Origin of the sequence: Sphingomonas sp. SAFR-052 (assembly GCF_051965015.1) — a bacterium.
Classification (GTDB): Bacteria; Pseudomonadota; Alphaproteobacteria; order Sphingomonadales; family Sphingomonadaceae; genus Sphingomonas.
The window spans coordinates 1-57,671 of sequence record NZ_JBQCMO010000011.1 but is presented as its reverse complement, the minus strand read 5'-3'; the positions used below and the strand labels follow the sequence as shown (position 1 = coordinate 57,671).

Below are 57,671 nucleotides of genomic sequence, written 5' to 3'. Positions count from 1 at the left end.
CGCGGAAGCAGCCAGAGCGCGTCCGAAAAGGTGATCCGGTCAAAATAGTTCGGGAGCACCGAGTCGTACCGGTAGGCAGACTGGCTGAGGATGAACACCATGTTCGGCCGGCGATAGGCGGGTGGAATGGCCCAGGCCCAGTAACGTCCCTCGGGGATCGGGCCGGCGTTGCGCGCTCGACTCCAATCGACCCGGAACACCTTGCCATCGCTTTCCACTGTGATCTGCGTCACGCGAAGGCGGACCGGTTCGGTCGCATAGGGTGTCAGGATCTGGGTGGAAGCGGCCATCAGCCCATCGAGTTCGGCGGTGCGCAGCGTGCGATATTGCGACGTCAGATCGCCAACCGCGCGGGTCATGATCGTCACCTTGCGCTGCGCGGTGAGCGCATCGCTCAGCTGGTAACCGCCGACGAACAGCATCAGCAGGACCGGCAGCACGATCGCGAATTCGATCAGCGCCGCCGCGCGCCGGTCGCGCCACAGGGTGTATAGCCGGGTCATGCGTAGGGCTCCGACTTGAACACCATCGTCCCGATGATCGACCGCGACCCATTCGCCTGATTGCTGAGGTCGAGGCCGAGCGGCAGGGTGCCGAGCGGCCAGTCGTAGATCAGCCGCAGGACCACGACCGCGCCTGCACCGCCGGGGTCGAAGCGGGTGGTGTCGGTCGCGATGCCGCTGGCGTCGAAGTCGAGTCCGCCGGACACCGTGCCAACGCTGGCCAGGTCCGGCACCTGTCGCACGTCGACATACAGGTGTTCGCATTGCAGGAAGGCGGGAAGCTCGGCACAGGCCTGCCCCCGAAACACGTCGCGGGTGGTGCCGGTGGGAATCTGCCCGGTCAGCACGCGCCGGGCGACGCTTTCGGCCGCGGTCTGGATGCTGTGCTGGACGAAAAAGACCAGCGCGATCTGCAACGTTCCGATAAGCAGCGTGAGGAAGGCGGCGGCGCACAAGCCGAACTCGAGCGTCACCGCCCCGCGTCGGTCACGAGGGATGCGCTGAATCGGATCGGCGATGGCGGCATGGCGACGATGCATGCCGCAACAAATGTCTTTTAATCCTTAAGAATGGACCAAATATGGTAGACGTTTTTAGCATCCTTTCGGATGAGCAGCACATCGCCGCGCGACGAACCCGATTGCACCGAGCGTACAGATTCGCCGAAAGTCCTGTGTATAATGTTGGATATAAACGATTCCGTCCTGCATATTGCGTTTTAAGATGCTCTGGGTCGGTTTGACCGGTGCTAACGTTCGCCCGAAACGAGATGCCCGTCGCGGTGAAGCGACCTACAATGCGACAGAAAGGCGGCGGCGGCCGGCGACAGCGAGCGGTGCCGCAGATACGCGATGCCGATTTTCCGCTCGACGGCCGGTTTCTCCAGCGGGCGCCAGGCAACCGCAGGGTTCGCGAGCATCGTGATCGTGGAGTGGGGCAGAACCGTCACGCCCAGCCCGGCGGCAAGCAGGCCACCCATCGTCACCAGTTGCGAGACTTCGTACAGGGGACGGACCGTAATCCCCGCGCGCAGCAGCGCGGCGTCGGACATGGCCCGTACGCTGCTGCTGCTCGCCATCGCCAGGAACGGCGCCTCCGCAAGCGTCGACCACGGTGCTTCGCCCGCAATGTCGAACGGCGATCCCGACTGGAATGCCAGGACGCAGCGATCGGCGAACAGCGGTTCGAACCGGTAATCGGGTTCGTCCATTTCGGTAACGAACGCCAGATCGATCTGGCCATCGCGAAGCTGGCGGTAGAGCGCGCCGGCGATGTCGTCGCGGATCACGATTTCGACTGAGGGACTGCCGGCGATGTAGCTGCGGATGACACGCGGCAGCGAGGCGGCGGCGAAGGACGGCAACGCCCCGATCACGATCCGCCCGCGCATGCCGGTCAGGTCCTTGGACAGCGTGGCGAACGCATGGTCGAAATCGGCGATCAGCCGCTCGACCGTCGGCAGCAACATCGCGCCGGCGCTCGTCAACTCGACATGGCGTGAACTGCGGTCGAACAGGCGGACGCCCATATCGTCCTCCATCAACCGGATCGTCCGGCTGAGCGCGGGTTGCGACAGATTCGCCGACCGGGCGGCTTCGCTGAAACTGCGGGTGCGCGCCACCGCCATGAACAGACGCAGCGTCGCCAGATTGGGAGTGCGGCTCATCCGGTCCTCTTATTTCATCAATCAGCTTTGCGTATCGATCGATGCCAACATTCTATTTTTATAATCATACAGAACGATTGATAACCCGTCGAGCGGACGGAACCGGCGGCAACAGCCGGATCGCCCGACCAGAGCCGACGTCCAGTCGGCCGTCCTCACAGGGGAGGTTTCCATGCAAGGTCGTACGACTTGTTTCACGCGCACCAGCCTGACCGCCTTGGCGCTTGGGCTCACATCGCCTGCCATTGCCGGCACATCGGCCATTGGCGGGCAGGACGGCTCGGCTGGCCTGCCCACGCCCGCGATCGATCCTGCGCAGACGACGAGCGCGCAGGATCCTGCCGCCGGTGCGAGTGTCGCGGGATCGCCCAACGCCCCGAGCGGCGTCGCTGGCGATGCGGGCGACGATGTCGATCAGCAGGGCGCGCTGTCGAACGATGCCCGTACCGGCGAAGGCCCCGATATCGTCGTCACCGGCACCAACATTTCGGGTGTGAAGGCGGTCGGCAGCGAGGCGGTGACGCTGACGCGAGAGACGATCATCGCCAGTGGGGTCGCGTCGGTCGCCGATGCGGTCAACACGCTGCCGCAGGTCCGTAACCTCGGCGATTTCCGCGAAGGCGGGACGCAGGGGTCGTACAACTCGCAGCAGGGTTCGGCGATCAACCTGCGCGGCCTCGGGGCGCAGGCGACGCTGACGCTGGTCGATGGTCACCGGGTCGTCGGCACCGGCGCTGCATCCAACTTCACCGAGGCCAATCAGGTGCCGATCGCCGCCGTCGCCCGGATCGAAGTGATCGCCGACGGCGCTTCGGCCATCTATGGTTCGGACGCGGTGGCCGGTGTCGTCAATTTCGTGCTGCGCAAGGATTTCGACGGGATCGAGGCATCGAACCGCGTGACCAACCAGTCGGGCGGTTTCCAGATCCAGCCGTCGATCACCGCGGGCACGACGTGGAGCGGCCTTGGCGGGTTGGGCTCGGGCAATGTGCTGGTCAGCTACGAATATACGCACCGCGATCCGTTCCTGCGGGCCAAGAACCGCTTCCTGTTCAACGATCTGCGGCCGTTCGGCGGGCCGGACAACCGGCTGAACGGCACCACTGCCACGCTGGCGGGTCCCGCCAACATCTATGTCCAGAATGCCAACGGATCGCAGAACCCGGTGCTGCCGCGAGCGGGTTTCTATACCTATTACGGGCTGCCGCAGGGGGCGAATGTCGGGCTGCGCCCCAGCGACCTGCTGGTCAATCAGCCGAACCTGACTGACAATGCCTATTATAACGACTATACCGGGCGGCTCGACCGGCATCAGGTGTCGCTGTTCGCCAACCAGGAATTCGGCCCGTCGATCGAGGCGTTCGTGCAGGGGACCTATTCGAACCGGCACACCTTTTCCCGGTCGCCGGCATCGGCGGTGCAGAATGTGACGCTGTCGCCATTCCTGTTCGACGCCAGCGGCGCGGTGACGGCGACGCGCAATCCCTATTATATCGCGGGCATTCCCGGCGTGGCGACGAACGCGCCGCTGAACGTGCAGTATAGCGCGCTCAAGGATATCGGTTCGAGCAACTTCGACAACCGGTCGGAAACCTATTCGATCACCGCCGGGGCGCGGGTGAAGCTGCCATGGAGTTGGCGGGCGGAGGGTTATTACACCTATGGTCGCGACGAGGCGTGCAATTACTGCCAGAGCGGGACGAACATCAATCCCAATGCCCTGCAATATCAGATCAATCTGGGCGCGATCAATCCGCTGAGCGCGCTGGCGCTGACGCCCGCGCAATTGGCCACCATCGCCGGCGACAATGTCCAGCGCAGCGGCAACGGGCTGGACAATGCGCTGGTCAAGTTCGACGGCCCGTTGTTCGCGGTCCCGGCGGGCAGCGTGCGCGCGGCGTTCGGCGGCGAACACAACAAGCAGTACAACTTCAACATCAACGGCGCGAACCGCAGCGCCACCAACGATTTCCTGCTCGACACCACGGCGGACAACAGCCGCCTGTCGCGTACGATCTGGTCGGCATTCGGCGAACTCTACGTCCCGCTGATCGGCGAGGAGATGGGCATCCCGCTCATCAAGAGCCTGACGATCGACGCTGCGATCCGGTACGACGATTATTCGGACGTCGGATCGACCTCCAATCCCAAGATCGGCGGGACATGGGTGGTGAGCGACATCTTCAGCCTGCGCGGATCATGGGGCACGTCGTTCCGGGCGCCGTCGCTGCCCGACGTCAATCTGTTCTCCTATTCGGCGGTCGGCGGCTTCTCCTTCTCGAACAACGATCCGCGGGTCGTGAACGGGGCGGGGCCGGGCTTCACCAACATCGGCGTCGTCGTCGGATCGAACCCCGAACTGCAACCGGAAAAGGCGACCAACTGGTCGGTCGGCGGCAATCTGAAGCTTGGCGACTTCACCGCCGAGGCGACCTATTACAATATCCGCTATACCGGCCGCATCCAGCAGCCCAATTCGATCGCAGCGTTCCAGGCCGGCGCCTATCCCGGCTATAACGGCTACAGCCAGTTCATCCTGCCGATCGCCAACCCCGGCGGCTGCGTAAATACCGATCCGGCGACCTTCGATCCGGTGCTGCGCACCTATCTCAGCCGCACGCTGCTATATGGCACGCTGCCCAATCCGTGCGCGGTCAACGTGCTGATCGACGGGCGTAACGCCAATCTGGCCGCAACGCGGCAGGACGGGCTGGATGCGTCGATCAACTATCTGCACAAGTTCGACGGGCTGACCGTAAACGCATCGGCCGCGGTCAGCTGGACGATCAGCAACGAGGAACAGGTCGTTGCCGGCGCCCCGTTCGTCGACCGGCTGGGCTATTACAACTCGCCGACCGAATGGCGCGGACGCGGTTCGCTCGGGCTGCTGTATCGCGGGGTCAGTGCCAATGCCTTCGTCAACTATATCGGTTCCTACCTGAACGACCTTGCGCTCGGCCCCATCGGCCAGTCGATACCGCTGCAAAAGGTCGATGCATGGACGACGGTCGACCTGACGCTGGGCTATGCCGCCGACCTGAAGGATGCCGGCACGCCGTTCAGCGGGTTCCGGACGTCGCTCACCATCCTCAATCTGTTCGACCGTGATCCGCCGATCGCGATCACGTCGAACGGCGCGTTCAACGGCGCCTATTCGAACCCGTTCGGACGGACGGCGACGATGCAGGTCACGTTCAATTTTTAAGGACTTGCCGTCGCATCGTGATCGGTTCCACGATGCGACGGACCGGTTTCACTCGAATACGAGGGCGGGGGGGGGGATGTTGGCATTCATCGGACTCGCGGCGATCGCGACGCTGCTCGCTGCCATCCTGTCCGGTCGGGTATCGCCGCTGGTTGCGCTGATCCTGATACCGGTAGCGGCGGCTGCGATCGCCGGGCTGGGCGATCAGGTCCCGGCTTATATCCTGACCGGGCTGGGCAAGATCGCGCCGGTCGCGGGGATGTTCATCTTCGCCATCCTGTTCTTCGGAGTGATGACCGATGCCGGACTGCTGGCTCCACTCGTCGGGTTCGTCGTGCGGATGGTCGGGAACAGCCCCGAACGGATCGCGCTTGGCACCGCGATGCTGGCGCTGCTGATCCATCTCGACGGGTCGGGGGCGGTGTGCTTCCTCGTGACCATCCCCGCGCTGCGCCCGGTCTATGACCGGATCGGCATGGACCGCCGGGTGCTGGCGTGCACCGCATCGATGGCGGCGGGGGTCAATTTTCTGCCCTGGACCGGGCCGACGCTGCGCGCCTCCGCCTCGCTCGGCGTGCCGACGTCGACGCTGTTCACACCGATGATCGGGGTGCAGCTGGTCGGGCTGGGGTTCGTCGGGGCGGCATCATGGTGGCTGGGGCGGCGCGAGCGGGTGCGGCTGGCGGGATCGTCGGCCTTCGATGCCGTCGAGGCCGAACTGGCGCCCGCCCCGCCGGTGGATGGCTGGCGGTTCGCGGTCAACATCGTCCTGACGCTGGCGGTGGTCGGCACGATGGTGTCGGGGCTGGTCGAACCGGTGGTCGTCTTCATGATCGGCACCGCGCTGGCGCTGCTGGTCAACTATCCCGGTGCCAAGGCGCAGCGCGAGCGCATCGACGCGCACGCCCATGCCGCACTGCTGATGGCAAGCATCCTGCTGGCGGCAGGGGTCTTCACCGGCGTGATGACCGGTTCGGGCATGATCGGCGCGATGGCGGCGGCGGGGGCGGGGCATCTGCCGGCGGCGGTCGGCGGGCATCTCGCCGCGATCCTCGCCGTCGTGGCGATGCCGCTCAGCCTCGTCTTCGATCCCGATTCCTTCTACTTCGGCGTGCTGCCGGTGATCGCGGAAATGGGGGCCGGGTTCGGCATCCGCCCCGAGGAGATCGGCCGCGCCGCGCTGCTGGGGCAGATGACGACCGGCTTTCCGATCAGCCCGCTGACGCCCGCCACCTTCCTCGTCGCGGGGTTGAGCGGGATCGAACTAGGCGCACACCAAAGGTTCGCGATCCCGTGGCTGTTCGCCGCCAGCCTGGTGATGACCGTCGCCGCGTTGCTGATCGGGGTGATCCCGCTATGATGAGCGAGCGGCTGCAACGGGATTTCGTGCGGATCGGGGCCGGGTCGGGCTTTGCCGGCGACCGGATCGAACCCGCCATCGAACTGGTCGAGCGGGGCGAGCTCGACTTCCTCGTCTTCGAATGTCTTGCCGAACGCACCATCGCGTTGGCACAGGAACGGTTGCAGGCCGATCCGGCGGACGGGTTCGACCCGATGCTGGTTGAACGGATGCGGCGCGTCCTGCCCGCCGCCGCCGCACGCGGCGTCCGGATCATCACCAATGCCGGGGCGGCCAACCCGATCGCCGCCGCCCATGCCGTCGCCCGCGTCGCCCGTGAACTGGGCCTGCCCGACCTGCGGATCGGCGCCGTGACCGGCGACGACGTGCTGGCGGTGCTGGCCGACAGCGATCCGCCGCTGATCGACGGGGCGGGGACGGTCGCCGCGCTGCGCGACCGGATGGTATCGGCCAACGCCTATCTGGGCGCGGATGGCATCGTCGCCGCGCTCGATGTCGGGGCCGATATCGTCATCACCGGGCGGGTCGGCGATCCGTCGCTGTTCCTCGCCCCTTTGATTCACCGCTTCGGCTGGTCGCCCGACGACTGGGACCGGATCGGGCGCGGCACGCTGGTCGGGCATCTGCTCGAATGCGCAGGGCAGTTGACCGGCGGCTATTTCGCCGATCCGGGGCGCAAGGACGTGGCCGGCCTCGCCCGGCTCGGCTTTCCCTTCGCCGATGTCGATGCGAATGGCGATGCGCTGCTCGGCAAGGTCGCGGGGTCGGGCGGGCTGTTGTCGGTCGCCACCTGCACCGAACAACTGCTCTACGAGATTCTCGACCCCGCCGCCTATCTCCAGGCCGATGTCACCGCAGACTTCAGCCGGGTGCGCTTCGAACAGGTCGCGGCCGACCGGGTCGCGGTATCGGGCGGCGCGGGGCGGACACAGCCGGCCTCGCTGAAGGTATCGATCGGTTACGACGACGGCTTTATCGGCGAAGGGCAGATTTCCTATGCCGGGCCGGGCGCGATCGCGCGCGCGCGGCTGGCGCTCGACATCGTGCGCGAACGGCTGGCGCTGACCGGCGCGGACGTTCGTGAGATTCGCTGCGACGTCATCGGGCTGGACGCGGTGACACGGACGGCGGACGACTGTGGTGACGGCGGCGGCGAGGTTCGCGCGCGGATCGTCGGACGCAGCCCGAGTGCGGCGGGCGCTCAGGCGATCGGCGCGGAGGTCGAGGCGCTCTATACCAACGGGCCGTTCGGCGGCGGCGGCGTCAGCCGCGGCATCCGCCGGGTGGTCGCGATCGCCTCCTGCCTGATCCCGCGCGACGCGACCGCGCCAAAGCTGCACATCGTGGAGGCCGGCGATGCTGCTGCGTGATCTGGCCCATGTCCGCACCGGCGACAAAGGCGATATCTCGCAGATTTCGGTCATCGCCTATCGCGCGGCCGACTATCCGCGGATCGCGCGGGCGCTCGATGCGGCACGGGTCGGTGCGGCGCTCGGCGTGGCCGCAGGATCGGTCCGCCGCTACGAAGTGCCGCAGCTGGGCGCGCTGAATTTCGTGCTGGAGGGGGCGTTGAGCGGTGGCGTCACCCGTTCGCTGGCGCTCGACGCTCATGGCAAGACGCTGGGCGCGCATCTCCTCGCCCTCACGATCGGGGAAGAGGAATGAGGGGCGCGGGCTGGCTGGCGCTTGCGCTGATCGCCTTGCCGACCATGGCCGAGGCGCGGGTAACGCGGATCGTGGTCGAGCGCAGCGAACCGGCGGGCGACGGCTTCACCCTGCTGCGCGGCCGCTATGAAGGCGAACTCGACCCCAACGATCCGCACAACCGCATCATCACCGACCTGTCGGCGGCGCCGCGCAGCGCGCGCGGAACGGTGGTCTATGGCGCGACCTTCGCGATCGTCCGGCCGAACGATCCGACGCGGGCCAGCGGCGTGCTGTTCTACGACGTGCCCAATCGCGGCAACGCCCGAATCGAACCCGACCCCTCCGGCCACATCCGGGTCATCAGCGGCTGGCAGGGCGATATCGCGCCGCAACCGGGGGTACAGACCGCGACGGTGCCGATCGCCGCTGGACTGACCGGGCCGGTCCTGCAACGCTTCGTCGGCGTCGCGGCGGGCAGCGCGAGCGTGCCGATCGTCGGTGGCATCGTCCGCCCGGTCGCGCGTCCGCTGCCAGTGTCGCTCGATACGCGCGCGGCGCGGTTGTGGATGCAGACGGCGGATGGCGCGCCGTTGATCCCGATCGCGGCGGGCGACTGGGCATTCGCAGATTGTCGCACCCGCCCCTTTCCGGGGACGCCGGACCCGCGGCAGCTCTGCGTCCGCGGCGGCTTCGTCGCGGACCGGGCCTATACGCTGGTCTATACGGGGCGCGATCCGCAGGTGCTGGGCATCGGCTTTGCGGCGGTCCGCGATCTGGTCGCGTTCCTGCGGCATGGATCGCGCGACGACCATGGCAATGCCAATCCGGTCGCCGGTCTCGTCCGCTGGCCGATCGTCACCGGCACGTCCCAATCGGGCAATTTCGTCAAGAGCTTCCTGCATCTGGGCTTCAATGCCGATGAATCCGGGCGGCGGGTATTCGACGGCGCCAACCCCGATATCGCTGCGCGACAGGTGCCGCTCAACATCCGCTTCGCCGTGCCGGGTGGTGCCGCCGACCTGTTCGAACTGGGCAGCGAGGGTGCGCTGTGGTGGAGCCGCTACCATGACCGGACGCGCGGGCGCGGTACCTCCAGCCTGCTCGACCGGTGCCGCGCGAGCAACACCTGTCCGAAAATCATCGAGACGATCGGCTCGGCCGAAATCTGGGGCTTGCGACTGGCGCCGGGACTGGTCGGCACCGATGCCCGTCGCGACCTGCCGCTGCCCGCGGATGTCCGCCGCTATTATTTCGGATCGGTCACCCATGGCGGGTCGCAGCGCGGCGGCTTTCCGCTGGCCGGCGAAGCGACCCCGCCGGGCTATCCGCCCTGCGCGCTGCCGCTGAACCCGGTGCGGACCGCCGATGTCCGCCGGGCCCTGCTCGCCCGGCTGGTCGAATGGGTCCGCGACGATCGTGCGCCGCCCGACAGCCGTTATCCGACGATCGCCGCCGGCACGCTGGTGCGACCCGATGCGGCGGCGATGGGATGGCCGGCGATACCGGGCGTGCCGTTGCCGCAGACCGCGCTGAACCGCATGCTGGATTACGATGTCGGGCCGCAGTTCCGCTATGCCGACGAAAGCGGCGTGGCGTCGCGCCAGCCACCGCGCATCCGCCGCATCCTGCCGGCCCGCGTGCCGCGCGTCGACCGCGACGGGAACGAGGTCGGCGGTGTCCCGCTGGTCGCGCTGGCGGTACCGATCGGTACCTATACCGGCTGGAACGTCCGCACCGCCGGCTATGGCCGTGGCGGGTCGTGCGGCTTTATCGGCGGCTTCGTGCCCTTCGCCCGGACCGAGGCGGAGCGGCGGCAGCGTAGCGATCCGCGTCCGTCGCTGGCGGCACGCTACGGCGACCATGCAGGCTTCGTCGCACAGGTCCGCGCCGCCGCAGAGCGACAGGTACGCGACGGCTGGCTGCTGCCCGAGGATGCCGCCCGCACGATTGCAGAGGCGGAGGCCAGCGATGTCCTGCGCTGATCCCGTCCGCCTTGCCGGTATCGCCACGGCGATCGCGACGCTGCTGACCGGATCTCTCGATGCGACCGCCCGATCCTGTGCCGCACTCGCCGGACGAGAGACGACGGTGACCGAGGCTGACGGCGTCTGCCGGGTGAGCGGGGTGCTGCGGCCGGTCGCCGGGTCGCGGATCGGGTACCAGCTATGGTTGCCGTCGCGCACTGCGTGGAGCGGACGGATGGTGATGCTCGGCAATGGCGGCTATTCGTCGCGGCTGCCGCTGGCGGCGATGACCGAGCAATTGTCGCGGGGCGCAGCGGTGGTCGCGACCGATACCGGCCATGACGGCGACGATCCAGATTTCGCGCTGGGCCGGCCGCAGGCGATCGTCGATTGGGGCTGGCGCGCGGTCCATGTGAGCGCGGTTGCCGCCCGTCGCGTGACCACGCGCTATTATGGTCGCGCGCCGCGCTATCGCTATTTCAACGGCTGTTCGACCGGCGGGCATCAGGCGCTGATGGAGGCGCAGCGCTTTCCGCGCGATTTCGACGGGATCGTGGCGGGCGCGCCGGGTGCGGCGCGGGTCCGGCTGAATGCCGCGTTCCTGTGGCAATATCGCGCCAACCATGAAGCGGGCGACGATGCCCACCCGATCCTTGGCCAGCGCGAACTCGCGTTGCTGCAACGAGGCGCGCTGGCGACCTGTCGGGTCGGCAATGGTGCCGCCGCGGGCGGCCTTGCCGGCGATGACTGGCTGAACGATCCCGCCGCCTGCCGCTTCGATCCCGGCGTCCTTGCGTGCGCACCCGGCCGGGCCGAACCGTGCCTGTTCGCCCAACAGGTCGCCGCCGCCCGCCTAATGTATCGCGGCGCAGTCGACCCGCGCAGCGGCGTGCGGGTTACCAACCCGTGGCTGCCGGGCAGCGAAGCGGGCTGGGCGGCCTATCTGTCCGATGGCGGGCGACCGCAGCCGGCGCGGACCGGCTTCTGGCGGGTATGGGCCTTTGCCGATCCGGCATGGTCGTGGTGGCGGTTCGATTTCGGCCGCGACCTCGATCGCGTTCGTCGCACCCTGTCGCCGGTGATCGATGCGGTCGACCCCAACCTTGCGCGCTTCCGCGCGTCCGGCGGCAAGCTGCTCCACTATCACGGTCTAGCCGATCCGGTGGTGTCGCCGCTCGACTCCACCGAATATCACGCAAAGGTCGCCGCACTAACGCCGACCGCCGACTGGTATCGCCTGTTCCTCGCTCCCGGCATGGGCCATTGCGGCGGTGGTCCGGGCTTCACGCGCTTCGATCCGCAGCAGGCGATCGAGGCGTGGGTCGAACGGGGACATGCGCCCGACCGGCTGATTGCCCGCCCGACCGATCCGGCGGCGAACGCCACCCGCCCGCTCTGCCCCCACCCGGCGCGCGCCGTCCATATCGGCGGCGACCCGGCATCGGCGGACAGCTTCGCCTGCCGCCGCACGACCGACAAGAACCAGAACAGCGAACCGAGGGAGAAGACCGCTTGAAACCCCTGCTGCCCATTGTCGCGGGTATCGCGCTTGCCGCGCCGGTGCCGATGACGGCCGTCGCCCAGACGGCGCCGGTCGCGACCGGCCCGTGGATGGACGCCAGCCGGCCGACCGAGGCGCGCGTCGCCGCGCTGCTGGCGACGATGACGCCGGAGGAGAAGCTGACGCTGATCTTCGGCCAGTTCGCCACCGACTTTCCCCCCAAACAGTTCACCGCCCCCGCCGGTGCACGCGAAGGGTCGGCGGGCTATGTCCCCGGTATCCCCCGGCTCGGCATCCCGGCGCAGTGGCAGGCCGATGCCGGGATCGGCGTCGCCAGCCAGGGCGGGGCCAAGCGCAAGCGCGAACGGACCGCGCTCCCCTCCGGCCTCGCCACCGCCGCCACCTGGAACCCGGACCTCGCCAAGCGTGGCGGGGCGATGATCGGGGCGGAGGCCCATGCCTCGGGCTTCAACGTCCTGCTCGGTGGAAGCGTCAACCTAACGCGCGAACCGCGCAACGGGCGCAATTTCGAATATGCCGGCGAAGACCCGTTGCTCGCGGGCACCATGGCGGGCGCGCAGATCGCCGGCATCCAGTCGCAGCACGTCATCTCGACCATGAAGCATTTTGCGCTGAACGATCAGGAGACCGATCGCAACGCCGGCAATGCGGTGATCGACCCGAAGGCGGCGCATCTGTCCGACCTGCTCGCCTTCGAAATCGCGATCGAGCGCGGCGATCCCGGCGCGGTGATGTGCGCCTATAACCGCGTCAACGGGCCGTTCTCGTGCGAAAATCCGTGGCTGCTGACGAAGGTGCTGCGCGACGAGTGGGGCTTCAAGGGCTATGTCATGTCCGACTGGGGCGCGACCCATTCGACCGAGGCGGCATCGGCGGCGGGGCTCGACCAGCAATCGGGCTATCCCTTCGACGTGAAGCCGTTCTTCGGCGAGGATATGCGCCGCGCGATCGCCGAGGGGCGGGTGCCGCCCGCGCGGATCGACGCGATGGTCGGGCGCATCCTATATGCGATGCTGCGCCACGGACTGTTCGACCAGCCGGTAACCGCCGCGCCGTTCGACCTACCCGCCGACATGCTGGCGCGCAACGGTGCGGTCAGCCGCGCCGATGCGGCGGAGGCGATCGTGCTGCTGAAGAACAGTGGGAACGTCCTGCCACTGGCGGCGAGCGCGAAGCGGATCGTGGTGATCGGCGGCCATGCCGACAAGGGTGTGCTGGCGGGCGGCGGATCGTCGCTGGTCTATCCCAAGGGGGGCAATGCCGTTCCGGGGTTGCAACCCACCTTCTGGCCGGGACCGGTGATGTATTATCCGTCCTCGCCGCTGGAGGCGCTGCGTCGTCGCCTGCCCGGTGCGACGATCGATTTCGTCGACGGCACTGATCGCGCGGCGGCGGCGGCCGCTGCCGCACAGGCCGACCTCGCCATCGTGTTCGCGACGCAATGGGCGGGCGAGGCGTTCGACGTGTCGCTGACGCTGGCCGATAATCAGGACGCGCTGATCGATGCGGTGGCCGGCGCCAATCGCCGCACCGTCGTCGTGCTGGAAAATGGCGGACCGGTGCTCACCCCCTGGGCGCCGCGCATCGCCGGCATCCTGACCGCCTGGTATCCGGGGACGGAGGGTGGGGAGGCGATCGCCGACGTGCTGACCGGGCGGGTCAATCCTTCGGGCCACCTGCCGATGACCTTCCCCGCCAGCCTCGACCAGCTGCCCCATCCGCAGCCGCCGGCAAAGGGCGAGTTCCGCTATACCGAAGGGGCGAGCGTCGGCTATAAATGGTTCGATGCGAAGGGGCTCGCCCCCGCCTTCGCCTTTGGCCACGGCCTATCCTACACCGACTTCCGCTACAGCGACCTGACCCTGACCGCGAAGAACGGCGCGATCGAGGCGCGGTTCAGGGTCGCGAACACCGGCCGCGTCGCCGGCAAGGCGGTGGCACAGCTCTATGCCGCCGCGCCCGGCTGGGAGGCACCCCGCCGCCTTGCCGGTTTCGCCAAGGTCGATCTGGCCCCCCGCCAGAGCCGTACGGTCAGCATCGCCGTCGATCCGCGATCGGTGTCCGATTACGACGTCGCGCAAAGCTGCTGGCGCCCGACGACCGGCCGCATCGGCTTCACGCTCGGCGGATCGTCCGCCGATCGCGCTGCGCAAGCCGATCTGACCCTCTCTGCCGCTGCGCTGAAGGGCGCCCGGCTCTGCCCCGCTTCCTGACCTCGCCTAGCCCGAAGGAATCCATACCGATGAACCGCATCACCCAGGCCCTGATCGTCGCCACCGCGCTGACCGCCATTCCCGCCGCCGCCCAGCCTGCCGGGCCCACCGTCCGTACCGATAACGGAGCCGTGCGCGGGCAGGTGGCGGACGGCGTCGAAAGCTGGAAGGGCATTCCCTTCGCCGCGCCGCCGGTCGGTCCGCTGCGCTGGCGCGCCCCGCAACCGGCCGCGAAATGGACCGGCGTGCGCGACGCCACGCAATATAGTTCGGACTGCATGCAGAAGCCGTTCCCGAGCGACGCCGCCCCGCTCGGCACGACGCCGGCCGAGGACTGCCTCTACGCCAATGTCTGGCGGCCGGCGGGCGCCAAGGGCAAGCTGCCGGTGCTGGTCTGGATTTATGGCGGCGGCTTCGTGAACGGTGGCGCCTCGCCGCCGACCTATGCCGGGGCGAACATGGCGAAGAAGGGCGTGGTGTTCGTCAGCTTCAACTACCGCGTCGGCCGGTTCGGCACCTTCGCGCTGCCGCAACTGACCGCGGCCAATGCCGATGGCGGGCGGCTGGGCAATTACGGGATCATGGATCAGGTCGCCGCGCTGCAATGGGTCAAGCGTAACATCGCCGCGTTCGGCGGCGATCCGGCGAACGTGACGATTTCGGGCGAGAGTGCCGGCGGCATTTCGGTCCATGCGCTGGTCACCTCGCCGGAGGCAAAGGGTCTGTTCAACAAGGCGGTGGTGATGTCGGGCGGCGATGCCAAGGCGTTCACCGGCAACACGCTGGCGGATGTCGAGAAGATCGGCGGCAACTTCGCCCGGACCAAGGGCATCGACCCCGCCGCCCCCGACGCGCTGCAACGCTTGCGGGCGCTGTCGGCGGAGGACGTGCTCGACGGGCTGAACATGGCGCAGATGTCCGGCCGGGCAGGCGCTCCACCGACCAATTCGGGCCCGTTCGTCGATGGCAAGGTCGTGGTCGACGTGCGCAAGGCGTATGAACAGGATCGTTTCGCCCGAATGCCGATGATGATCGGGGCAACCAGCGCCGATATCGGCGGCAAGAGCGGCTTCATGATCGCCGGCGGGCGCGAGGCTTCGGGGATGATCGCCGACAAGGGCGTACCGGTCTGGGGCTATCGCTTCTCCTATGTCGCCGATTCGATCGGGCAGGGCGGCGCGCAGCACGCGACCGACATCCCCTATTTCTTCGACAACACCGCAATCAAATATGGCGCGCAGACGACCGCGAAGGACGAGGGCGTTGGTGAGGCGATGAGCTGCTATCTCGCCAATTTCGTGAAGCGCGGAGATCCGAACGGCGGGACGCTGCCCAACTGGCCGCGCTATACCCGCGCCAGCGACACGATCGCCGACTTCGCCGCGAACGGAAAGGTCGTGGTCGCCCGCGATCCATGGGGTGCGGAGATCGACCGCGCGGCACAGGCGTTGGCGGCGGCCAAGGCATCGGGGCGTTACACCACGCTGACGACGCCGATCGGCGAGCTGCTCGACAATCCGGCGACCCGCGCCGTGCTCGAACGGCACGTCCCTGCTTTCCTCAAGAATCCGCAGCTCGACATGGCGCGCGGCACGACGCTGTACGGGCTGCAGACCTATCTGCCCGACCAGTTCACCGATCAATTGCTGGCGACGATCGATCGCGATCTCGCTACCGTTCCGGTCAAGAAGTAAGATGGCGAACAGGGGGAGAATTGCGATGCGCAGGATGATGATGGCCGCCGGGGCATTGGCGTTGGCGGCGGGGGCGGCTGTGGTCGCTGCCCCGCTTGCCGCGCGACAGGCGGGGGCGGCGGCGCAACCATGGATGAACGCGCGGCTGAGCGCCGAACAGCGCGCCGACCTGCTGCTGCGCGCGATGACGCTGGAGGAAAAGGCCGGGCAGGTCTCGCAGCAGTTCATGTTCGGCGCGTTCGAACAGTTCGCGCCGATCGTGAAGCAGGGCAAGGTCGGGTCGCTGCTGTTCGTCACCGACCCCGCCGTCATCAACCGGTTGCAGCGGGTGGCGGTCGAGGAGACCCGGCTGAAGGTGCCGCTGATCTTCGGTTATGACGTGATCCACGGCTTCCGCACGATCTTCCCGGTGCCGATCGCCAATGCCGCGTCCTGGGACCCGGCGGGCGTCGAGCGGGCGCAGGCCGTCGCCGCTGCCGAGGCGCGCGCGGTCGGCATTCACTGGGCATTCGCGCCAATGGTCGATATCGCCCGCGATCCGCGCTGGGGCCGCATCGTCGAGGGGGCAGGCGAGGACCCGTTCCTCGGATCGGCGATGGCGCGCGCGCAGGTTAAGGGGTTTCAAGGGCCGGCGATCGGCGCACCCGGCCACATCGTCTCCGGACCCAAGCATTTCGCCGGCTATGCCGCAGCGGACGGTGGGCGCGATTACGACAGCGTCTATATTTCGGAATCGCAACTCTACAACGTCATCCTGCCGCCCTTTGCCGCGGCGGTACAGGCGGGGGCGGGCAACGTCATGAGCGCCTATATGGACCTGAACGACGTGCCGGCGGTCGGCAACAAATGGCTGCTGACCGACGTGCTGCGCGACCAGATGGGTTTCGACGGCTGGGTCGTGTCCGATGCCAACGGCACCAAGAACCAGGTGATCCAGCATTTCGCCCGCGACGAGGCCGATGCCGCGGTGCGCAGCATCGATGCCGGCAACGACATGGAGATGTCGTTCGGGCCTGCCGCTTCGGCGGAGACGCTGGCGGCGTCGGTACGCGCCGGCAAGCTGACCGAAGCGGTGCTCGACCGCGCGGTCCGGCGTATCCTGATCGGAAAATTCCGCATGGGACTGTTCGAGCGCCCCTATGTCGATGAGGCGCAGGCCAAGGTGACGCTCGCCGACCCTGCCCATCGCCGCGAAGCACAGGCGGCGGCCGAACGTTCGTTCGTGCTGCTGAAGAACGAGGGCGGCGCCCTGCCACTGGTAGCGGGCGCGCACAAGCGTGTCGCGGTGATCGGGGCGATGGCCAATTCGAAACGCGACATGCTAGGCCCCTGGGCGTTCCAGTACGACCTGCCCGAAACGGTCACGGTGTTCGAGGGCGTCCGCGACCGGCTGGGCAGTGCCGCCACGGTCGAGACCGCGCCCGGCGTTCAGCTGAAACGCAACGTGCCCTCGATGTTCGAGGCGATCACCATTCCCGGCGCGGCGAAGCCCGAACCGCGCTGGGACGCGGCGCGTGCCGCCAGCGAATTCGACCGCGCGGTGGCGCTTGCCAAGCGCTCCGACCTGATCGTCCTGACGCTGGGCGAGGCGGAGGATATGAGCGGCGAGGGGGCATCGCGTTCCGACCTCAAACTGCCGGGCGACCAGTTGCGCCTGTTCGAGGCGATGCTGGCGACCGGCAAGCCGGTGCGGGTGGTGACGATGAGCGGCCGTCCGCTCGAACTGGGCACGGTGCTCGAGCGCGCGCCGGCGATCCTCCACGCCTGGTATGGCGGTACGCGCGGCGGCACCGCGATCGCGCGCACGCTGTTCGGCGACGTCAATCCCGGGGGCAAGCTGCCGGTGACATGGCCGCGCAGCGTCGGGCAGGTGCCGATCTATTACGCGCACAACACCACCCATGCGCCGAAGGATCAGGGCAAGCGCTATTGGGACATTCCGTCGACACCGCAATTTCCCTTCGGCTACGGGCTCAGCTATACGACATTCGAGATCGGTGCGCCGGTGCTCGACAGCGCGACCATGGCCCCGGGCGGACGGGTCGTCGTGTCGGTTCCGGTGACCAACCGCGGCACCCGCCCCGGTGACGAGGTGGTGCAGCTCTATATCCACCAGCAATCGGGCAGAGCGTCGCGCCCGGTTCGCGAACTGAAAGGGTTCGAACGCGTGTCGCTGCGCCCCGGCGAACAGCGGACGGTCCGCTTCGCGCTCGACGAACGCAGCCTGCAATATTGGAGCACCGCAGCCAAAGGCTGGGTGATCGATCCCGGCACGTTCGACCTGTGGGTCGGGGCAAGTTCGACGGCCGAAGCCCATGCGACCTTTATCGTTGGCGGCGCACCGCGCGCGGGCAGTGGTTGGGTTGCCGCGAAGAAGTGAGCGGACGGTCGGTGAGACGCAGCCTAGTGCAGCGGCCGAAGGCTGCGGGCCAGCACTACTCCGCCGTGCGGATGGCGCGTCTTTCCAGAGGAACATTGACCAGAACCGTTAGAGTTACTCTTGCTATAGCCTTGAAAATCAATAAGAAATGTATTTGACCCCATTAGTGAAAACCCGTTAAAGAACGACTAGCATGCGCACAGACTTATTAGAGCGCTTTCAGTAGTTTGTTGTGGCTGTACTCGAACGCATCGGCAAAATCCCGCCTGCCGAAGCCGACGAGGAAAATTATCGTGGCGCAAATAACATCGATATAGCAGCGCTGCATCGCAACGCATGGCCTCTGGCAAACTCCGACGGTTCACTTCGCCGAGTCGGTGTCCGCGTCGGAACGATGCTGAACGTACGTGATTGGCCTCATTCGCACTTCATCTGGCCAGCGAGACGCTTGGCATCTTCGACCGTAGCGCCGAGCGACACGAAAATGTCGATTACTGCCTCGCTGTATCCAAGGCATGCAGCAGCCTCTAAGACGTCCATCAAACCTGCGGACTTTGCAAGGCGCTTGGCCGTTTGGATATTCAACCTAAGCTCCTGAAGGACTTGGTACTTGCGTTCGTGACTTGTTGACCTTGGAGGCGGTGGGTGTCGAGGCTCACGTCGGGGACTTGCTCAGGATCTTGCCTGATATCCAGCATCGTCAGCTGAAGCAACTGGCGAAACGTTGCGAGGTCGCGTGACGATCAGCCTGCATTGTTGATGCGTTAGCCTAGCCTTACGAGCTGCTGGCACAGACTGGTCGGCTCGTGCCGTTAGGGGACGAGCCTCGGACCCAGGAACGCACGATGACATGTTCACGGAATCAGCTTTGGGCGATCCGACGTAGCCTTTGTTCCAGGTCTGTCGGCGATTGCGATTAACGCAGGCGCGTTGCAGCCTTCCAGTGCCGAAACCACGCCTGCAATAGCGAAGCCCAGTAGGTTGCTTAACGCCTGCATTCCTAGGTTTTGTGGACAAAGGTTAACGAGCGCCTGACTGGTTGATTCAGGGCTGCCTTTTTGGAGGCGGCATTGGGCGAGCGGATCGGGGTATCCGAGGATGAGTGGGCGGTGATCGGTCCACTGCTCTCGGCTGAGCGCGGTCGTGGCTGCCGGCCCGCAGGCGACAACCGGCCCTATTTCGAGGGCATGGTGTGGATGGCGCGGACAGGCGCGCAGTGGCGGCAGCTTCCGAGCGAATATGGCAAGTGGAACAGCGTGTTCCGGCGGTATCGCCGCTGGGTCGTGACGGGCGTGTTCGAAGCCATGCTGGAGACGCTCGCCGCCGTCGTGACACCACCGCCGACATGATCGACAGCACCGTCGTCCGGGCGCACCACCGCGCCGTCGGGCTAAAAAAGGGGATCAGGAGGCCGAGGGGCTTGGCCGTTCGTGAGGCGGCTTCACGACCAAGCTGCACGCCCGCTGCGATGGTCAGGGCCGACCGTTGTGCTTCGTCTTGACGCCCGGACAGGCTCACGATGTGAACGGCTTTGGACCGTTGTTCGGGATGCTGGCCGACCGGATCGAGGCGCTGCTTGCCGATAAGGGCTATGACGCCGACGCCATCCGCGCGGAACTTGCAAAGGTGGATGTCGAGGCGGTCATTCCAGCCAAGAGCAACCGCCGAACGCCGATCCCGCATGATCGCGAGAAATACCGCTGGCGTAATCTCGTCGAGCGCCTGTTCAACAAACTCAAGAATTGGCGTCGTGTCGCTACCCGTTACGACAAGACCGCGGAATCTTACCTCGGCTTCGTCGCGCTCGCGTCAGTTACGCTGTGGCTGCCCTTTGTCCACGCAGCCTAGTTCGCCTACAGCCAAGTGCAGGTGCTCGTACGCGATTTGGTCCTGCAGCCGTGTATTTGATCTCGACATAAGTCCAATAAGCGGTGGGGATTGCGCGTCCGGGATCCGAGATTGCCTCGCCGTTCGGCCAACGACGGAACGGAGCAGCCCACTAGACGTCGAGCTCTAGTACCCTAGAAAACGAGATGATCGCCTGCTTCTATGTGTCGGGTATCGATCACCTAGGATGAGTTTCTGATCGCACCGACGATCCAAAAGTTTTTGGAAAGGGCGGGGGCGGCCTCGTTCGAAATCGTTGCGGCGCAGCAGATGCCGTAGACGCTGCACTCGACCGGCATCCGGACCTAATCACCTCGGATGTCCGTTTGCTCGAAGGGGCCGGTCCAATGCGGTTCAGGAAATTCACAGCAAACCTGGGAAGGTGCCTGCAATCTTCATCAGCGCGACGCCCGAGGATTGTGAGCTCTGTAATCCGCCGGGATCGTGCATCCAAAGCCGTTGCATCGAGGTGGATTGCAGCGCGTTCTACTCAATGGCCTGACGATCGCGCCGTGCGCGAAGCCGTTCCATTCATGCGCAAGGGCAACGTGGACTTATCGAAGACGGCGTACCGATCCGGACGAAAGCCGGTTCAGCAGCTTTTCGAGTTCCGGTTTTCTCGCTAATTGCTAGACGATGCCGCCCGGGGGGCCGATGCGGCGTCGCTATGCAACCAGGACAACGGTACGGGCGGGGACGTGACGGAACAGTGTGATGGTAAGACGCATGCGAGCAGCATGGCGGAACTGCTGCGCGCGACGGATTGGAGTGCTACACCGCTAGGAAATCCTTCCTTATGGCCACATAGCCTTCGAACGGTCCTGGATGCGATGATGGCCTCAGGCCACGCCATGTGCCTTGCATGGGGGCCGTCGCGAACCTTCCTGTACAACGATGCCTATGTACCGATGCTCGGAGCACGTCATCCAAGGGCGTTGGGGGCTCGTTTCGAGGATGTGTGGCCGGACATCTGGTCCGAAATACAGCCGTTGGTAGACCGCACATACGCCGGCGAGACGTCGACCTTCGAGAACATGCCGCTTACGATGACGCGCAACGGCTATCCGGAAGATACGTGGTGGAGCTTCTCCTACTCGCCGGTGCGCGACGACGACGGCGCAGTCGCAGGCTTGCTCAACGTCACGCTCGAGACCACGGGCCGCGTGGTTGCAGAGCGCGAGCGCGACAAGGCCGTCCTACAGCTGGAGCGTAACGAGGCAAAGTGGCGAACTATCTTCGAAACCTTGCAGGAAGGTTTCATCCTCGCCAAGCTGCTGCGCGATGGTGAAGGCGCCGTCGTCGACTGGCGCTACGAGGAAGTCAACGACGCCTGGTACGAGCTGGTCGGCATCGAACGAGGATGCGTGATCGGCCGGACGATCCGGGAGGTTTTCCCCGGCATAGAGGACGGCTGGGTCCGGGATTTCGCCAACATCGCTGAGGCTGGGGAGCCGGTCCGCTTCACACGACAGGTCGGTCTGCTGTCTCGTTGGTACGATGGCGTCGGCCAATATGCCGGCGACGACCGTTTCACGATCATGTTCACGGACGTAACCGAACGTGTGTTGCGCGAACGTCGACAGACAGCGCTGATCGCGCTCTCCGATCGGCTGCAGGACGCGAATTCGGCTCAAGATATGGCGCTGGCGGCCAACGTGCTGGTCGGCGAAACGCTTGGCGTGCAGTTGGTGGGCTACGGTAACGTAGATGCAGACGCCGAGACGGTTGCAGTCGAACGCGACTGGACCATGGATGGTGCGACGACGCTTGCAGGGACGTTGCAGCTCCGCGACTTCGGCTCGTATGTCGACGATCTGAAGGCCGGACGGACCGTCGTGATCTCCGACTGCCGCGACGACCCTCGAACCAGCGACTTTGCTCGCGCTCTCGAGCAGCGCCATGCGCGCGCGTTCGTGAATACGCCGATCATCGAACGTGGTCGATTTGTCGGGCTTCTATACGTCAGTACGGGCGAACCGCGTTCCTGGTCCGAAGGTGAGGTCCAGTTCATCCGTGACGTCGCGTTCCGGGTTCGGCAGTCTGTGGTACGGCTGCGTGCGGACGAGCAGGAAAAGGTATTGAATGGCGAGCTGACCCACCGAATCAAGAATACGCTCAGCGTCGTGCAGGCAATCGTGACGCAAACCCTGGTCGGTAAGGCCGAGCAGCGCGCAATTGACGAAGTCAGCGAGCGGCTCAAGGCACTTTCAGCCGCTCACGACGTTCTGGTGAACCGGAGTTGGTCGGCGGCCGGTCTTCGTGAGGTCGCCGAAGCGGTGCTCCTGACTATCGCTCGAGGTCGCATCCTTCTCAACGGACCGGAAGTCCAGATCAGCTCGCGGACCGCGATGTCTTTGTCTCTTCTCCTTCATGAACTCGCAACCAATGCTGTGAAATACGGTGCTCTAAGCGTCCCGGAGGGACGGATCACAATTGCCTGGGCAGTCCGGGACGGCGAGAAAGGCTGTGTTCTCGACATGAGCTGGTCTGAACGCGGGGGGCCTCGAGCCTTGGAGCCTGAAAGGAAGGGTTTCGGATCACGGCTCATCCGCATGGGACTAACCGGCTCGGGAGGCGTTAAGCTCCGGTACGGTACGTTAGGTCTTACAGTCGAGATGAGTGCACCGCTGTCCCATGTGCAGCAGGGCTGAGGATGCGACGAAACGGATTTTATGAGTCAGCCACAGCCGATCGCGCGCCATCCGGTGCTTATCATCGAGGATGAACCAATACTTCGCATCGACGCAATCGACATGGTCGAACGTGCCGGGTTCGAAGCCGTCGAAGCAACCAGCGTCGATGAAGCCATCCGCATACTTGAATCTCGTGCAGATATCCGCATCGTCTATATGGACCTCGACATGCCCAGCGGCGTGAAGGGCATCGAAGTCGCCGCGGCGATCCGGGACCGGTGGCCTCCGATCGAAATCATCCTTACCGCTGCGAGTCATGCCAAAGCGAACCTCGATCTGCCGGTTCGCGCAGAGTTTCATTCCAAGCCGATCAGGCGTCGAGAAATCGTGGCGGCCATGCATCGGATGGCAAACCAAACGGCGGCGTAGGTTCAGCCTGAACCCTGCAGTTTCCCGACTGGCGTAGCACAGCGCCGTCGCTCCAGTTGGCAAGACTCCTGCGGTCGAGAATAAGATCCGTACTGATCCAGGCTCGTATCTGTCTGCAGGCAAACTGTATTAGTGCGGCGATGAGGCCGAGCGAACATGAAGGGATAAGAAGTATCGTGATACAGACGATGAAAGGAACCGGGGCTGAAGGCCGCGAGGCGGTCCGCATGTACTCCAACAACAACCTGAAGCAGGTTGACGGCGTAATACGCAATCTCGCGTTTGAAATTGTTTGCGAGAATTTTAAAGGAGTTAAGCGTTCTTAGCGTTGAACAGTAAGTTTGGCGTTTTGTAAATAGGTGCGATTTCTTCTATAGAAATGGTGATGCGGATATACTTATTGTCTTAGCGGTTAGAGTGAACTTTTTAAGCCTTGTTACCGATTAGTTCAGGATCGTCGAAAGAAAGTTGAGCGTTATATGGCTCGTACGATTTCGGTCGTTGAGAAGCGAACTTCTCCTTGCAGGACGATAGCGGCGTGAACTTCCAGACGGTCAATGTCCGAAGCAGATAATGCTACGAACAGGACAAGCGCTGAAGTCTCGACCATCAACGTTCGCTATCGTCGTAACCAGTAGTCGAATACATTCGGCAGGAATCCACCTCGAAAACGCTTTGATGTTCGTCGACTTCATCGCGGTAGAAGCCAAGTAACCGCTTCCATCTGATGACTGCTAACGCTGCGTTCAATGCGTTCAGATCGGCTACCTGCACCGCCGTGCGGTACGCATCGTCCGTCCCGCCGCGGCCCCCTGGCATGCAGCGCCGAGCGGTCTCCCGTCTGCCATTCGTACTGGTCGTCACGCGTACAAGGCCGGACAGGCCTTCCGAACCGATCTGCAGCCCGATGCCGGTATCGACGAACGGAACGTTGGCGGCTGCAAGTCGATCGCAGATCACGCGCTTGTGACCGATTTGATCGATACACAGGAAGACGAAGTCCATTCCGTCCAGCGCTCCGAGCCGCCCGCGCTGCATGCGTTCAGCATGCGGTACGATCCCACGGTGAACGCGCGAATAAATCGCCGCGAAGTGGTCCACCTTCGCGCGTCGAAGCGCAATCTCCTCTGGGCAGGCGGCTCCAGGCGCCCTGAAGGCATTGTGCTGGTCGAACGTATCGTCGTCGAACAAGTGAATCGACGCCACCGGCGTCTTCGCGACTAGATCCAAGACGTACGATCCGGTCCCGCCCAAGCCCACGATCGCGATTTTCAGACCCTCGAGACGCCGCGTCAACTCCTGCGTGCCGGCTCTGCTCGACGCAGTGTCGACGTACTGGAAGGGAGAGGCCGGATTGTAGTCTCGGCACACTCCACCGTTTCCTCTAGCCGTGCAGTGGCTATCAAGCAGGGTGGCATGCTTTCCCATCATATAGACGTACCCGGTGACAAGTTCGTGATAGTCGCGGAACTCGCGACCAAACGGCTTGTGACACAGCGTCATGTACGTGTCCGTAGACTGGGCCTGTCCGTAGATTTCGGCGATGTTTATTCCGGGAAGAGGTTCGCCGGTGGCGCCTACTGGGCGATGACCACGCCATCGCACCGCGTGTTCGCGCGGTGGAAGCGTGACGTCGCCTTCCATCCGAAGCGCCACTTCGAGCGTTCCGTAGGCTACGGTACGGTCGCTGGTTACATAGGGAATGCCCCGTACGAACAACGTGCCTCCGACGAGGGCTACGTCGTAGCCCTCGTCCCGCAGCCGTTCGAGATCGGCGCTACGATGCGATGGTGTGACCGACAACGAAGGTCTCCCCCTGTGCCACCGGCGTACGTTGATGATTCGTAAGCAGGCCCTCGGTCGCATGCAGCGGCCCGCCACGGTACGTGACGGTCAAGCAAGACCTTTCCGATCCGCTCATGTCCGGGAACGCCAGCCTGACGACCTCGTCGTAGCTGACACTTTCTCGCCTGATCACGTGACGTCGACCGTTCACAACTATCTCGCGGCTTCCGGCATCGGCATATTGTGCGATTTCACTGTGCCGTCCCCGCACGGGTACGAGCGTGCGTTCCTGATCCTTCATGCAAATGCTCCGTTCTATAAATCGGAAAGTGTGTGCTCTGCGCGCACGTCTAGTCGGCTGAGGCGTACGCTACGCTGAGAAGCTCTCGCGTCATCGCTTCGCGAAGATCGTCCGCATCGGAACGAGACAACCGGTCCCAAGCGCGCGAGCCGTCCTGCAGCATCGTCGCAAGCAGTGCCTTGACCTCGCCCGGTCCGACGTCCTGATCAGCCATCACTTCCAAGGCCGTTGCCAGCAGACGTGCCATTCTGGGAGCCCGATCTCGAGGAACCGCGATACCAACAGGAGTCAGTCGGGTATAAAGATCAGTCTGCAGCGCGTGCTCGTTCGAGGTCGCCACCATCCAGGTGACCGCACTGAGATCAAGGACGGCTCCCAACGATGCACAGAACCACCGCGCGCCGCTTTTCCGATCCAGCATGTCGGCCAGTTCTGTGGCAGTCCGTTCGGGCGCATGTTCGATGCCGAGCACTAGCACCAGCGGATTGGCGCAGCCGCTTGCGGCGACCGCTACCACCGGATCCGGTGGTAGCAGCAGATCAGGGCCGGGGAGATCGGAGCGACGAAGGTCATCTGGCCGTAGGTTCCCTGCGTCCATCACGAGAAGTGGAACGCCGGCCAGTCGGGCGATTCGACGCGCGACGAAATACGCCTCACTCGATGTCGCTCCGATGAGCGCCGTGGGCGGCAGCCAGAACCACAGGCGTCGCAATGACAATTGCCGGCGACAGGACTGTCCTAAAAGATCCGTCAGTCTCGGCAACCAGTCCATGGCCAATTGCGCTACGATGCCACATGGTCCTAGGCACTGTCCTCCCAGCAGGAGCAGCGGCCGCCCTAGATCGAATGCCGACGATCGTGACGCGCCTTGCGTCGCGATCACCATCGTAGCGATATCGGCGCCGTATCCGCCCCTTCTTGCTCCGGGGACGAATGGCTGCATGTCGTTCATCATTCCTCTCCCCGGTAGAAGCGCAACGGTCTGCGTCCGCCAGCGCCCAAGCCGGCGCGCTTGATCCTGATTTCCGTCTCCTGCATCTCACGAAGCAGTCTACGCTCGAGCCGCCCTGCGCCTTCTTCATCGAACATCGCGGCGAACGCTACGAACCGATGCCGCTGCGTACGAAACCAATCGCGGAACCGTTCCCGTTCCCACTTTTCGCGGAACCAGATAGTGAAGAAGGCTTCGTCGTGACCGCCCCTCCTCAGATCGATGCCGAACTGCCCGGCATCCTCGACAAGGTAGCTTTCGATCACTTTTTCCAGCTCCCGCTTGGTTCGATCCTCGTTGCGCTTCGCTACGAGTTCGGCGGCCCGCTTAACTCGGAGTGCCGAGATCCTGGCCTTCGCGACCTCAATCAACTGTCCAGGGCCAAGCAGACTGGTAAGCCGCCCCCACAATGGCCAGTCATTCCGATATCCCAACATCCAGTCGAACACGTTCTGAGCAAGGCGAGGGTTCGCGAAATCCTGTTCCCAGACCATCTCTTCGAGTGCGATTAGATCACCCGAACGAATTACCTTTACGAACCGGATCGACGTGCTTCCTTCATCTATGCGGGGTTCGAAATCAACGGTGATAGTGGTTGGCTCAGTCCCGACAGCATCAGGCCAGTTCGATGTGCGTTCCGAAAATTCATCATCCTGCATGCCGGTAATCTAGTGATCGGCCCAATCATCGCCAGCCGATTGGCGGAGCACGCGAGTGCCAACGAGGCGCACGAGATGACTGTTCGAATACGGCTTCGACAAGCTTCTGCGTTCTCTCAATCACAGTCCTGCCGATGTGGTAAGCTCCCCTCAAACACGCGAAGGTCGTCTTGGCGATACCGCAGCCGATAACTTCATTCCTGCGTTCTAGGCACCGTAAGTAACGACGGCCCTTTCCCCCGAGAAAGAAGAGCGTCAGGACATGCCAAGGATAGCCGCTACAGGCCGAGGTGGTTGAGGGGCATGCCGGATTGTACTGAAGCCGCACTGATTCGCACTCGGGCCGCGCCTTGGTTGTCGAGACAGAAGCGTCGGCCAACAGGCAGTACTATGTCGTTAACGCTCAGCTATATTCGCCCGTCACGCGGTCCGGCGAACGTGCCGACGTAACATCGTTTCGTCCTGCTCAGATAAAGATCTCGTACTCGAATGTTCGTTGTTGGCGGCCCGAATATTCTGTTGGGAATGATGGCGATCGACTTCGTCTCGGCCGTCCTGGTAAGGCGACGATGCAGGCGAGCGGGCGAAATATTCCATGCGCTATCGATGACGCCGTCCGCCATGTTGATTGAACCGCAGAATTGTCGATGCCATTGTTGCGAAAGGCCGCTGCAAAGGTTCCCTGGTACGGCTGGCCCAAGATCAGCTGCTTCACCAGCACGCTGGACATTCGTTTTGTACATTGCATCAGGGCTATCGCCGGTCCTCGGGAAGAAGAATAGGATGCATCTACCCGTCGGTTTGCCAGCCGTCCGCTTCCCGCACAATTTCTTTCACGTTTCGGCTGCTACTCCTCGGCACATAGTAAGGTTATATTGGCCCGACGGAAGGTGGCAACAATAAAAACAGGTATTTACTATCGTTTCCTGCCTAGGCTCAGGACTCATTGATTGATCCAGAAGATGACGGATGCAGCGAGAGCGATAGCGGACATGAAGGCGTGTGCGCATCGGTCGTAGCGGGTGTGGATGCGTCGCCAGTCCTTGAGGCGGCCGAACATGTTCTCGATCCTGTGTCGGCGTCGGTAGAGGGCAGCATCGTGCGGGATCGGCACCTTGCGGCCGTTGCGTGACGGGATGCAGGCAGCGGTGCCACGCGTGGCGAGCGCCTGACGGAGCCAGTCGGCATCGTAGCCGCGATCGGCCAGCAGCACCGGAGCGGGTGGCATCGCCTCGAACATGAGGGCTGCGCCTTTGTAGTCGCTCATCTGCCCTTCGGTGAGCAGCATGACGCGCGGGCGTCCTCGATCATCGCAGACGGCGTGCAGCTTGGAGTTCAGGCCGCCCCTGGTGCGCCCGATACATCGGGGAAGAGCCCCTTTTTGAGCAGACTGGCCGCCGTCCGGAGCGCTTTGAGATGCGTGGCATCGATCATCAACTGATCCGGTGGCCCACCTGCCGCCGCCAGTCCGGCAAAGATCCGGTTGAAGACACCCATCCGGCTCCAGCGGATGAACCGGTTGTAGATCGTCTTGGGCGGACCGTAAGCCGCTGGTGCATCCCGCCAGCGCAGGCCGTTGCGGATCACGAAGATGATCCCGCTGACGATCCGCCGATCATCCAGGCGTGGTACTCCATGCGACAACGGAAAATACGGCTCGATTCGCTGCATCTGCTTGTCCGTCAGCCAGAACAGGTCACTCATCGGCGGTTCCTCCACCGCCAATGAATCAACCAGCCACCTGTCACGCAAGCTATTTAATAGGTCCTGAGCCTAGTACTACTGCGTTGCGCCCCAGTCACGCTATTCTTAGAGTATCGTAGGTTTGTCCATGAGGATGTGATCCAAATCTACCTCATGATGTGAGCATACTCTGTTTCGGGTATGTGGAGGAATCATTCTCATTCTAAGCAATGAATAGACGGGATCGCGTCGATTTAGTTGTGCTATCATCGTACCTGTAGTATCGTATTCGAGTCGTTCAGTTATATACGTCCTCACTTTTGCGCATCCGTGCAGTAAGGGTTGAAATAGGGCGCTCGAAAGACGCGGTGATGGCGAGCGTTAGCGTCAGGCCTGTGACGTAGCTTGGCGCATATTGAATTTGTGAAGACAGCAGTGCCGTCCGACCCGTTCGAAGAGCAAGCCTTTTATATCCATTTTTGTCCGTTGTTGTTCGTCCTGTGGTGGCGCCCGGTAGATTGTTATCACGCCACAATATTCAGGCGGAGCATTCATAAATCAATAATGGACTACGGTATGGGCGTTAGTAGGCATTTTGGAATGTTAGTATCGAGCGTTAGCATGCGTAGATGCCCGTCCCGGTTTGTTTTGCGCAACCTGCGGTTCCGTTGATACTAACCGTCCATCGACGTTTAGCTGCAATGTTATTATTCAGGAGACACTTTATGCCAACGGCTACTAGCGAACTACGCTTCTGGATCGATGCCGCGCTCGAGTGCAATCGTCGTGATCATACCCCTTCATTCGGACCAGGTGATCAAAGGGGGCCGTATTTTTCAGCGCGGGCTTTGGGGATGGCGACCGCCGCCCTTCAGTGCGCTTACGCCGGCAACGGCTTAGGCGCTTTGTACAAGGTCACTGGTACAGGTCCTTTCGCAGGTGGCGATAAGGCGCTCCGTGCGGCAGCGGCTTGCCATCAGCTTCTCGCGCGCCGCTACCCTAACCAGGCCCGCATCCTGTATCCGTTATGGGAGACTTGGCTTGACCTGTTTCGAAACGGCGCAAGCGGACCGGAAGAAGTTGAGGGACGGGGCATTGGCGATCTCATCAATGGCCTAACAAACCCGGCAACACGCAATGGCATGTCGGTCGAACTAAACGATCGTGAGATCGCGAAGGCCGAAAGGCCATATGAGCCCAAGGCACCGTACGACCACAACCGGCCATTCAACTCACCCAACCAAATGTTCGCCGGCGACGGTTGGGGTGACGCCAAGCCGTTGAAGGCAACGCGGGTCGCGCCGTTCGCGCCGCCAGCGGGCCGGACGGGGCCGGCGCCGGGAGATTTCGATGGCAACCATTCCCAGTATCAGCAGGAGGTTGCTCTGGTAGCCGAGAAGGGCGGGTTCCAGCGCGGCACGAGAACAGGACAGGAGGAGGTGACCGGCGTGTTCTGGGGCTACGACGGCCCTCCGGAAATCGGGACACCGCCGCGCCTCTACATGCAGGTGGCGCTCGCGATTCTCGACCAACTGCACGCCAAGAACCCAGTTTTGAACACCGACGAAGAGCTACTTGCTATCGCTGGCGTAGGTATCGCGATGGCTGATGCAGGCATCGACGCATGGCATTACAAATACTCGCCCGACCATATGCTCTGGCGTCCTGCCCTTGGGATCCCTCACGCCGGACGGCTCGGCTGGTTACCTTACGGAAGGCCCGATACCAACGGCACCGGCGTCGCACTGACACCCGACTTTCCCGCCTATCCCTCCGGCCACGCAACGTTCGGCGCCGCGGCCTTTCACCTGTTGCGATTGTTCCTCGTTCAGCAAGGTGCTGCGCAGTTCAATGCGGACGGAACCGACACGCTTCGGTTCACCTTCGCCTCAGACGAGTATAATGGTCGAAATGTCTGCCCCCAGTCAGGTCTACCTCGCTCGCTCATCGCGCGCACCTACGATTCACTTTGGGCGGCCATCATAGACAATTCGATCAGCCGCGTATTCCTTGGCGTGCATTGGCAGTTCGATGGCGTGACGATCGCATCATCGTCCGGGGGCGATACGGATGGCGAGTTTGGCGTGCCGCATAGCCCGCAGGACCTTGGAAAGCGAGGTGGCGTATGGCTCGGCGTACAGATCGCGAACCAAATCGCTCCGTCGCTAGGCGTTACGGCAGCGACAATCGACGCTTCCCGAAGCTAAGGTGGTGAATTATTTAAATCGGCAGAGGACAATGAAGCGAGACAGGAAAGGGTGAGAAAGGGACAGTAGAGTAGCAATCGCAGCAATGTGCACTTCTAGCGGTTATCGTTCCCGTTACAAGTGTGCCACATGTCTGCGCTCCCCGTTCCCAGCTAGGGTTCACAACTCGACTGCGTTTCCAAAGAAACTTTTTGAATAAGGCAACGCAAGTATCCTGCTGCTATACCCGAGGTGCCAAAACCTGTTTCAACAAGCGAATTACTCGTTCTGCGCTGTACGGTTTCATGCAATTGATGGCGGCAGGATACCGTAGCATCGCATCGTAGTTATCGTACCCACTTGCGAATATAAACGGTATCTGACGAGCCATGAGTTCGTCAGCTACTCCGAAAGCATTCTTACCGCCCAAGTTCAGGTCGAGAATAACTGCGTCAATCTTGACCGTATTCCGGATCTTGTCCAAAGCGGACTCAGAAGATCCTTCAAGACCGATCACGATCGCGCCAGCGTCTTCGAGCTCGATTTGCAGGTCGCGCGCAAGCAAATACTCGTCCTCAACGACGAGAATGTGACAGTCACTAAGTGGCATGGGTGACCTCGATGCGTTCGTAGCTTGATACCGGAATCTTGATGAAGCAACAAACGCCTTCCGAGCCCAACACATATTTGGTTTTAGCATTTAGCTGGTGCGGCAAAGCGTTCTCGATGAGCGCACGGCCCTGGCCTGTGCCTCGTAAACTTTGCTCAGTGACAGGCATGACGACGCCAGTTTCGATCCAATCTATTCGTAGCCAAGGCTCTTCTGAGCCTTCGGCTTCCAATTTCCAGCTGATAGCAAGCTTGGCGTCATGTTGACCGAGTGCCCCGTATTTTACAGCGTTGGTCGCCAGCTCATGTAAGACCATCGCCAGGATCTGTACTGTGCTTGATCGCAAAGCGATGTTGTCAGGTCCAGCGAACGTAACGCGCCTATGTTCGTCAGTCAGCGCGCCTACTGCGTCCAACTCCCCTAGCAAAAGGGTCTCAAAGCTGACGCGGTCATCGTCGCTCAAGCGTGACAGAAGCCGCTGCGTCCGGGCTAGTGCTGCTATTCGATCTCGAAATTTTGGCTTGAAATCCGCAAGTGTGTCGCTGGAGCGCATGGTTGCGTCGGCGATCGAGCGCACCAGGCTCATCAAGTTGAAAGTACGATGCTGCAACTCCGCGACTAGAACCTGCTGACGCTCCTGCAATTGACGCAAGTCCTCAATATCGGTCGAGGTGCCCAGCCACTCGACAATCGTGCCGGTCTCGTTGCGCACGGGTGCGGCGCGCGTCTGAAACCAGCGGTATCGCCCCTCCTTGGCAGCATAAATCCGGTATTCTGCCGAGAAGTCAGCTCGTTGGATCGCTTCGTGCCAGGACGCGCGCGCGGCCTGCCGATCATCCGGGTGCACTGCTTGTAGCCAGCCCTGCCCAAGGCCCTCGTGCTTTTTCTGGGAAGTAAGTGCGCGCCACTGCGGGCTAGCCCAGGTCCACCAACCCTCGCCGGTCGCTCGCCAGACGAGTTGCGGCATGCCCTGTATCAAAGTTCGGAGACTTTCCTCGCTCTCCGCCAGTTTGCTCCGAGCCGCTTCTCGACCCGCAACAGCGCGAGCCCGGTCAATGACCGGGCCAAGCGCCATCGCATAGGTCTTCAGGAAATCTACATCGTCCTGACCGAACTCGCGCAGCTCGCGGGCATCCACCTCTAAAACGCCCCACGGCACACGGCCAGGCAGCAGGATCGGGACGTTGACCAGGGCAACGACACCGTGATCGCTTAGGAATGGTGCGAATGTGAACCGAGTCTCTCGCGTGATATCGTTGCAGATGACCGGTTGCGCCATTTGAACCGCGAACGCCTCTGACGAGCGGTCAGTAAGGTTGACATGCTCGTGACCAACGACCCCGGGCCGCCAGCCTACGCCGGCACGGACAAACCCAACTTCCTTGCCGGGGAATATTTCAATCACCTTCGCAAAATCCACGCCCAATGCGGACGCAATTAGCCGGCAGCTTTCTTGCAGGACCTCGTCAAGCCCTTCGTTGTCTAGAACGAAATCGCCGAATTCAGCTAAAGCCTGCTGACGCTTAAGGGAATAGTTCGAACTCGCCATTACCCCACGCTGCCTGATGGTTCATGTGATACGCAAGGAACGTGTAACGCGAAGCGCTAGAATGCCATTTTTCGTGAATTACATGCAAGTGATATTTCTTGCATTCGCACGAATTATTATGTTGCCAGGCGCCCGATATGGCGCCTCGAATCGGTAAAAATCGTAATGTAGCAAAATCATCTCTAACTTGAATCCGATCAATTGCGAGCCGGCAGTGAATTATAGCGCTATACAGTAGAGCTAGTACGAATCCTCTTTTCGGGCTGATAAAGCATCTTTCACGTTTCACAGATCGTCGCAGTTCTCAAAGGCTGCTTCGACCGACTGAATATTGCGGATCGAACAGTTCGTCCAGAAGCAACCCCGGCAGACCGATCACTGTTTCGGCGACCGCGATCCATACCCTAATTGGAGTATGTCGCCCGCCCGATGTTTCCGATTATCCTCAATCTACGTCGAGCTCGCGCGTTTCGGTACGTTAGACACTTGCGTTCGCAAGTTGGCAACAGGGGTGGCGATATGATCTATACGGTACGCAGTTCGCGATCATCCGTGTTGTCTACCTTGGCGTCGATGGTAGTGCTGCCAGCGTGCTCGGTACCCAACCACATGCACGTGACCCGCGGCACCGACCCAGAAAATGTCGACACCAATGTTCGGTTTCGGACGACCTACTACTTCCGCGTGTTCGACTTCTGCTGGTCGGCCGATACCACGGTCGGGAGCGGGAGCGGTGCGCCTCAGTATCGAACCATCGTTCCACAGACCGATACCCTCTACCGCTACCGCATGACCGGTAAGGCGTCCGCGCTTGGCAGCAACATCAAGTTCGAATCCGGAGTGTTGAGCGAGAAGGACATCGATCCGTTCGGTGTCGACGTCGTCTACAACGGCGACGTCAACGGCTACGTCGTCCGCAGCCGTTCCGATGCCAAGGCACAAGCGGATCTGGCCGCCGCCGACCGTCGCGCGACGACGCTTGCAGCGGCGGCGCGTGCCGATGCCGACGCTGCCCTTAGCCGGTTCGAGTCCCTCAGCAAGCTGCTGGAACGGTCGGCCACCCTTTCCGAACCGGAAAAGGCTCTCGTCCAGGCCGAGTTGAAGACGGCGATGACGAACGCGCTGCAGGACTACACAGGCACGTTGCGTGCCCCGCTGAGCGTTGCCGTCAAGGAGCGGTTCGACCGCATCGACATGCTGCTCGCCAGTCTGACGCCAGGCGAAGGCCGTCCTACGACGCCGCCTGCCGCGGCGACGGCACAAGAAATCGCCAAGGCGGCAGTGGAAGAGGCGCGTGCGGCCATCGACGAGGCCGCGAAGAGGCAGGCGCTTTCTGCAGCGGGTAGCGGCGATGCGCCCCTTTGTCCGGCCAATGCCGTCCTGACCAAGGGGTTTCAGATCATGGGACCGGAAGGGATGCGACCCTTCAACCAGCAGGAACGACTGGTCCTGGCAATGTATACCAGTGCGAAGCCGCTGACCGAAACATTGACCGAATATTCCGGCAGGGTCGTCAATGGGCGGACCAACCCGGCAGAGCAGCTTCTGCCGCTTGCGCGCGAGACGCTTCGCATCGTCGAAACGCAGCGCAGTCTTGATGCCGCGGCCGGCCGGATCGCGGCCGGCGGCGATACCGCGCCCAAACTCGACGAACTGTTCGCGACGACGCTCGAAACCTTTGGAACGGCACCCCGCTGATGCGCACGCTCCTCGTCCTGATCGCCGCACTGCTCTGCGCCGGCTGTACCCGTCACGAACCGGTCTCACTGCATGGCGCCGGATCGATGCGAGTCGAGGTGGAGGTCTACAAGGGGCCTTTGTCGGTGTCGCCGGGGGCGCAGGTCGGGCAGATGGTCGCCGTAATGGCCGATCTCGTTCGCGCTACGGTGGATTGGCGTGAAAGCATCAAGGTTCAGTTCGGGAATGTCGAAGACGCGCAATGCCGGTTCGTGGAACTTGGCAAGACGCCAACGGTCCGTCATTTCGATCCCCGCGATTGTGCGATGCTGAAGAGCGCGTTCGACAGCAGCGGGGACGTGATCGGCGCAGCCTGCTACATCTTCAATACGCCGACGCTCAGCAGGACGGTCGGCCCCGCCGTCTATCTGCCGCTTGAGACATGCACGAAATTCGAGCAGGATTGGAAGCATCTCGGCACGTATCACCGAGTGCTCGACGAAGCGCTTGCAGCGTGCCAACCGGGAAAGGACGGCACGCCTGATCTGCTACGATGCCAAGGCGGTACGATCGTCCTCGCCGTCGAGAACCTGGCGTCGATGATGCGCACCGCTGCGTTTCGAGAGGCGAACAGCCACGTCGCCTACGTACCCCAGGACCAGCGCGTGAGGATGGCGCTTACCCGGTTCGGGTACATCGCATCCGAATATGGCAACCAGATCCAGGGGCGGATCGGGGTGCTCGAGAAGCAGATCGGACAGGGGATAGAAGCGCGCGATCTGCCGGTCGGGGATTATCTGCGCAGCGCGCGGCCAACCGATTTTGTTCAGCTGTTCCACTGGCTCAAAGCAGGGGACCCGGACGGCAAGGTCATGCGGGTCGAGGACCGGGTGCGTATGGCTGAACGGCTGACCTCCGACTTCTACTGGGAGAAGGTCAACGAGGTCTACGCGTCGGGCCAGGGCGACGTGTCGATGGCGTTCATCAAGGACGATCTAGGCAACTGGAACCTGAAGTCGTTCAGCAACGACCCGCGGGCACTCCTGGCCTCCTATCGCAAGGTCACCGACGCCGCGCTGAAGGCCACCGCCAAGCTGGCAGCCAACGCAGCGACGGGGGGCGGTGCGGAAGGGGTGGCGCAGGCCGGCCGGATGGCTGCGCTCGCCAATCAGTTGGCCACCGGACAGGTGCCCGGCGGCAACGCCACCGTTGCGGGACTCGATGTCGGCGGGCTGCACGACCGAGCGGTTGCTCGGATCGCAGCGATCCGGGAACGGTTCGCGACGCGCGGGCGCGGTCTCGACACGGAGATCGCCGCACAGACGGAAGCCATCGAAGGCGCGACGAAGGACGCGGCGGAAAAGACGCAGGCGAGGATAGCAAGACAGGTCGCAGTGGACGCGTCCGACACGGCGGAAACCCGTAACGCCCTGAACGAGGCGACGGCTGCCGTCACCGAAGCGGAAGCGAAGGTAGCTATGGGTCAGGACACGCTCGACCGGTTGCAACGGCGCAAGGCCGAGTTGCCGAGTGAGGCAATCGAAGCGTTACGCGCCGCGCTTGGCGATCATCTCGCAGTGATCGCCGCAATGCAGGACGGCATAGCAGCGTCGTCCACTCCATCCAGCCCGCCGACAAGACCATGATCCGCTGATGAAAACCGCGCAGGCGAGGAGTTGAGGAATGCTCGGACCGGTCCTGATGCTCGCTGCGGCAACGTCCGTTCCGGGCCGCGCGTACGAGATTGGTCATGCCGTTGCGTCCGCGCCTGCTGCAGTCCCGGACGGTGGTGTTATCGGCGGTCGTCGAAGCGCCGGGTGCGAACAGGCAGCCCTTTCACTGGTTGCCGAAACGTCGCTTCCTCCTGGAACTCGTGTTGCACGGCTTCGCAGTCCCAACCTTCGCATCGACTTCCAGAAATTGCAGGAGCGACAGGCGTCCTGCACCATTGCAGAAACATCCTTCCGAATGGAAGATCCGCCCAAGATCTCAAGGATCGTTGCCCGCATCTCACATCGCCTCGCGCGCCGCTCGTATGGCAGTGCACGGTTGATCGCCGACGTGAACGGTGTGACCGGCATAGCGGTCGCGACCGACCCGTTCGGTGACGGCGTGCTGGCGCTCTCAGTGCCGACCGAGCGGATCGGAGCGGATCGCAGACTTTCGATCGCGCTGACGCTGCAGGCGGAATGCTCCGAACAGTGCCCGATCGCCGCCGAGGTCCAAGAGGTCGCACTCGTCGCTCATGAAAGCACGGCGACTTCCGCCGCGCACGAGCTTTCGAACGAACGGCAGCCAGGGTCTACCGGGCAATTTCTCGTTGAAGCGAAGAAACTCGTTCGCCGCAGTCCACGAACGGTACCATCGAAGACACCAGCGGCGGCGAAGGCACGACGCGAGGCGCCAGCTGCCGCCAGGGTCGTGTTGGCAACCTTCTCGATGCCTGTGCTCGTCCAAAAACCCGTAGCAGTGGTGGCACGGCCGCTGGTTGCCCAAATCTACGACTTGTATCCAGCCGCGAAGGCGTTCGATGGCAAGTGGCGCGCACGTGGCAAAGCTGCGGTGATCGCAATCGACAAGTTCGAAGCGTCGCCCTCCAGCGGCGCACTCCCCAGCGAAGCAGGGCAGGACGTCAACCTGTTCCTTCCGTTGCGCGACAAGGTGATGCTTGCGAACCTGAAGACCCAGGTAACCTTCGTCTGGTCCGTCAGGAAAGAGAATCGCGCGGATGGTCAGGTCGAATTTCTCGTCAACGGCCGACGCGCCCGCGCGGTCATCCGGGCCTCCAGCGGCTCGATGGTCGCGCAGCGCCTTTCGCTGGCGGTGCCTGCGACCGACGTCCGCTCCGGCAAAGGACTATCGATCAAGGCATGGATTCGAGCCCGGCGCGGCACGAAGCGTAGCGTCAATATCCTGAGCGTGGACGCCATGGAGATCGAGGCGATACCATGAGCTGGTGGCAGATCTGGCGTCCGGTCAATCTCGTCAAGCCCGTCCCGAACGGCGGGTCACGCGAAGCTCGCGAAGACAACCTGGCAAATGACGCCGTCAAAGCGGTCAAGAACGATCCGGTCTATGAAGCGGTCAGAGCTGCAGAGAAAGGTTCTGACGGCGAAGCGATCGAAGCGGCCGAACTTGTATACGTCGCTGCGCGCCGTAGAAGGCTGGCACTCGATCCACCGTTCGTTGGCCCGCCACCCGTCGGTAGTGATCCAGCCGCCAACGGTGCTCCACCTCCGAACGGCGTTCCACCTTCCAATGGCGGTCAACCGTTCGTCGACGTCCTGAAGGACAGGCGGATCGGGCTCGCCCTTTCCGGCGGCGGGATACGCTCGGCCACCTTCTCGTTGGGAATTTTGCGAGGTCTCAGCCGTCTGAAGCTGATCCATAAGTTCGACTATCTGTCGACGGTATCCGGTGGAAGCTATGTCGGCGCGTTCTACGCAAGCCTATTCACCGATCCGAAAGAAAGGGGAGGGGACAGCAAGTCGTGGACGTCGCCATCGGCTGCCGACGACCCGCTCGGCACGACGTTCGGTTCCGCCGCCATCCGCCAGCTGCGCGAAGGCGGACGCTATCTGATGCCCGGCGGTGCGGGCGACGCTCTGCGCATCGCGGTCATGGCTTTCCGCAACTGGGTTGCAGTGCAGCTCGTGATCGGCCTCTCGCTGCTGGCGCTGTTCCTGTTCGGGAAGACTGTGCAGCTGACGCTGGTGGCGTGCAGCTGGGTGCAGTCGTTCGAACGTGACTTAGCGGAGGCAGGTTGGCCGACGTGGCTATGGCCGGTCGAATGGTTGCGGGGCTACCCGGCGGAACCGTGGATCCTGAGTTCGTTGTGGCCAATCGCGATGGCGTGCCTCAGCGTCGCGGTCGCACTGAGCTGGGCCTATTGGCTCGCGCGACTGGAAGGCATTCAGAAATCGCGCCTATGGCGGACCTTAAAAAGTGCCGCGACGATCGGCACGGTCATCATCGTCCTTGTGTGCGTCGGTCTAGACCGATGGACCGGAGGTTCCGGACGGTCGCTTGTCGTTGCGGCACTGGGTGCTGGCGCCCTGCTGTTCTACATCGCCGCCGAATTTCGCGATTACCTTCTCACCAAGGCCAGCGGCGCCGGTGCGATGGCAGTGCCTAGGGAACAGGAGGATCGTGTACGCAACCGCATTACCGGCTGGGCCACTTTTGTAGTAACGTGGACGTTGATCATAGGATTCTTCGCGTTGGTCGATACGATCGGGCAATCGATGTACACTTTGCTCCAGCAGGACAGAACGAGCGTCGCCGCACCGCTTTCAGTCGCGGCAATCCTTGCCGCAGCGACTCCGGTGTTGCAGCGCATCCTCGCTGTGCTTCAACGGTTCGGCTCGGTGCCAGTCCTGCTGCGGCGCTTCGGACACTGGATCGCGTTGCTCGTGGGAGCATTGCTCGTGCTGACGATCCTGTCGCTTTGGGCGATGGTCGCGGACTACATCGCATGGCGGGGTGAGCCCGTCGGCACGGTCGGTGAACCGATCATCCAAGCGTCTCCCGTAAGATCTCTGGCCGCGACCACGATCTTCTTTGCCTTGATCGCCAGCTGTATCGGCTTGTCGTTTGGCTTCTTGAACCTTTCGTCGTTCATCGGCTTCTATGCGGGACGGTTGCGGCGTGCCTATCTCGGCGCCAGCAATCCCCGTCGCGTCGACTTGCGGAAGCCGAGTGATCGGGACGATCCCGGCGACGACATCACCCCTCTACAGTATTACAGCCCGGGGAGCGGCGCGCCCCTGCACCTCATCAATGTCACCATCGCCGAGACGCGCGGTGATGGATCCGCCTTGGTGCAGCGCGATCGCAAGGGTCGGCCGATGACGCTATCGCCGGCTGGCTACCTCGTTCCTACCGTAGGTGAGGAACGAGTACGCATCCGTTTCGAAAACACGCCTGCGGCATCGGCGGTCAGATCGCTTAGGGCCGTCTCGGACCTGCCTATGTCGACATGGATAGCGATCTCCGGCGCCGCCTTTTCCACTGCGCTCGGCTCCTACACGTCGACTGGATTCTCGCTGCTGGCAGGACTTGCCAATCTCCGTCTCGGCTATTGGTGGAAGCCATTCTCCCAACGCGGGGCGCTACTGCCGACCCAATGGACCCAACGCTATCTGCTGCGCGAGTTCCTAGCGCGCTTCGGCGGCATCTTCCATCATCGCTGGTATCTTACTGACGGAGGCCACTTCGAGAACACGGGTGTCTACGAGCTTGTCCGCCGCCGCGTCCCGTTGATCGTCGCGTGCGACAATGGTGCGGATCCGGACTATGACTTCAGCGACATCGTCAACCTGACGAGGAAGCTGCGGATCGATTTCGAAGCCGAGCTGGACTTCATGCCCTGTGCCGAGTTGGACAAGCTCCTGGGCAAGGGCACACCCACGCGGATGATGTTCGGCGAATTGAGCGACCTGGTCCGCTTCCATAAAGGCAGCAGCAGCCGTGGCCCTTACGCTGCCTTGGCCCGGATCACGGCCCCATCTCGTCCCGGAAGGGACGCCTACCTCGGCACGATGATCCTCATTAAACCAAGGCTGGGTGGTCTCGAGCTCGCCGACCTGCTCGATTACAATCGCGTCGACGCGGCGTTTCCGCAACAAAGTACCGGCGACCAGTTCTTCGACGAGGCCCAGTGGGAAAGCTATTATCGGCTGGGAATGATGATCGCCGACCTGGTCTTTGCAGCCCCTGCCAGTCGCCAGCATTGGTCACCAGGAAGGCTTGTGCCTGTGGATACGAAACTCACTCCCTGGTTCGGCAAGGAATGGGTACGCCAGCCAAAGAACGAAAGCCTCGATGGGAACGTAGCCGATTTTCGCCAAACCCAACTAGCCGAACGTTGGATACGCGTCCTGCTGTTTCATTTGTCGAAGCTCGTCCGAAGGTTCACGTGAATGGCATGCGGTTTGAACACATCGCATGCCCAAGGATTGTCTTTCCGGACGCAGAAGGGGGAAACGCCGGGATCGTGGTTTGACACCGCCCGAGGCCACGCGGCGATATCGATAGAACTGGGCGAACTTGCGTAGCATGATGAAACTGAGGTCCGCATCGCCACGTCCGAACCCAATTACGACCCGCAGTTGAGGCGACCCGCCCAAGAGCGGCTGCGCCCGTTCTCGATCAGCCTCAACGTCGCGATCGTCTCCACGTTTTCCGGACCGCGCCCCACAATCCGTCCGGTGTCTTCAACGATGATGGTCATGCCCCCACCGACCCACTGGTGATAGGTGTAGGGAAATACTTCCTTCGCACCCGGCGCAGGTCGAAGCGGGACGATCTGACCGCGGCGCTTCAACACCCCGCGATACTCCTTCGTAGCGAACCTCCGCGACAGGTCCGGGCCACCAAGCCAGGTACAGCCCGTGCCTGTCAATTTTGCCTGCTCGACCTCGGCAAAGGTCATCCTTTCGATCGGGAGCTCGTTGGATCGGCTACGAGCCGGTCTTCGTTCGGGCTGCAAGATTACTGCGCCATCAGCGGCTGCAGCAACCATCCCTGTCGCGACCATTGCGACGATCAATCCGGGCACTCGCATTGTCGCCACGCTCCTCAACGACAGTCGTAGCCAGCACGTCGAAAGCCCCTGGTACGCCAGAAGTGGGATCGAGGGCACGTCGGTACGGTCATTCGCAACCGTTCATTGCCGACGTTCGACGGCACCAGCTTCGATACGTCAGGACGAGTGGCAAGCATGCACGCCGCGGATGGGAGGCCATCCTGAATAACTTGGGCGCACGTCGCGTTTCGCGATGATGTGTCATAGTTCCTGTTCAGATCGCGGGTGGCTCTGCATTGTAGCGCTCGGCCAAGGGTTCCACATTCGACGCCCTCGGGCTTTCCCCGGCTAGCGGCCATCGCCCGCTTGCGAGCCAAGGATGGGAGAGATGTGCATTTCCGAGGACGAAGTTTCGAAAATGGCTCGACCGGCGGCAGCGATTGATCATCCACGTTCGAAAGCGCGAACTGGCATGCCGAAGAACCGAACACCCAAACCTCCTCATCGCCAAGTTCGAACGCGCGAAGCGCCGCTCGATCACGCTCCGGTTGTAGGATCGAGCTTCGAAAATCGCAACGCCGACGAAAAGGGCCACAGGATCTTTCGGTCCAGCGGACCGAAAGATCCTGTGGCTGGCCTGAACTTTAGTAAGCGCTGGATCCATCAAGTTCCGGCACATTGCGAACTTGGATGGCGCAACCGCTTGTCGGGGACGTCAACGACCGCATGGCAATGTCGTTGGCATTGCAGGCTGCGTTTGAAGCTTCACGCGCGCAGAGAGTCTCATCTCTCTTATCTAAGAACGTTAGAGATTAGAGAGATCCGCGCGCGCGTGAGCGCTCGTGCGCACGGGAACGTGCGCGTATACGCAGAATTGAAACTACGTCAATAGCGGAAAAACGGCTGATTCCTGCCATTGTTGGGCGTAGCCTCGTTTTGCTGTCGTCCGTACTCGTGTCGATCGATATGCACACATGTGCATAAAAAGATCGATTATGCACACATGTGCATGTCACAAATCCCGAGTCGCCGGCGATACGGATGCACACATGTGCATAGATAGAGCCTTTATGCACATGTGTGCATGTAGCGTACTCGGAACTGGCAGCCCTGGTTATGCACATGTGTGCATAATTCGGCTGTTTATGCACATGTGTGCATGTCGCGTGCGGGGGGTGCCAGCCTTGGCTATGCACATGTGTGCATAATTCCGGCGTTTATGCACACATGTGCATGTCGCGAGCGCGGAACTGGTGCCTCTGTTTATGCACATGTGTGCATACTAGATCCGATACGGACCTTCTATCAGCTTGATGAGCCCGTCCCTAACGCTGACCGGCATGGTCTTGAAGCGTGCAGCTGCAAACGATGCCGCCGCGCGCCGTCGGCCTCAGCAGTGACGCGAACGTGGGTCAAGTCAGCAGGGGGTGCAATAACGCGGTTTCCGAATGCATCAGTGTCTTCTTCACAGGAAACAACGCTGCAATCCTCCAAGTTCGCTATCCGATGGAATGGTAGGCAGGTATAGCCAACTGACGCTTCCCCCGGCTCCAGCCGGGTTGCGACCTACGTCCCGTCGGATCAACGACTAGTTGTAGGCGCTTGCAATCATATCGGCGTGTGTTCGCAAACCGTCAGGTTTCCTGCGCACGCTATCTGCTACTGGCGCGTGACACCGTGCTCAAATTCGCTGCCAATGTCCGCGCCATCATCAGGCGCTGCTCGCAAACGGGGCGTCGTGTTGGCGCTCCCTGGCAGTGGCCTCTCCAAACTCGTCGCCGCCAAGCATTTTTGCGAAGCAGGTTTTCAGAACAGTTCTAATATGCGGCGGGCCGTAGAAATGCGTTGCTGTCACCTCCCGCCGAGAAAATCTTTAGAAAGGAAGGTTTCTGCTAACAGCGAACGGCACATAGAACGGCATAGATATAGGCTTACGACTAGATCAGTCTAAGCGCGCTGGCCCCGATCGTCCCGTTTTGGATCGGGAAAGGGAATAATCCGAATGTCTCGTTACCAATTCCTCGTTAGGTTTCAGGGCCACCAAGGGTTCTGAACCGCTCAGTATTGCACCGCTTCAGGTCCGATAACGTAGCGCTTCCAGTACCAAGCTAAATGCGGGCGAGGGCTGTCGTCGGCTGGGATAATAGAGGTAGTAGCCATCAAACGGCTCGCACCAATCCTCCAGCACTCTCACAAGGGCGCCAGAGGCAAAGTGGCGGTCAACATGGCCCTCGACTGTGAACGCGATACCGCGGCCAGCCAACGCAGCAGCGACGATCATGTCAGCATCATTGAATACGAGCTGGCCTTCCGTTTTGACCTTCAGCTCCTTTCCATCACGCTCGAACTCCCAGGCGTATAAACCGCCCGAAGTCGCCATTCGGAGGCTGATGCAGTTGTGCTTTGCCAGATCGTAGGGGGTCTGAGGCGTCCCGTGCCGTTCCAGATAGCCCGGTGCCGCAAACGCAGCCATGCGCAGCTTTGGGCTGATAGGCACCGCGATCATATCCTGATCCAGTCGTTCGCCTAGCCGAACGCCCGCGTCGAACCTGCCGCTGACAATATCGACAAGCCCACTCTCGATACTCACCTCAACATTGATATCAGGATTTTCAGCGGTCAGTCGATCGATGACCGGCCAAAGCACCGCTCGCGCCGCGTGAGCGCTGGATGTGATCCTGACGGTGCCGGCAGGACGCTCGCGAAGCTCGGTCAGCGATGCCAGCTTGGCATCAATTTCCTCCAGGGCAGGTCGCAACGTTGCGATCAGACGCTCACCTGCTTCGGTAGGAGCGACACTCCTCGTCGTCCGGGTCAGCAATCGCAGCCCCAGCTTTGCTTCCAGGCGGCGCATCGTATGACTGAGCGCCGACTGCGAAATGCCGAGTTTTGCCGCCGCTTTAGTGAAGCTGCGCTCTTCGGCGACGGCTAAAAACATAGCCAAGTTGCCCAGCTCTTCACGTCGCATGTCGGGGTGCCACCAAGGGTTTCATGACATCGTGTCATAGACCCAAGCGATTTACCCTGTCTAATCCCCAGAACCGCTTCGAGTTACATTGCAATCATCGTGGCCCGGCGTGTGACCATCGGGCCGACCGAGGATTTTGATGATGCAGAAGCGCGTACTGGGCCGCAGCGGCCTTGAGGTATCGGCCCTTGGGCTTGGGTGCATGGGGCTAAGCTATGGCTACGGTCCCGCTACCGATCGCACGGAGGCGGTTTCGCTGCTCCGCGCGGCGCACGATCGCGGCGTTACCTTCTTCGACACGGCCGAAGCCTATGGGCCGGGGGACAATGAAGAGGTCGTCGGCGAAGCACTGGCGCCGGTTCGCGATCAGGTGGTGATCGCCACCAAATTCGGGTTCGAGAACGGCCGCCCGAGCGATGGCTTGAACAGCCGTCCCGAGCGTATCCGGCAGGTCGCGGACGAGGCGTTGTCCCGGCTGCGTACCGATTGCATCGACCTTTTCTATCAGCACCGCGTCGACCCGAATGTGCCGATCGAGGACGTGGCGGGCACGGTCCGCGACCTGATCGCGGAAGGCAAGGTCAAGCATTTCGGCCTGTCGGAAGCCGGACCGGACGCTATCCGTCGCGCCCACGCGGTGCAGCCCGTAGCGGCGCTTCAGAGCGAATATTCGATGTTCTGGCGCGAGCCGGAAGCAACGATCCTGCCGCTTCTGGAAGAGCTGGGTATCGGCTTCGTCCCGTTCGCACCACTCGGCAAGGGCTTCCTGACCGGCAAGCTGAAGGCCGACACCACGTTTGCGGCCGATGACTTCCGCAGCACCGTGCCGCGCTTCCAGGCGGATGCGATGGCGGCGAACCAGGCGCTGGTCGATCTGGTCACGACGATCGCCAGCGAGAAGGGGGCCACGCCCGCGCAGGTCGCGCTTGCATGGCTGCTCGCGCAGCGGCCGTGGATTGTGCCGATCCCCGGCACGACCAAGCTCCACCGGCTAGAGGAGAACTTGGGAGGTGCCGATCTGGCGCTGACCGATCAGGACCTGACGCGCATCGCCGACGCCCTGTCGGGGATCGAAGTTCATGGCGAGCGCTACGCGGCTTCGCACCAGCAGTTCGTGAATCGCTGAACCGGACAAGGACCACGCCCATGACCACCACCGTTCCGACCGTCACCCTCAACAACGGCGTTGCCATGCCGATCCTCGGCTTCGGCGTGTTCCAGGTGCCTGATCCCGCAGAATGCGAGCGTAGCGTCCGCGATGCGATCGACGTCGGTTATCGCCTGCTCGATACCGCCGCATCCTACGGCAACGAAGAGGCGGTCGGCGCCGCCATCAAAAGCCACGGCATTGACCGGAGCGAGCTGTTCGTCACCACCAAGCTCTGGGTGCAGGATGCCAGCTACGAGGGGGCCAAGGCCGCGTTCGAGCGGTCGATCAACAAGCTCGGGTTGGACTATCTCGACCTGTGGCTGATCCATCAGCCCTACGGTGATGTGTATGGCGCGTGGCGCGCGATGGAGGAGCTGCACAAGGCCGGACGCATCCGTGCGATCGGCATCAGCAATTTCTACCCCGATCGTCTCGTCGACTTCGTGCTGCACAACGAGGTGAAGCCGGCGGTCAATCAGATCGAGATCCATCCTTTTCACCAGCAGACCGATGCGGTGAAGACCCTTGAGGAATACGGCGTCCAGCCAGAGGCGTGGGGACCGTTCGCGGAAGGCAAGAACGGCCTGTTCACGAACGAGGTGTTGCAGCCGATCGCCGACAAGCACGGGAAGAGCATCGCCCAGGTCGTGCTTCGCTGGCTGACCGATCGGGGCATCGTCGCGATCCCCAAATCGGTGCGCAAGGAGCGCATGGCGCAGAATTTCGACATCTTCGATTTCGACCTCGACGCCGGCGACCTCGATGCCATCGCCAAGCTCGATCAGAACGCCAGCAGCTTCTTCGACCACCGCGATCCGGCGATGGTGAAGTGGCTCGGCGAACGGAAGCTCTAATCGTCAATTCCAGGCCGATGTTCCGGCATCGGCCTGCCCCCTTTCAACCTCGTGCGGGAGCAGTTGCGATGGACACACGATCGACCCAGGGAATGAAGCGGCTCCCTCTGATAGCTGCCGTCGCTTTGTCGTTGCTGCCCATTCAGCCGTTGCTTGCGCAACAAACGCCGGCACCACCCACGGAAACGATCAAGACGGCCGCCACGCATACCCCGACCGAGCAGCAGGTCATCGACCTGTCGAAGACCAAATGGGATTGGATGGCGGACAAGAAGGTCGACGCCCTCGCGACCCTCTTCGACGACCGGGCCATGTTCACCCACATGGGCGGAACGTGGGGAAAGACCCAGGAACTCGCCACCATCCAAAGCGGTGGCATCTGGTACAAGAAGGCGTCGATCTACGCGGTCGATGTGCGGGTGTTCGGCAACACCGCGATCGTGCTGGAAGATCTCGACCTGGAGGCCGTGGTCGGCGGTCGAACCGTCACCAATCCCTTCATGGTCACGGAAGTTTACAACAAGCAGGCTGGCAAGTGGCGCCTGTCCCAGCTCACCTTCTCGCGCCTCGTTCGGCCGGTGAAGGCGAGCGCTGGCAGCGAATAATCCCGACCGGGATCAGATGGGAGACGAGACGATGAAAGTCGCTTCTGCAACCGCTGCCGCGCTGGCGATGGCCGTGCCGGTCGAGGCACAGGAGCGTCCGTCAGTTGCCCCCAGGAACATGCAGGCAATCGCGCCGGCATTGGCTGGCTATACGGACCGGGTGCTGTTCGGCGACGTGTGGGTGCGTCCCGAACTTAGCGCCCGTGACCGCAGCATCGTCACCCTGTCGGTGCTGATCGCAACCGGCAAGACCGCGCAGATGACTAGCCATCTTGGTCGTGGCCTCGATAACGGCATCAAGCCGTCCGAGGTCGCCGGCATGGTAACGCAGCTCGCCTTCTATACCGGGTGGCCGAACGCCGTCTCGGCCTTGAACGAGGTCGAGAAGGTATTTGCCGCACGCCATGTCGATCTGAAACCGCTTGGCACAATGCCTCCGGCCACCGCGCCGCTCCCCGGCTCCGATCCCGCGCGTGCTGCGATCGTCGACAGAACGCTCGCTCCGATCGCACCCAAGCTCGCGCAGCTTACCAACGACGTCGTGTTCGCCGACTTGTGGCGACGCACAGACTTGTCGCCCCGCGACCGCAGCCTCGTCACCATCGCCGCGCTTTCCGCAGGCGGTGATGGCGACCAGCTTGCCTTCCATGTCCAATATGGCCTCGAAAACGGGCTGACACAGCCGCAGATCGTTGAGGCACTGACCCATCTCGCTTTCTACGCAGGGTGGCCGAAGGCGAACGCCGCGATCGGCGTCGCGAGCAAGGTATTCGCCAGACAAGAGGTTTCCGCCATGTCAGAGGTTCAGGTCATCCATCCCGGTCAGGAGCCGAAGTCCGGTCCCGCCGACTATTTCACCGGCAGCGTGTCGGTCGCATCGCCCTTCAAAGGCACCGGCGATGCGCGCCTTGGTGGTGCGACGGTGACGTTCCAACCGGGCGCGCATACGAACTGGCACACGCATCCGTTGGGACAGTTGCTGATCGTCACCGCTGGACAAGGATGGGTCCAGGTCGACGGCGAGGCTGCGAAGCCGATCGCGACCGGCGACACCGTTTTTATCTCGCCGGGCGTCAAACACTGGCATGGTGCGGCTCGCGATAGCGCGTTGACCCATGTGGCGGTGTCGGAAGCGCTCGACGGTACGTCCGTGACGTGGCTCGAGCCGGTCGCCGACGACTTATACAACAAGCTGTAACGGGAGAGACGGCGATAATGAGCGAGATGGAGATGTCGAGGCGAGGTGTTCTCGCCGGCAGCGCCGCAGCGGCTGCGCTGGCAGCGGGCCGCCAAGTGGAAGCACAGCCCGCAAAAGCGGCTGCGCCCGCGACCATGCCGGTATCGCTCACGGTCAACGGCAAGCGTCGTGACCTCACCCTCGACACGCGCACGACGCTGCTTGATGCGCTGCGCGAGCATCTGAAGCTCACCGGCACGAAGAAGGGCTGCGATCACGGGCAGTGCGGAGCTTGCACCGTCATCGTCAACGGGGAGCGGATCAATTCCTGCCTGAGCCTCGCCGTCCAGCATCAGGGCGACGAGGTGAAGACGATCGAAGGGTTGGGCACACCCGACAAGCTCCATCCCATGCAGGCCGCGTTCGTCCGTCATGATGGCTATCAGTGCGGCTATTGCACGCCCGGCCAGATTTGTTCAGCCGTCGCGGTGCTGGACGAGATCAAGCGCGGCGTGCCGAGCCATGTCCAGGCCGATCTTTCTGCGCGGCCGCAGCCGACCAACATCGAAATGCGCGAACGGATGAGCGGCAACATCTGCCGTTGCGGCGCCTATTCCAACATCGCCGAGGCGATGGCGGAAGTCGCAGGAGCAAAGGCATGAAGCCCTTCACCTATGAGCGCGCATCGACGCCGGCGGAAGCCGCTGCCGCTGTTGCCCGTCAGCCCGGAGCGAAGTTCCTTGCCGGGGGCACCAACCTGCTCGACCTGATGAAGCTGGAAATCGAGACGCCCCGGCATCTGGTCGACGTCCAGGACTTGAAGCTCGATCGGATCGAGCCGACAAATGATGGCGGTTTGCGGATCGGCGCGCTGGTCACGAACACTGCGCTCGCTGCCGACACCCGCGTCCGTCGCGACTATGGCGTGTTGACCCGCGCGATCGTGGCAGGCGCCTCCGGTCAGCTTCGCAACAAGGCGACTACGGCGGGCAACCTGCTTCAGCGGACCCGCTGTCCCTATTTCTATGACCCCAACATGCCCTGCAACAAGCGCAAGCCGGGGTCGGGCTGCGCTGCGATCGGCGGCTATTCGCGTCAGCTCGCTGTGATCGGTTCGAGCGACCAGTGTATTGCCACCTATCCCGGCGATATGGCCGTGGCGATGCGCGTGCTGGATGCGACCGTGGAGACGGTCAAGGCGAATGGCACGACCCGCGCTATCCCGATCGCCGATTTCCACCGTCTGCCCGGCGACAAGCCCCACCTCGACAACAACCTTGAAGCCGGCGAGCTGATTACGGCGGTGACGCTGCCCCGGCCGCTTGGCGGCATGCACCACTATGAGAAGGTTCGCGACAGGGCATCCTATGCCTTCGCGCTCGTCTCGGTCGCGGCCGTCATCCAGAAGGACGGAAGTGGCCGCGTGGCGTTCGGCGGGGTCGCGCACAAGCCGTGGCGGGTCGAAGCGGCGGATGCCGTGATGACCCAGGGGGCCGCTGCCGTGACGGCCAGGGCCTTCGCGAACGCCCGACCGACAGAGGACAATGCGTTCAAGATACCGCTCGCGACCCGGGCGCTTTCAGCCACCATCGCGGAGGGCAAGTCTGCATGAAGTTCGACACGCCAGCAGGCATCAACCCGATCGACCGGGAAACGGTCGTCGGCAAGCCGCACCCGCGCATTGAGGGACCGCTGAAGACGACCGGGCGCGCGGTCTATTCCTATGAGAACCATGAGGCCGCGCCGAATGCCGCCTATGGCTATGTCGTCGGCTCGGGCATTGCCAAGGGCCGCATATCGTCGATGGACGTGCGCGAGGCCAAGGCCGCGCCGGGTGTCCTCGCGATCGTGACGGCCGATAATGCCGGCCCGATCAAGAAGCAGGGGTTCTACGTCGCCAAGCCCCTCGCGGGGCCGGAGATCGAGCATTACCATCAGGCAATCGCCCTGGTCGTCGCCGAGACGTTCGAGCAGGCGCGCCATGCCGCATCACTGATCCGCGTCGATTATGCGCGCGGACAGGGTGCGTTCGATCTTGCCGCTGCGCGGGCTGGCGCAAAGCCGCATCAGCGTCAGCCCGACGTTCGCATCGGCGACTTCGACGCGGCATTCGCGTCGGCCCCGGTGAAGGTCGACGGGACCTACACCACCCCCGACCACAGCCACATGATGCTCGAGCCGCACGCCACGATCGCGCACTGGGATGGTGACCACCTTACAATATGGTCCGCGCAGCAGATCGTGGGATGGGCGCGGCGCGACCTAGGCAACAAGCTCCGCATCCCGCAGGACAAGATCCGCGTCGTCGCGACCTACATTGGCGGCGGCTTCGGCGGAAAGGGTAGCGTCTGTTCGGACGCGATCCTCGCGGCGTTGGGCGCTCGCGCGGTCGGCCGGGCGGTCAAGGTGACGTTGCCGCGTCCGCTCATGCCGAACAACACGACGCATCGCCCCGCCACGATCCAGCGGGTCCGTCTGGCTGCGGGTCGCGACGGCAAGCTGGTCGCGGTCGGCCACGAAACGCTGTCGGGCAATCTGCCGGGAGGCGGCCCGGAAATCGCGGCTGCACAGACGCAGTTGCTCTATGCAGGGGCCAACCGTCTGAATCTGACCCGGCTTGCGACGCTCGACTTGCCCGAAGGCAACGCGATGCGCGCACCGGGCGAGGCGTCGGGCCTGATGGCACTCGAAGTGGCGATGGACGAGCTGGCCGAGAAGCTGGGGATGGATCCGGTGGAGCTGCGCGTCATCAACGATACGCAGGTCGTACCGGGCGCGGACCCCGGCCGTGGGGCTTCGACTGATCCGCAATCGGCGAGCGGTAATCAGGGCAAGGAGGAGCAAGGGCCGCGTCCCTTCTCGATACGGCAGTTCATCCCGTGCCTGCGCACCGGTGCCGAGCGCTTCGGTTGGAAGGAGCGAAGCTCCATGCCCGGCAGTCGTCGTGAGGGCCGGTGGCTGATCGGCATGGGGATGGCATCCGCTATTCGCGGCGCCCCGATCATTCCGGCGGGCGGACGTGTCACGCTCGACGGCAAGGGGATCGTAACCGTGGAGAGCAACATGACCGACATGGGAACGGGCAGCTACACCATCATCGGCCAGACGGTCGCAGAGATGATGGGCCTGCCGCTCGATCGCGTCGTGGTGAAGCTCGCGGACTCGAATTATCCCGAAGCCTTCGGGGGCGGCGGACAGGGTGGTGCCGCATCTGCGACGGCAGGGGCCTACGCCGCGTGCGTCAGGCTGCGCGAGGCGGTGGCAACGAAGTTCGGGTTCAACTCTGCCGATGCCGAGTTCATCGACGGCGAGGTCCGTGTCGGTAATCGGCGGGCGCCGCTCGCCCAGGCGGCGAAGGACGGTGCGATCACGGCCGAAGACAAGATGGAATATGGCGACCTGTCGAAGCGGTTCGAGCAGCAGACCTTCGGTGCCCATTTCTGCGAAGTCGCGGTCGATGCCTATACCGGCGAAATTCGCATCCGGCGGATGCTCGCCGTCTGCGCGGCCGGACGCATCCTCAACCCCATCACCGCCCGCAGCCAGGTGATCGGCGGCATGGTCGGCGGTGCGGGCGCGGCGCTGATGGAAGAGCTGGCGGTCGACAAGCGCTTCGGCTTCTTCGTCAATCACGACCTCGCCGGATACGAAGTGCCAGTCCATGCCGATATCCCCCATCAGGAGGTGATTTTCCTAGAGGAAACCGATCCCACCATGTCGCCGGTGAAGGCGAAGGGCGTGGGCGAGCTTGGTATTTCCGGGGTCGCCCCCGCCATCGCCAACGCGGTCTACAACGCGACCGGGGTGCGGATACGGGAGTATCCGATCACGCTCGACAAGCATCTGGCGAAGCTGCCGGAGATCGTGTGATGCAGGGTACGGGGCGGTTTTCTCGACGTGCCGTGCTGGCGACACCTGCGATGCTGTCGCTGGCCGGCACGGCATGTGCCGGGGAACCGGAGCAGCCCGGCACGCCCTCCGGCAAAACCCTGGTCGCGTATCTCACCCGCTCGGGCAATACCCGCGTGATCGCGGGAACATTACAGCGAGCCTTGGGCGCTGACCTGTTCGAAATCCGTCCCGCGCGTCCCTATCCCGAAGATTATGAGCAGCATGTCGCGCAGGCCACGCGCGAGCGTGACAGTGGGTTCGAACCTCTACTGGCGGGTAAGGTCGACAACATCGCCGCCTATGGCACCGTCTTTCTCGGATTCCCTGTCTGGGGGGAGACGGCACCTCCACCGATCCGCTCATTCCTGAAGGCTCACGATCTACGCGGGATAGCGCTTCGCCCGTTCATCACCCACGGCGGGTATGGTGTTGGCAACAGTCCGGCCGTGCTGGCATCCCACGCCAGCGGCGCCGCGATCGAGGAACCCTTCGTGATGGAAGCGGACCAGGAACGACGCACGCTCAATCAGGTTCGCGATTGGCTCGGCCGGATCGAGAATTAGCGAAATTTTCGATGCTGACGACATCGACCGCTGCCGCATCAAGTACGAGGCGGCAGCGTCCTGACCTGATCCGGTCTGGTACGTGAGCCCATTAACGGGGGACGACCGCTCCTTCCGCCTGCTCCGTGGCATCCAGTCTTGCCCTATGCGGATCAGGACCACCAATTGCGGTGCCGTCAGGACGGAAATCCAGAATGGCATCCGAGGTCGGCTCGTAGCGAGGCCACCTCGACAGCTTTGGGCCGTTCGGATTACCCGTCTTCGCAAAATTGGCCCAGTATGAGTTCATCATCCGTGCGACCGCTGCATCGGTCGGCGTGAGCTGGCCTTGGTAACGGTCCTTGACGGTATCGAACACGTAATTGATCTCGGATGCGTGCGTCGCACCCTGCTTCAAGCGGTCCCGCATGGCCTCCGCGACATAGGAGAAGCGGTAGGTGAACGCAGGGACACCCTTCGCGGTGAATGCACGAGCCGTAAAGCGGGCCGGCTCTGCCCAAATGCGGTCCGTAGTCACCATCGTCACAAGGTCGGCGAGCGGGCGTGTGCCGTCCGGATCATAGGCAGCAATGGCAGCGTCCTTGCCCTTGCCGAACCCATCGAAAAGCATGGCCTTCGTATCAGCGCGCAGAAAACCTCCGCCCACCTCGGCGCTGTTCGAGCCAATCATCAACGGAACCCGCGCCTGGCGACCTGCCCTGTATGCCTGTTCGGCCGTTTCCAAGACGACACGACCATCCACGATCGGGCCGGGGTATGTCGGCGGTCCGCCCTCTCCATCCGTTTGCTGGCCGCCGTCAACGACCTGCTCGGTAGATAGCGAACGCAGCTTCGTCAGCGCAGCGTCGTCAGTGCCGGTAACCTTGTGCCGACGCGCAAAATTGATGCCGATGGTTTCGGCCGAGACAGGATAATGCCGGTCGAAATTGTCGCGGTTCAATGGTCGCCCGGTCAGCGTCCCGTCGCGGCCACCGCCGGACTCGATGATCGCCTTGTGGAACAGCCCCCGCGCTTCAGGAGAGGTAAGAAGCGAATGTACGGAGACGCCGCCGGCGGATTCTCCGAAAATGGTTACGTTTCCTGGATCACCACCGAATGCCGCGATGTTGCCTTTGACCCACTTCAGAGCGGTGATCTGGTCCATATAGGCGTAATTGCCTTTTGGTTCGGCAGGATTCTCCTTGCTGAGGGCGGGGAATGCAAAGAAGCCGAACCGCCCCACGCGATAGTTGAGCGTCACCAGGATCACACCCTGCTTGGCAAACTGCGTCCCCGAATAGGTAGGGTCCGCACCGCTCCCGAATAGGAATGCCCCGCCATATATCCAGACCATGACTGGTAGCTTGGCGCCGCTCTTCGCATCCGCTGGCCGCCAGACGTTGAGATACAGGCAATCTTCCGACTTCGGCCTCTCGGCCGCCCCGTTGGGAAATCCACCCGGCTGCGCACAATCCGCGGCGAATTGGGTCGCATCGCGCTCCCCGGACCAAGCCTTGGCTGGTTGCGGCGCGCGCCAGCGGAGCGGCCCTACGGGCGGAGCCGCGAAGGGAATACCCTTGAAACTCGCAACGCCATCTTCGATTGCGCCACGCAAGATGCCGTCCGAAACCGACACCGTTTGTGCCATTGCTGGCGATCCGGGAAGTACGGCAAGAACCATCGACAAGAATAATGATCGATTGTACACGCCAATGTTCCTTATTACGGACCGCGCCTAGCTCGTAGAACTACCATTTTTCTAAATTCCCTGCCGCTGGATCATTCAATCCGAAGCATATGGATTTCAAAGGTATATAGGATGTCTGCCTTTGCATGATGCGGTTTGCGGCATTATCTTGCCTCACATTCAATATTGGATCGAACGGTTAGTCAATTAGCCTAATCATGACGTGATGTCATAGCCCCAATGACCCAAAGCCGCTAAATACCCTGCCGATTTCAACGGACAGGTACATGAGCAAATTCGGAGTGGCCCTTGTCCATGCTGCACGCACCGGTCAGTCGACACTAAGCCGCCCCGTTCCCGCAAATGATGGTCGATCGGGACAGCCCGGTTATGGCGTCACGGCAAACGCTCCTGCAAATAACACCGTCGATGCTACGCCCAGCACACTCCTGACGGAGTGCAGCTTTCCCCACGACACCAACAGCGACAAGCTCGCTGGCCCCGCTTCTTCTAGTCCGATCATCTTGAGCTGCTTGTTAGTCGGCATGATCGCAAGAAGCGTGAACGGCCAGTTGGCGAGCAGTACAAGGCTCCCAAATACCCAGAGCAGAGTGCCCGACAGATACCAGGCACCCATGCCGCTAAGCCCGCCGGCAATGGCCAAGCCCGACTGTATCGGCAGCGCCCTGTCATAGCTCGGTTTCCATTGCGCGAGCAGGGGGCCATCCGCGAGCTGGAGCCGAGTCGGATGCTCGACCAGCGTGATGTATCCGGCCGCGCCGGTGAACAGAGCCGCGCAAGTCAAGGCGACGATGGCGATGATATTCATGAGCATTCCTCGGCATCAGCCGGGAAGACGCGAACCCCATAGCCAGCGTCTTACCAACGTATTGGGTCAACGCCGTGGCTGGGAAGAACCCGTTAGACGGGCGCCGGAGCTACCGACCTGCTACTCTATTTTCGGAACGTCAACATGACGTGGCATCGGCAAAACTGCAAGCGTACGTCGCATGTAATCCTTCCCGATTGGGAAGGTCGCGTGGGACGGCTGACGGCGGCAAAGTGCACTCGATGACAACGAGGGCGATTTTTCCAAATTGTGTTCCCAATTGACTTTCCCAAACCTGCCGGGCGCAGATGGGCAAACGGGACAACCTATGGCTGCGTGATCGACCTCTTGTTGACGGTCGAAGCTGTTAGGTGTTTGATCCCACGGTTTGATCTGCGATCCTTTCGTTGGAATGGAAGGAAGCCGCATGGGACAGGTACGTCATGGATGCGCGACGACCACCCACGCCGTCCGAGCAGCAATACAGCGATCGCAAGCTTCGCTCGCGCATCTGACGCGCTCAGGGCTGCAACGACACGGCATCCCGCGCCTGCCGGACATTGAGGGTGACAAGTCAAAGCGGCAGCGCTTCACGCGCTACCTGATCGGCTCCTCCCACATCGATATTGCCGAGGTACAGACCGCCGAAGGCAAGCTCTACCTGTTCGTCGGCATCGATCGCACCAGCAAGTTCGCAGTCACTCAGCTGGTCGATAAGCTGATGGCCGGACGGCATGGGAGTTCCTCGAGCACCTGCTGACAGCCGTCCCCTACCGTATCCACACCATCTTGACCGACAATGGCATCCAGTTCGCCGAGCAGCCCCGCAACCGGAACACCGCCTAGTCTCGCCAAATGCGCTTCGACATGATCTGCGAGGCAAACGACATCGAGCACCGGCTCACGAAACCAAACCACCCGTGGACGAACGGTCAGGTCGAGCGAATGGACCGGACGATCAAGGAAGCGACAGTCAAACGCTTCCATTACGGGAGCCACGACCAACTGCGGACACACCTCGCCGACTTCGTGGCCGCGTACAACTTTGCCCGTCGGCTCAAGACGCTCAGCGGTCTCACGCCCTACGAATGCATCGCCAAGATCTGTACGTCAGAGCCAGATCGGTTCATCGTCAACCCGATCCACCAGATGCCAGGACTGAACACCTAGCAAAGAGCATGAGTGCGGCGCGTCGTCTGTGAGCAGCGGCGGATGACGGCGAGCACATTGGCAGCTGATTCGAGTGCGGTGCCAAGCGCGAGTGGCAGATAGCTTGAGCAGGTAATCGTTCTGTTGATGAGCAGACGCACTACGCTTGCAAGCCCTTACAACTAGTAGTCAGTCGAATATCGGAACGTTCGGTTGATCTTATGGAAAACGGTATGCTCAATTTCGTCCGGTCGCTTACTGTCCTTACGTCCTCTTTCCCTCATGCCTGCTAGCCGTCCGCGTGGTCGAAACGGACCTTCAGACAAACATTTGCGTCGTTTTGATCAGTTGTGCCGTCAGGCCGACAGAACGGTTCATTCCCCATACCCGACGGTGCCTGCCGACGAGGCGGCGGTAGGGAGACGGTAGCAGCGGCGCGACAGAAAACGCCCGTCGATCGGCTACAGCGCAGGTCTGCCCGGCAGCCGATGCTTCGACGCTTCAACCTCGACCAGCGCGGTCAGGTTGCTAGCTGTACCCTCCGGCTGCGCCAACGTTATCTGGCCGCCCTTCGCGCTGACGCTCGCCGAAAGACGGAACAGCCGACCTTCGCCGAAGCAAGACGGCTGTCCGCACCACGCGGCGTGCAACCCTTCGCTGCCGATCGTATCCACGTCCTGCGCCGGCCGACCGTATTTCGTGACGAGGAGCGACCGCCATGCCGCAGCGTCGGTTCCCGCGGGCGGAAGATAGGTGATGCCGCGGATACGCGCCCCGTCCGGCCAAGCCAGCATCCGGATGAAGATCTTGCCGCCCATTCCGTCGTCGAGGTCGGCAGTTGCCAGGACGCTGCCGCCGGCCAACCCAAGCCGCCCCCCTCGAAGGTTTACCAGCTTACGAACGCGATCTTCGAAAGTCTGCCCACGACTGCGCCGCGTAACCGTCATGCCCCGACGTCGAAGGACGTCTTCCGCTTCAGCTTCGGTCATGCCGAGCCTGAAGCCGGCGAGGTCGAACGTGACGGGGTTGCCCTTGATCGTCTGTGCTGCAACGGAGTTCACGCCGGTCTCGGGGGCCGGGACTAACTGGACCGCGGCGAGGACAACTGCGAGTGCATGTATCATTGCTACTCCTTTCAGAACTCGATCTGTCCCGATCGCCGTAGCGAACGGATACGAAGCTGGGCGATCCCGCCGATGATCACGTATGCGATCAGGTACGGCAGACCTTGTTTGGCGAGACCGATCCGCATGGCTACTGCGGTGAGTGCGGCGACGATGAACGGCACCGTGCGCATCGAGCACAGGACCGCGAAGAGTATCCATGAAGCGGCAGGGCGCACGAGCGCCGCGATCGCCGTCGCTACGAAGACCGCAAAGCCGAGAGGATCGCTGTTCGTGAAAAGCGTCACGACCATTGCCGGAGCGATGAGGAAGAAGCCGCCTAGGACGAAGAGCGGGACGAATGGAACGACCTGTACCGGCATGGTCAGGCCTCGCAGATCGCGACAGGATCGGCTTCGGCGGACGGTTCAGCTGCGTCGTTCGTTCGGTTTCCAACCATCGTCGCCCTCCTGTTGCGGGGGGCCCCGTCAGTCGGCGGCGCCCCGTGGAACGGGACGCCGGCCCCCTGAGCCGGGCGTTGGAAACCTGAATTGGAACAGGCGCGGAAACTTGTGGGTTAGCTGCTGCCCAGGCGATGGTGAGAGGCTATCCTTTTTCGGTCAACGGTGACGGGAAAGGAGCAGGT

General features: G+C 62.7%; 43 protein-coding genes and 1 pseudogene (1 of these 44 running past the window's edge). 27 read left to right on the top strand and 17 right to left on the bottom strand.

The genetic code is table 11. From position 1 onward, the window contains the following. The 3 genes from ACTHQV_RS16680 to ACTHQV_RS16670 all read right to left on the bottom strand — a co-directional run. Nucleotides 1-503, bottom strand: the 5' portion of a protein-coding gene (locus ACTHQV_RS16680; protein ID WP_440491864.1) for a TadE/TadG family type IV pilus assembly protein. Its footprint begins 28 nt before the window's first position; the window shows 503 of its 531 coding nt (coding positions 1-503); its start codon is at nucleotides 501-503; the stop codon falls past the left edge of the window. Further along, nucleotides 500-1,042, bottom strand: coding sequence for a TadE/TadG family type IV pilus assembly protein (locus ACTHQV_RS16675; protein WP_440491863.1), 543 nt, complete (start codon nucleotides 1,040-1,042; stop codon nucleotides 500-502). Before ACTHQV_RS16675 ends, ACTHQV_RS16680 begins: the two co-directional genes overlap by 4 nt. Nucleotides 1,043-1,251: 209 nt before the next feature. Continuing rightward, nucleotides 1,252-2,169: a LysR family transcriptional regulator gene (locus tag ACTHQV_RS16670; RefSeq protein ID WP_440491862.1), complete on the bottom strand. Its 918-nt coding sequence runs from the start codon at nucleotides 2,167-2,169 to the stop codon at nucleotides 1,252-1,254. A 172-nt stretch (nucleotides 2,170-2,341) separates the two neighbouring features. Here ACTHQV_RS16670 and ACTHQV_RS16665 point away from each other — a divergent pair, with 172 nt between their 5' ends. The 9 genes from ACTHQV_RS16665 (at nucleotide 2,342) to bglX (ending at nucleotide 18,154) form a co-directional block, all read left to right on the top strand. Beyond that, nucleotides 2,342-5,374, top strand: a complete 3,033-nt coding sequence (locus tag ACTHQV_RS16665; RefSeq protein WP_440491861.1) for a TonB-dependent receptor domain-containing protein — start codon at nucleotides 2,342-2,344, stop codon at nucleotides 5,372-5,374. Between the two features lie 76 nt (nucleotides 5,375-5,450). Then, nucleotides 5,451-6,734 (top strand): CitMHS family transporter, encoded by a 1,284-nt coding sequence (locus tag ACTHQV_RS16660; protein WP_440491860.1) that lies wholly within the window; start codon nucleotides 5,451-5,453, stop codon nucleotides 6,732-6,734. Further along, nucleotides 6,734-8,104 (top strand): acyclic terpene utilization AtuA family protein, encoded by a 1,371-nt coding sequence (locus ACTHQV_RS16655; RefSeq protein ID WP_440491859.1) that lies wholly within the window; start codon nucleotides 6,734-6,736, stop codon nucleotides 8,102-8,104. The genes ACTHQV_RS16660 and ACTHQV_RS16655 overlap by 1 nt, the downstream gene beginning before the upstream one ends. Beyond that, entirely contained in the window at nucleotides 8,091-8,399 is a 309-nt protein-coding gene (locus ACTHQV_RS16650; RefSeq protein WP_440491858.1) for an AtuA-related protein, read from the top strand. The genes ACTHQV_RS16655 and ACTHQV_RS16650 overlap by 14 nt, the downstream gene beginning before the upstream one ends. Then, nucleotides 8,396-10,363 (top strand): alpha/beta hydrolase domain-containing protein, encoded by a 1,968-nt coding sequence (locus tag ACTHQV_RS16645; protein WP_440491857.1) that lies wholly within the window; start codon nucleotides 8,396-8,398, stop codon nucleotides 10,361-10,363. The genes ACTHQV_RS16650 and ACTHQV_RS16645 overlap by 4 nt, the downstream gene beginning before the upstream one ends. Continuing rightward, complete coding sequence (locus ACTHQV_RS16640) at nucleotides 10,350-11,861, top strand: tannase/feruloyl esterase family alpha/beta hydrolase (protein ID WP_440491856.1); 1,512 nt, start codon at nucleotides 10,350-10,352, stop codon at nucleotides 11,859-11,861. The genes ACTHQV_RS16645 and ACTHQV_RS16640 overlap by 14 nt, the downstream gene beginning before the upstream one ends. Beyond that, entirely contained in the window at nucleotides 11,858-14,080 is a 2,223-nt protein-coding gene (locus ACTHQV_RS16635) for a glycoside hydrolase family 3 C-terminal domain-containing protein (protein ID WP_440491855.1), read from the top strand. The genes ACTHQV_RS16640 and ACTHQV_RS16635 overlap by 4 nt, the downstream gene beginning before the upstream one ends. A gap of 29 nt (nucleotides 14,081-14,109) precedes the next feature. Further along, on the top strand, nucleotides 14,110-15,774 hold the full coding sequence (locus ACTHQV_RS16630; RefSeq protein WP_440491854.1) for a carboxylesterase/lipase family protein: 1,665 nt from the start codon (nucleotides 14,110-14,112) through the stop codon (nucleotides 15,772-15,774). A gap of 25 nt (nucleotides 15,775-15,799) precedes the next feature. Beyond that, a complete protein-coding gene (bglX, locus tag ACTHQV_RS16625; protein ID WP_440491853.1) occupies nucleotides 15,800-18,154 on the top strand; it encodes a beta-glucosidase BglX in 2,355 nt (784 codons plus the stop codon). Between the two features lie 417 nt (nucleotides 18,155-18,571). Here the strand turns inward: bglX and ACTHQV_RS16620 are convergent, their stop codons facing one another. Beyond that, nucleotides 18,572-18,739, bottom strand: a complete 168-nt coding sequence (locus tag ACTHQV_RS16620) for a hypothetical protein (RefSeq protein ID WP_440491852.1) — start codon at nucleotides 18,737-18,739, stop codon at nucleotides 18,572-18,574. Nucleotides 18,740-19,263: 524 nt separating this feature from the next. On the opposite strand from ACTHQV_RS16620, the gene ACTHQV_RS16615 reads away from it, so the two are divergent. The 4 genes from ACTHQV_RS16615 (at nucleotide 19,264) to ACTHQV_RS16600 (ending at nucleotide 23,103) form a co-directional block, all read left to right on the top strand. Continuing rightward, the gene (locus ACTHQV_RS16615) at nucleotides 19,264-19,503 is read left to right on the top strand and encodes a transposase (protein ID WP_440491851.1); all 240 of its coding nucleotides are present in this window, start codon (nucleotides 19,264-19,266) and stop codon (nucleotides 19,501-19,503) included. 136 nt (nucleotides 19,504-19,639) lie between these two features. Then, complete coding sequence (locus ACTHQV_RS16610) at nucleotides 19,640-20,002, top strand: IS5 family transposase (protein ID WP_440491850.1); 363 nt, start codon at nucleotides 19,640-19,642, stop codon at nucleotides 20,000-20,002. 776 nt (nucleotides 20,003-20,778) lie between these two features. Next, complete coding sequence (locus ACTHQV_RS16605) at nucleotides 20,779-22,692, top strand: HWE histidine kinase domain-containing protein (RefSeq protein WP_440491849.1); 1,914 nt, start codon at nucleotides 20,779-20,781, stop codon at nucleotides 22,690-22,692. Nucleotides 22,693-22,713: 21 nt separating this feature from the next. Continuing rightward, a complete protein-coding gene (locus ACTHQV_RS16600) occupies nucleotides 22,714-23,103 on the top strand; it encodes a response regulator (RefSeq protein ID WP_440491848.1) in 390 nt (129 codons plus the stop codon). A gap of 609 nt (nucleotides 23,104-23,712) precedes the next feature. Here ACTHQV_RS16600 and ACTHQV_RS16595 read toward each other — a convergent pair. The 5 genes from ACTHQV_RS16595 to ACTHQV_RS16575 form a co-directional block, all read right to left on the bottom strand. Further along, a complete protein-coding gene (locus tag ACTHQV_RS16595; protein ID WP_440491847.1) occupies nucleotides 23,713-24,906 on the bottom strand; it encodes a ThiF family adenylyltransferase in 1,194 nt (397 codons plus the stop codon). Beyond that, nucleotides 24,881-25,189, bottom strand: a complete 309-nt coding sequence (locus ACTHQV_RS16590) for a multiubiquitin domain-containing protein (protein ID WP_440491846.1) — start codon at nucleotides 25,187-25,189, stop codon at nucleotides 24,881-24,883. Before ACTHQV_RS16590 ends, ACTHQV_RS16595 begins: the two co-directional genes overlap by 26 nt. 49 nt (nucleotides 25,190-25,238) lie before the next feature. Next, complete coding sequence (locus tag ACTHQV_RS16585) at nucleotides 25,239-26,141, bottom strand: hypothetical protein (protein WP_440491845.1); 903 nt, start codon at nucleotides 26,139-26,141, stop codon at nucleotides 25,239-25,241. Next, nucleotides 26,141-26,839: a hypothetical protein gene (locus ACTHQV_RS16580; RefSeq protein ID WP_440491844.1), complete on the bottom strand. Its 699-nt coding sequence runs from the start codon at nucleotides 26,837-26,839 to the stop codon at nucleotides 26,141-26,143. The genes ACTHQV_RS16585 and ACTHQV_RS16580 overlap by 1 nt, the downstream gene beginning before the upstream one ends. Before the next feature lie 943 nt (nucleotides 26,840-27,782). Beyond that, nucleotides 27,783-28,543 (bottom strand): IS5 family transposase gene (locus tag ACTHQV_RS16575; RefSeq protein WP_440491843.1). Its coding sequence is split into 2 segments (ribosomal slippage): nucleotides 27,783-28,210 and nucleotides 28,210-28,543, totalling 762 coding nucleotides; the frame shifts between segments, so codons are not numbered across the junction. Nucleotides 28,544-29,376: 833 nt separating this feature from the next. Between ACTHQV_RS16575 and ACTHQV_RS16570 the strand changes: the two genes are divergently transcribed. Further along, a complete protein-coding gene (locus tag ACTHQV_RS16570; RefSeq protein WP_440491842.1) occupies nucleotides 29,377-30,729 on the top strand; it encodes a vanadium-dependent haloperoxidase in 1,353 nt (450 codons plus the stop codon). 220 nt (nucleotides 30,730-30,949) lie between these two features. Here ACTHQV_RS16570 and ACTHQV_RS16565 read toward each other — a convergent pair whose 3' ends face one another. Next, a complete protein-coding gene (locus tag ACTHQV_RS16565) occupies nucleotides 30,950-31,318 on the bottom strand; it encodes a response regulator (protein ID WP_440491841.1) in 369 nt (122 codons plus the stop codon). Then, the gene (locus ACTHQV_RS16560) at nucleotides 31,308-32,867 is read right to left on the bottom strand and encodes a PAS domain-containing protein (RefSeq protein ID WP_440491840.1); all 1,560 of its coding nucleotides are present in this window, start codon (nucleotides 32,865-32,867) and stop codon (nucleotides 31,308-31,310) included. The genes ACTHQV_RS16565 and ACTHQV_RS16560 overlap by 11 nt, the downstream gene beginning before the upstream one ends. Before the next feature lie 615 nt (nucleotides 32,868-33,482). Between ACTHQV_RS16560 and ACTHQV_RS16555 the strand changes: the two genes are divergently transcribed. From ACTHQV_RS16555 to ACTHQV_RS16540, 4 genes are read left to right on the top strand one after another with little or no spacing between them, the layout of a single operon-like run. Further along, nucleotides 33,483-34,565, top strand: a complete 1,083-nt coding sequence (locus ACTHQV_RS16555) for a hypothetical protein (RefSeq protein WP_440491839.1) — start codon at nucleotides 33,483-33,485, stop codon at nucleotides 34,563-34,565. After that, nucleotides 34,565-36,190: a hypothetical protein gene (locus tag ACTHQV_RS16550; RefSeq protein WP_440491838.1), complete on the top strand. Its 1,626-nt coding sequence runs from the start codon at nucleotides 34,565-34,567 to the stop codon at nucleotides 36,188-36,190. The genes ACTHQV_RS16555 and ACTHQV_RS16550 overlap by 1 nt, the downstream gene beginning before the upstream one ends. A gap of 37 nt (nucleotides 36,191-36,227) precedes the next feature. Beyond that, nucleotides 36,228-37,496 carry a hypothetical protein gene (locus ACTHQV_RS16545; RefSeq protein ID WP_440491837.1) on the top strand — a complete coding sequence of 423 codons (1,269 nt, stop codon included), beginning with the start codon at nucleotides 36,228-36,230 and terminating at the stop codon, nucleotides 37,494-37,496. Beyond that, the gene (locus ACTHQV_RS16540; RefSeq protein ID WP_440491836.1) at nucleotides 37,493-40,465 is read left to right on the top strand and encodes a patatin-like phospholipase family protein; all 2,973 of its coding nucleotides are present in this window, start codon (nucleotides 37,493-37,495) and stop codon (nucleotides 40,463-40,465) included. Before ACTHQV_RS16545 ends, ACTHQV_RS16540 begins: the two co-directional genes overlap by 4 nt. Before the next feature lie 176 nt (nucleotides 40,466-40,641). On the opposite strand, the gene ACTHQV_RS16535 is transcribed toward ACTHQV_RS16540, so the two are convergent. Both ACTHQV_RS16535 and ACTHQV_RS16530 read right to left on the bottom strand, forming a co-directional pair. Next, nucleotides 40,642-40,977 (bottom strand): hypothetical protein, encoded by a 336-nt coding sequence (locus ACTHQV_RS16535; RefSeq protein ID WP_440491835.1) that lies wholly within the window; start codon nucleotides 40,975-40,977, stop codon nucleotides 40,642-40,644. A gap of 2,167 nt (nucleotides 40,978-43,144) precedes the next feature. Beyond that, nucleotides 43,145-44,038 carry a LysR family transcriptional regulator gene (locus ACTHQV_RS16530; protein WP_440491834.1) on the bottom strand — a complete coding sequence of 298 codons (894 nt, stop codon included), beginning with the start codon at nucleotides 44,036-44,038 and terminating at the stop codon, nucleotides 43,145-43,147. Between the two features lie 142 nt (nucleotides 44,039-44,180). Between ACTHQV_RS16530 and ACTHQV_RS16525 the strand changes: the two genes are divergently transcribed. The 8 genes from ACTHQV_RS16525 (at nucleotide 44,181) to ACTHQV_RS16490 (ending at nucleotide 52,278) form a co-directional block, all read left to right on the top strand. Next, nucleotides 44,181-45,164: an aldo/keto reductase gene (locus tag ACTHQV_RS16525; protein ID WP_440491917.1), complete on the top strand. Its 984-nt coding sequence runs from the start codon at nucleotides 44,181-44,183 to the stop codon at nucleotides 45,162-45,164. A gap of 20 nt (nucleotides 45,165-45,184) precedes the next feature. Next, nucleotides 45,185-46,042: an aldo/keto reductase gene (locus tag ACTHQV_RS16520; RefSeq protein WP_440491833.1), complete on the top strand. Its 858-nt coding sequence runs from the start codon at nucleotides 45,185-45,187 to the stop codon at nucleotides 46,040-46,042. A gap of 92 nt (nucleotides 46,043-46,134) precedes the next feature. After that, nucleotides 46,135-46,647, top strand: a complete 513-nt coding sequence (locus ACTHQV_RS16515; RefSeq protein ID WP_440491832.1) for a nuclear transport factor 2 family protein — start codon at nucleotides 46,135-46,137, stop codon at nucleotides 46,645-46,647. A gap of 31 nt (nucleotides 46,648-46,678) precedes the next feature. After that, a complete protein-coding gene (locus ACTHQV_RS16510; RefSeq protein WP_440491831.1) occupies nucleotides 46,679-47,845 on the top strand; it encodes a (R)-mandelonitrile lyase in 1,167 nt (388 codons plus the stop codon). Nucleotides 47,846-47,862: 17 nt separating this feature from the next. Then, nucleotides 47,863-48,486, top strand: a complete 624-nt coding sequence (paoA, locus tag ACTHQV_RS16505; protein WP_440491830.1) for an aldehyde dehydrogenase iron-sulfur subunit PaoA — start codon at nucleotides 47,863-47,865, stop codon at nucleotides 48,484-48,486. Then, nucleotides 48,483-49,436, top strand: a complete 954-nt coding sequence (locus tag ACTHQV_RS16500; RefSeq protein ID WP_440491829.1) for an FAD binding domain-containing protein — start codon at nucleotides 48,483-48,485, stop codon at nucleotides 49,434-49,436. Before paoA ends, ACTHQV_RS16500 begins: the two co-directional genes overlap by 4 nt. Next, the gene (paoC, locus tag ACTHQV_RS16495) at nucleotides 49,433-51,694 is read left to right on the top strand and encodes an aldehyde oxidoreductase molybdenum-binding subunit PaoC (protein WP_440491828.1); all 2,262 of its coding nucleotides are present in this window, start codon (nucleotides 49,433-49,435) and stop codon (nucleotides 51,692-51,694) included. Before ACTHQV_RS16500 ends, paoC begins: the two co-directional genes overlap by 4 nt. Before the next feature lie 50 nt (nucleotides 51,695-51,744). Next, a complete protein-coding gene (locus ACTHQV_RS16490; protein WP_440491827.1) occupies nucleotides 51,745-52,278 on the top strand; it encodes a flavodoxin in 534 nt (177 codons plus the stop codon). A gap of 91 nt (nucleotides 52,279-52,369) precedes the next feature. Here the strand turns inward: ACTHQV_RS16490 and ACTHQV_RS16485 are convergent, their stop codons facing one another. Next, complete coding sequence (locus ACTHQV_RS16485) at nucleotides 52,370-53,938, bottom strand: carboxylesterase/lipase family protein (RefSeq protein WP_440491826.1); 1,569 nt, start codon at nucleotides 53,936-53,938, stop codon at nucleotides 52,370-52,372. A 394-nt stretch (nucleotides 53,939-54,332) separates the two neighbouring features. After that, on the bottom strand, nucleotides 54,333-54,773 hold the full coding sequence (locus ACTHQV_RS16480) for a DUF1772 domain-containing protein (RefSeq protein WP_440491825.1): 441 nt from the start codon (nucleotides 54,771-54,773) through the stop codon (nucleotides 54,333-54,335). A gap of 427 nt (nucleotides 54,774-55,200) precedes the next feature. Between ACTHQV_RS16480 and ACTHQV_RS16475 the strand changes: the two are divergent. Then, a pseudogene (locus ACTHQV_RS16475) lies at nucleotides 55,201-55,943 on the top strand (integrase core domain-containing protein). Nucleotides 55,944-56,383: 440 nt separating this feature from the next. On the opposite strand, the gene ACTHQV_RS16470 reads toward ACTHQV_RS16475, so the two are convergent. After that, nucleotides 56,384-57,046: a hypothetical protein gene (locus ACTHQV_RS16470; RefSeq protein WP_440491824.1), complete on the bottom strand. Its 663-nt coding sequence runs from the start codon at nucleotides 57,044-57,046 to the stop codon at nucleotides 56,384-56,386. Between the two features lie 11 nt (nucleotides 57,047-57,057). Next, nucleotides 57,058-57,408, bottom strand: coding sequence for a hypothetical protein (locus ACTHQV_RS16465; RefSeq protein ID WP_440491823.1), 351 nt, complete (start codon nucleotides 57,406-57,408; stop codon nucleotides 57,058-57,060). Nucleotides 57,409-57,671: the final 263 nt, after the last annotated feature.

Excerpts from the sequence above, each read along its gene's own strand:
- ACTHQV_RS16510 (WP_440491831.1), top strand. The coding sequence starts at position 46,679 with ATGAAAGTCGCTTCTGCAACCGCTGCCGCGCTGGCGATGGCCGTGCCG.
- ACTHQV_RS16585 (WP_440491845.1), bottom strand. The coding sequence starts at position 26,141 with ATGAACGACATGCAGCCATTCGTCCCCGGAGCAAGAAGGGGCGGATAC.
- ACTHQV_RS16530 (WP_440491834.1), bottom strand. The coding sequence starts at position 44,038 with ATGCGACGTGAAGAGCTGGGCAACTTGGCTATGTTTTTAGCCGTCGCC.
- ACTHQV_RS16645 (WP_440491857.1), top strand. The coding sequence starts at position 8,396 with ATGAGGGGCGCGGGCTGGCTGGCGCTTGCGCTGATCGCCTTGCCGACC.
- ACTHQV_RS16660 (WP_440491860.1), top strand. The coding sequence starts at position 5,451 with ATGTTGGCATTCATCGGACTCGCGGCGATCGCGACGCTGCTCGCTGCC.
- ACTHQV_RS16570 (WP_440491842.1), top strand. The coding sequence starts at position 29,377 with ATGGCGACCGCCGCCCTTCAGTGCGCTTACGCCGGCAACGGCTTAGGC.
- ACTHQV_RS16535 (WP_440491835.1), bottom strand. The coding sequence starts at position 40,977 with ATGACCTTTGCCGAGGTCGAGCAGGCAAAATTGACAGGCACGGGCTGT.
- ACTHQV_RS16565 (WP_440491841.1), bottom strand. The coding sequence starts at position 31,318 with ATGCCACTTAGTGACTGTCACATTCTCGTCGTTGAGGACGAGTATTTG.
- ACTHQV_RS16500 (WP_440491829.1), top strand. The coding sequence starts at position 48,483 with ATGAAGCCCTTCACCTATGAGCGCGCATCGACGCCGGCGGAAGCCGCT.
- ACTHQV_RS16580 (WP_440491844.1), bottom strand. The coding sequence starts at position 26,839 with ATGCAGGATGATGAATTTTCGGAACGCACATCGAACTGGCCTGATGCT.
- ACTHQV_RS16605 (WP_440491849.1), top strand. The coding sequence starts at position 20,779 with ATGGCGGAACTGCTGCGCGCGACGGATTGGAGTGCTACACCGCTAGGA.
- ACTHQV_RS16650 (WP_440491858.1), top strand. The coding sequence starts at position 8,091 with ATGCTGCTGCGTGATCTGGCCCATGTCCGCACCGGCGACAAAGGCGAT.
- ACTHQV_RS16600 (WP_440491848.1), top strand. The coding sequence starts at position 22,714 with ATGAGTCAGCCACAGCCGATCGCGCGCCATCCGGTGCTTATCATCGAG.
- ACTHQV_RS16480 (WP_440491825.1), bottom strand. The coding sequence starts at position 54,773 with ATGAATATCATCGCCATCGTCGCCTTGACTTGCGCGGCTCTGTTCACC.
- ACTHQV_RS16525 (WP_440491917.1), top strand. The coding sequence starts at position 44,181 with ATGCAGAAGCGCGTACTGGGCCGCAGCGGCCTTGAGGTATCGGCCCTT.
- ACTHQV_RS16640 (WP_440491856.1), top strand. The coding sequence starts at position 10,350 with ATGTCCTGCGCTGATCCCGTCCGCCTTGCCGGTATCGCCACGGCGATC.
- ACTHQV_RS16665 (WP_440491861.1), top strand. The coding sequence starts at position 2,342 with ATGCAAGGTCGTACGACTTGTTTCACGCGCACCAGCCTGACCGCCTTG.
- bglX (WP_440491853.1), top strand. The coding sequence starts at position 15,800 with ATGCGCAGGATGATGATGGCCGCCGGGGCATTGGCGTTGGCGGCGGGG.
- ACTHQV_RS16485 (WP_440491826.1), bottom strand. The coding sequence starts at position 53,938 with ATGGTTCTTGCCGTACTTCCCGGATCGCCAGCAATGGCACAAACGGTG.
- ACTHQV_RS16550 (WP_440491838.1), top strand. The coding sequence starts at position 34,565 with ATGCGCACGCTCCTCGTCCTGATCGCCGCACTGCTCTGCGCCGGCTGT.
- ACTHQV_RS16630 (WP_440491854.1), top strand. The coding sequence starts at position 14,110 with ATGAACCGCATCACCCAGGCCCTGATCGTCGCCACCGCGCTGACCGCC.
- ACTHQV_RS16540 (WP_440491836.1), top strand. The coding sequence starts at position 37,493 with ATGAGCTGGTGGCAGATCTGGCGTCCGGTCAATCTCGTCAAGCCCGTC.
- paoC (WP_440491828.1), top strand. The coding sequence starts at position 49,433 with ATGAAGTTCGACACGCCAGCAGGCATCAACCCGATCGACCGGGAAACG.
- ACTHQV_RS16490 (WP_440491827.1), top strand. The coding sequence starts at position 51,745 with ATGCTGTCGCTGGCCGGCACGGCATGTGCCGGGGAACCGGAGCAGCCC.
- ACTHQV_RS16655 (WP_440491859.1), top strand. The coding sequence starts at position 6,734 with ATGAGCGAGCGGCTGCAACGGGATTTCGTGCGGATCGGGGCCGGGTCG.
- ACTHQV_RS16670 (WP_440491862.1), bottom strand. The coding sequence starts at position 2,169 with ATGAGCCGCACTCCCAATCTGGCGACGCTGCGTCTGTTCATGGCGGTG.
- ACTHQV_RS16545 (WP_440491837.1), top strand. The coding sequence starts at position 36,228 with ATGCTCGGACCGGTCCTGATGCTCGCTGCGGCAACGTCCGTTCCGGGC.
- ACTHQV_RS16465 (WP_440491823.1), bottom strand. The coding sequence starts at position 57,408 with ATGCCGGTACAGGTCGTTCCATTCGTCCCGCTCTTCGTCCTAGGCGGC.
- ACTHQV_RS16675 (WP_440491863.1), bottom strand. The coding sequence starts at position 1,042 with ATGCATCGTCGCCATGCCGCCATCGCCGATCCGATTCAGCGCATCCCT.
- ACTHQV_RS16470 (WP_440491824.1), bottom strand. The coding sequence starts at position 57,046 with ATGATACATGCACTCGCAGTTGTCCTCGCCGCGGTCCAGTTAGTCCCG.
- ACTHQV_RS16590 (WP_440491846.1), bottom strand. The coding sequence starts at position 25,189 with ATGAAGGATCAGGAACGCACGCTCGTACCCGTGCGGGGACGGCACAGT.
- paoA (WP_440491830.1), top strand. The coding sequence starts at position 47,863 with ATGAGCGAGATGGAGATGTCGAGGCGAGGTGTTCTCGCCGGCAGCGCC.
- ACTHQV_RS16515 (WP_440491832.1), top strand. The coding sequence starts at position 46,135 with ATGAAGCGGCTCCCTCTGATAGCTGCCGTCGCTTTGTCGTTGCTGCCC.
- ACTHQV_RS16560 (WP_440491840.1), bottom strand. The coding sequence starts at position 32,867 with ATGGCGAGTTCGAACTATTCCCTTAAGCGTCAGCAGGCTTTAGCTGAA.
- ACTHQV_RS16520 (WP_440491833.1), top strand. The coding sequence starts at position 45,185 with ATGACCACCACCGTTCCGACCGTCACCCTCAACAACGGCGTTGCCATG.